The sequence below is a fragment of the Micromonospora sediminimaris genome (genome assembly GCF_016863575.1).
In the GTDB taxonomy this organism is placed as follows: domain Bacteria; phylum Actinomycetota; class Actinomycetes; order Mycobacteriales; family Micromonosporaceae; genus Micromonospora; species Micromonospora sediminimaris.
Window position 1 is genome coordinate 1 of record NZ_BOPD01000043.1, and the last position, 45,497, is coordinate 45,497.

Consider the following 45,497-nt stretch of genomic DNA (forward strand, 5'->3'; position numbering starts at 1 on the left):
TGCCGTTACAGGTCCAGAGCTGGATCTGCGTGCCGTCGGCGGTGGCCGCGTCGCGCACATCCAGGCATTTACCGCCCAGCCCGGTGATCGGACCGGTTCTGGTGGTGCCACCACTGCCAATGGTGAAGGAGAACGAGTCCAGGTCGTAGAGCGAGCCGGTCCCGGTGCCGGCGAAGGTCAGCGTCCCACCCTCCGGGTCGGACGACCCGGCCGAAAAGGAGTTCACGGTCAACGGGGCGACGCCCGAAGTCCGGTTCGCCGAGGCCACCGCCGTCGGGGCCCGGTTTCCGCCGCCTCCGGGGTGGTGGGTGGTACGCATGGTGGGCATCGCTGTGCTGTCCCTTCCTGACGAGTGCTCTGCCAGGGCGGGGCGCGCGCCGTCGCGCCGAATGCCGTAGCGGGGGTGCCGAGGAGGGGTGCCGCGCCGCCGGTTTACCTCGACGAAACGTGTTGGTCCTAGCGACGACACTAAACGTCATACGTTGATGTGTCTATATCTTCTGCCCGCCGGATGCCGACTTTCGTCAGTTCGGTCAAAAGCCGTACGGGAGGGCTCCGGCGCGACAGCGCTCAGCGCCGCCGGTCGATGGCATTCAGCGTTGTCGGTCGATGGCCTGGCCGGCCAGCTCCATCAGGGCGGTCCGGCTCTCCGCGGTCACCTCGGTGTGCTCCAGCGCCGCGAGCCCGGCCTCGGCGCGAACCTGGATCATCTGCTCGATCTTCCGGCGAGCGCCGGTGCTCTCGATGATCTCGCGCAGCTCGGCGGCGCCGTCGGCGTCCAGGTCGGGATTGCCGAACAGCTCGCGCAGCCGGGCGCCCTGCACCCGGTCGGCGGCATCGCGGGCCAGCGCCATCATCACCGTCGGCTTGCCCTCGCGCAGATCGTCAAGGACGGACTTGCCGGTGACCGCCGGGTCACCGAAGACCCCCAGCACGTCGTCGCGCAACTGGAAGGCGTCCCCGAGCGGGTCACCGAACTCGGCCAGCGCGTCGAGCAGCTCGACGGGGGCGCCCGCCAGCGCGGCGCCGATCTGCAACGGCCGGGTGACCGTGTAGCGGGCCGCCTTCATCCGGATCACCGTGAGCGCGCTGGCCACCGAGCCGTCGCCCACCCCGGACACCAGGTCGAGATACTCCCCCGCGATCACCTCGGTCCGCATCAGCGCGAACACGGCGTACCCCTGGTGCACCTGGTCGGGGCTCAACCCGCACTCGTGGAACATCTGATCCGACCAGGCGGCGCAGAGGTCACCACAGAGCAGGGCGGTGTTGCGCCCGTACGCCTCGGGGTCGCCCCGCCAGGACGAGCGGGCGTGCAGGTCGGCGAAGATCCGGTGCACCGAGGGCTCCCCCCGGCGGCGGTCGCTGCCGTCCAGGATGTCGTCGTGGATCAGCGCGAAGGCGTGGAACAGCTCCAGCGCGGCGGCGGCAACCACGATCGGTGTGCCGTCCGGGCCGCCCGCTCCCCGCCAGCCCCAGTAGCAGAACAGTGGTCGCAGGCGCTTCCCGCCGGCCAGCACGAACCGGTGCAATGTGGTGAAGACGCCCCGTGGCGCGCCGTCCGGCCAGTCCGGATCCTGCCGGTCGAGGAACGCGGTCAGCTCGGCGTCGAAGCGGGCCCGCAGCCCGGCGGAATCGACAGCTGCCTCGGCGACCGTCACCGTCCCTCCAACCCGGCCAGTTCCAGCAGCAGCCCCTTCACCTCCGTGGCCGCTATCCGGTCCCGGGCCACCGACGAGTCGGAGCAGAGCAGCACCGGCCCGTCGGCCGGATCGGCGGGCAGCCGTCCGTGTGAGCCCCGGACCGCCCGTGCGCCGGCATCCAACCCGACCACGTTCATCAGGTACCGCATCCCGAGTTTCTTGCGGGCCAAGGCGACCCCGGCCCGGCGCTTCGCCGCACCCGGCGCGGCGGGGTCGAAGAACAGCTCCGCCGGGTCGTACCCGGGCTTACGGTGGATCTCCACCAGCCGGGCGAAGTCGGGCGCACGCGCGTCGTCCAGCCAGTAGTAGTACGTGAACCAGGCGTCCGGCTCGGCCACCAGCACCAGCTCACCGGCGCGCGGATGGTCCAACCCGTGGGCCGCCTTGCCGTCGGCGTCGAGCACCTCAGCCACCCCCGGCAGGCTGGCGCAGAGCTTCGCCACCGCCGGCACGTCGGCCGGATCGCGCACGTACACCTGCGCGACCTGGTGGTCGGCGACGGCGAAGGCGCGGGAGGTCCACGGGTCCAGGTACTCCATGCCCGCCTGGGTGTGCACCCGCAGCAGCCCCTCGGCGCGCAGCAGCCGGTTGACGTCCACCGGCCGGGACACCTCGGTGATGCCGTACTCCGACAGCACCACCACCGTCGCGTCCCGGCTCTGCGCGGCGTCCAGCAACGGCGCGAGCACACCATCCAGCTCCGCCGCCGCGGCGGCGGATCGGGGGGATGACGGGCCGAAACGTTGCAGGTCGTAGTCCAGGTGCGGCACGTAGACCAGGGTCAGATCGGGCGAGGACTCGGCGAGGATCTGCTCGGCCGCCCGGCAGATCCAACGCGACGACGGCAGGCCCGCCCCCGGCCCCCAGTAGGTGAACAGCGGAAACGTGCCGAGCCGGCCGGTGAGCGCGTCGTGCAGTTGCGGCGGATCCGTGTAGCAGTCCGGCTCCTTGCGACCATCGGCGTAGTAGACCGGTCGCGGGGTGACCGTCCAGTTCACGTCCGCGCCCATCGCGTACCACCAGCAGACGTTCGCCACCGTGTAGCCGGGTCGGGCGCGGCGCGCGGCCTGCCACAGCTTCTCCCCGCCGACGAGCGCGTTGTGCTGCCGCCAGAGCAGCACCTCGCCGAGGTCCCGGAAGTACCAGCCGTTTCCGACGATGCCGTGCTCCGCCGGAAGGGCGCCGGTGAGGAAGGTCGACTGCGCCGAGCAGGTCACCGCCGGCAGCACGGTGCCCAACTCGGCGCGGAACCCGGTGTCGGCGACCGCGCGGAGCCGGGGCATGTGCGCCAGCAATCGGGGGGTCAACCCCACCACATCGAGCACCACCAACTGCCTGCTCATGCTCTCACCGCCTCAGCTAGCGGGGTCAGCCCGAGGGCGACCAGCTCATCCCGGGTGAAGGCCAGCTCGGCCGCGATCCCGGCGGCCAGCTCCGCGTCGGTGCGCGGGCGCCGCGCGGCCGGCAGCACCCCCCAGGTGTACGTCTCGACGTCGAGGTGGTCGCAGCCGGCGTCCGCACCGGTGAAGAGCGCGGCCAGCGCGGCGCGCAGCACCGGCAGGGTCGAGCCCAGCGGTGGTTCGGGTGGGGCGTGCAGTGGCACGTGGTAGTGCACCCGCCACGGCCCGGGCAGCCCGGCGTCCAGAGCGACGTCGAGATCGTCGGCCGCCCAGCTCGGATCCGCCGGATCGGCAGCCCGCAGCCCACCGGCCGATGCGGCGGCGCAGCCGGCGGTGCGGGTCTGGTGCAGGAAACGCGGCTCGACCCAGCGGCGCAGGGCGGCGGCGTCAGCGGTCGGGTCGGCCGCCTCCAGCGCGGCGGACACCTGCACCTTGACCACCGGCAGGCCGGCGACGGCCAGCCGCTCCAGAGCGGCGGCGGGCTCCTCCCAGGCGCAGGCGAGGTGGGCCAGATCCAGGCAGATCCCGAGGCGATCGGTGTCCATTCCGGACAGTGCGGCGACGGCCTGCGGGGTGCTCTCCACCACGCAGCCGGGCTCCGGCTCGAAACCGACCCGCACCGGCCGGCCGGTGTCCCGCTCGACGGCGGCCAGTCCGGTGGCGAGCTGGTCGAGGCGTCGACGGGCGGCCTCCGCGTGGCTGCGGTCCCACGGCGCGCGCCAGGCCAGCGGCAGGGTGGAGACCGAGCCACGGGCGGCGTCGTCGGGCAGCAGGTCGGCCAGGACCCGGGCCAGGTCGAGGGTGTACCCGAGCCGGTCGTCAGTGGTCCAGTCCGGCCGGTACACGGCGCCCTTGACCACGGGTGCCTGGAAGGCGGCGTACGGGAAGCCGTTGAGGGTGACCACCTCCAACCCGCGTACCGTCAGCTCGGTGCGCAACCGACGACGGGCGGCCGGGTCGGCGGCCAGTTCGGCGGCGACCGGAGCGGCCAGCCACAGGCCCAGCCCGAGCGGGTCGGCGCCGAGCGTCTCGCGGATCGGCACCGCGAAGGTGTCCAGTTGGGCGACGATGCCGGCGAGGTCCTCGGCGGGGTGCACGTTGGTGCAGTACCCGAGGTGGACGGTGCGCCCGCCGGTGTGCCGCAGCCGCATCAGCTGCCGCCGCGCAGGATCGAGTTGCCGGCGAAGGTCGGCTCGGCGAAGTCGTCGTCGGTCAGGTCGAGCCGCCCGGACTGCCCGTAGAACTCGATCGGGTTACGCCAGAGCACCCGGTCGACGTCGTCGTCGGTGAAGCCGGCGCGCAGCATCGCCTCGCCGGTGGCCCGGGTGAGCAGGGGGTCGGAGCGTCCCCAGTCGGCGGCCGAGTTGACAAGCATCCGGTCGGTTCCGTACGCCTTGAGCAGCTCGACCATTCGCGGCGGCGACATCTTGGTGTCCGGATAGATGGAGAAGCCGAGCCAGCAGCCGGTGTCCCGGACCAGTTTCACTGTCGTCTCGTTGAGGTGGTCGAGCACCACCCGCTCCGGCGCGATGCCGGACTCGGCGACCACGGCCAGGCTGCGCTCGACGCCCCGGGCCTTGTCCCGGTGCGGGGTGTGCACCATCGCCGGCAGGTCGTGCGCCACGGCCAGGGCGAGTTGGGCGGCGAAGGCGTCGTCCTCCTCGGGGGTCATCGAGTCGTACCCGATCTCGCCGACCGCCACCACGCCGTCCTTCTCCAGGTAGCGGGGCAGTTCGTCGAGCACCGGCCGACAACGCCTGTCGTTGGCCTCCTTCGGGTTCAGCGCGATCGTGGCGTGATGGCGGATCCCGAACTGCCCGGCCCGGAACGGTTCCCACCCGACCAACGAGTCGAAGTAGTCGGTGAACGAGCCGACGTTGGTACGCGGCTGGCCCAGCCAGAACGCCGGCTCCACCACCGCCCGGACACCGGCGGCGGCCATCCGCTCGTAGTCGTCGGTGGTGCGCGACGTCATGTGGATGTGCGGGTCGAAGATCCGCATCACACCTCCCTGGGCTGGGGCTGGCTGGCGGCGGTGAGCCGATCCAACAGTTCGGTGGCGTCGGCGGGCATGCTCCGACCGGCGGCCCGGCGCTCGGCGGCCAGCGCGGCGAGCATCTCCGCCAGTTCCCCGTCCGCGCGGGTGTCGAGGTCGGCCACCACCGCCAGCGGCACGCCGGTGAAGACGCACTTGAGCACCGCCTGCCGCCAGGCCGACGGGTCGAGGTGGCGGGCGTACGGGCCGAGGGCTGCGGCCACCAACCGCGTGTCGTTGGTGCGGATCGCGTCGTGCAGCAGCGCCACTCCGGCCGCGCCGATCGGCAGCAGCGGCAGCGCCTTGAGCACGGCCCGTTTCTCGGCGGCGTCCCCGGTGCGGTAGAGGGTCTCGGCCTGCTCGGCATGGTCGGTGGGCAGGCTGGCCAGCAGCACGGCCCGGGCGGCCTCGTCGGCGGTCCATCCGGGCAGGTCGGGCAGGTCGTGTCGCCCGCAGCGACGACCGGCCGCCGGGAAGAACCGCGCGATGGCGGTGGGGTCGGTCGCGACGCGGTCCAGGGCCGTGGCCAACCAGTCCGGATCGGGTACGCCCCGCAGGGCCGCCCGCAGCTCGTCCACTGTCATCGCGTCTCCTCCCTCGTCCGCCGCCGTCGACGGCCGTGGCGGTGGTACCGCGTGCGTCCTTTGCTCTGCTTCACTCCACGCGTCGGTCGTTGTCCGGATAGCGGACGCCTGGCGGTGCGCCGGTTGAAGCAGAGCAGAGGGCGTGCCGCGAGGCGGCGGTGCGCAGGAAATCCAGCGAGCGGGCGGCGACGGCGGGAGCGGCGTGCGAGTGCCGGGGCAACTCGACCGCCACCAGGCCCCGGTAGCCGATCTCGCGCAGCGCGGCCAGCACCGGCGGGAAGTCGATCTCGCCGGCACCGAACTCCAGGTGTTCGTGCACACCCCGCCGCATGTCGTCGATCTGCACGTTGACCAGGTGTGCGGCGACGTCACGGACACAGTCGGGCACCGACTGCGGCTCAAGGCAACGGCAGTGTCCGATGTCGAGGGTGATGCCGAGGCGGGCCGGCGAGCCGAGGGCCGCGTGCAGGCGACGCCAGTCGGCGATGTCCGCCACCAGCATGCCCGGTTCCGGTTCGAATCCAAGCGTCACCCCGACGGCCTCCGCCGCCTCGATCACGGTGGCGCAGCCGGCGACCAGGCGGTCCCAGGCCACCGCCGGGGTGACCGTGCCCGGCCGGACACCGGCCCAGAACGAGACCGCCTCGGCGCCGAGATCCGCGCCGATCGCCACCGCCCGGCGCAGGAACTCGATCCGGGGCGCGGGGTCGTCGTGCAGCAACGTCGGGGCGTGCTTGTGCCAGGGGTCCAACAGGAACCGCGCGCCGGTCTCGATCACCAGGCCGAGGCCGAGTTCGGTCAGCCGACTGGCGACGGCGTCGACACGCCCCGCCAGTCCGGGCGCGAACGGGTCGAGATGGTCGTGGTCCAGGGTGAGTGCGACACCGGCGTAACCGAGATCGGCGATGACCGCGAGCGCGTCGTCGAGGCGGTGGTTGGCGAAGCCGTTGGTCCCGTACCCGAACCGCAGCCCGTCGGGGGCGGTGGCGGTGCCCGCGGCCGTCATGTCGGTGAGACCTTCCGGGCCAGCCGCCGGCCCAACGGCGCGGCCGCCGCCACCGCCAGTCCGAGCAGACCGGAACCGGCGCGGGCGGTCAGTGCCCCCTGCAACGCTGGCAGGCCGGTGATGCCGGCGCCCACCGCCGCACGGACCCGCGCGGCGGTGGGCTCGGCCGCCACCCGCGCCTGCGCGGTGCCGTAGCGAACGGTGTACCAGGCGGCGAGGACGGCCGGCAGCGCCACCGCCACGGTGCCGAGGGCACGCCGACCGTTCCCGACGTCGCCGGTTCGCTGACCGTCGGCGCGGACCACAGGGGCGCGCCGGCCGGATTCCACCGGGACACCGGCCCGGGTGCCGCTCGCGGTGAGCCGGCGACCGGGCGGGAGCGCGGCGCTCGCCGCGACCAGGGCGGTGCCGGCGAGGGTACGCAGTGGCAGGGCGCGGTCGGTGCCACTGACCTCCCGGCGGGACAGCGCGGTGACGGTCCAGGTGTGCGCGGCGACGGTGACCGCCGCCGGCAACGCCCGCGCCGTCCGACCCCCGGCAGCACCGAGCAGCACGTCCAGCCCCCGGCAGGTGGCCATCACGGCGGGGCCGGCGGCGGTGTTCTTGGCCGCTAGGTCGTACCCCCAGACGGCGGCGGCGAGCGGCAACGCGACGGCGGTGGCGCGCCGTCCGCCAGCTGCGGCGGCGAGCCCGACGCCGGCCACGGTGAGACCGGCGGCGAGGCCGACCGCGAGACCGGGACCGACCCGGCCGCTCGGTATCGGCCGCTCGGGGCGTTCCACGGCGTCCAGCTCGCGGTCGGCCCAGTCGTTGGCGGCCATGCCGGCCCAGTACAGCAGCACCGACGCGGCGGCGAGCGCGGGGGTACGCGGGCCGAGGCTGCCGGCCGCAGCGGCGCCGGCGACCACGTCCCCGGGTACGGAGAGCGCGGCTGGGGCGCGGACCAGCTCGGCCAGATCAGCCACGCGTGGCATCGGTGTCTCCGGCGTCCAGGCTGCCCGCGAACGCGCACAGCCGGGTCCACTGGTCGGCCAGCGAGTGCGTCGCGGTGCCCAGCGGATCCTTGAAGAAGAAGGCCAGATCGGTAAGCGGCCCGGTGCGGCCGGCGGCGTGCGCGGCGGCGGTGAGCCGGGCCAGGTCGAGCACGAGTGGGGCGGCCAGCGCCGAGTCGCAGCCGTGCCAGGTGAACTCCAGCCGCATCCCGGTGCCCAGGAACCCGGCGAAGGTGATCAGATCCCAGGCGGTCTTGAAGTCACCGAGTTCCTCGACGTACCCGATCCGGGTGTCGCCCTGCGGCAGGTAACCGAGCGTCTCGCCGAGCACCCGTTGCTTGCTGCGCACCTTCGCGGCGTTGGCGTCGGGATCTGCGAGGGTGGCGCCGTCACCGCCGCCGAGCAGGTTGAGCCCGGACCAGGACCGGACGGTGAGGTGACGCATCGCGAACATCGGGGCGAGCACCGACTTGAGCAGGGTCTCCCCGGTCTTGCCGTCGTGGCCGGCGTACGGCACGCCGTGGCGGTCGGCCAACGCGGTCAGCGCCGGCAGCCGTAGACCGGTCGACGGGGTGAAGTCGACGTACGGGCAGTCCGCCGCGACGGCTGCGTACGCGTAGAGCGAGCTGGGGGGCAGCACCTCGTCGGGGCCGGCGAGAGCGGCCCGCAGCGCGTCCGCGTCGGCGTGCCCGGGATGCGGGCGGGGCGCCGGTTCGGTCGCGGCCACGTTGACCACCACCACCCGGGCCAACTCGTGTCGCTGCCGGAAGGCGGTGAGATCGCGGACGAGCGCGGCGGCCCGGTCGGCCTGGGTCCCGGCGGTGGGCGCGGGGCGCAGTTCCCGTTCCACGGCGGACAGTTCCTCGGGCAGCGCGGCGACCAGGCGGGCCGGCAGTACACCGGCGTCAGCGAGCGCCTCGGCGCGCTTGGCGATCGGCGTGACGGCCACGTCGTGGCCACCGAAGACCAGGTCGGCGAAGCCCGGCAGAGCGGGGCTGTTGACCCCGGGCAGTTCGGTGACGCAGCCGGTCGGCCCGGTCAGCCCGGCACGCAGCGCGAGCGCCCCGACGATGCTGGTGGTCGCGACCGAGCCACGCGCTCCCACCAGCCAGACACCTGTACGCATGGCGCTCCTTCCGGTGTCCAGAAACCGACAAGCATCGATTGCATCTTGATATCAGGAAAAAGTTGAAAAAGATACGGGTTAAGCCGATGCGCCCCGTCCGCCGCCCCCCGGTGGGTACTCGCCGGCCGGCGCCGAGGTCGGCGGCGACGACGTCGGGCCGGCGTACCGGGTGGGTCGGTCGGACGGGGCTGGCAGGCAGGGGCAGTCGGCGTCTCGCCCCTGCCTCCCCCGCATCCGGCCCGGCCGGGACGACGGTGTCCCGGTCGGACGACTCGTCGGACACGGTCCGCCTTGCGGCGGGAGTCTCCAGGTGGGTGGTCAGCGGACTGGTAGGTGGGCGGCGGCCCTCCGGTGCTGCCGGGGAATCCCGGTCCGGCCGCACCGGAGGAGCCGCATTGCTCGTGCCGCCGGTCGCCCGGGGGCACGACCTCCGGACCCGACCCGTACCGGCCACGGGGCGCAACCGTGGCCGGTCCTCGCCGGTCGGCTCCGGAGGTGGTTCAGGCGGCGGCCGTCGCCATCGACGGCTCCACCGCGGCCCAGGAGGAGCCCAGCTCGGCCGAGCGGGTCACCGCGTCCAGCACCAGTTGCACCTGCAACGCCTCGGCGAACGAGGGCGACGGGTCGACGCCGGTCGCCACCGCCTCGATGAAGTCGCGCATCTGGTGGGTGAAGGAGTGCTCGTACCCGATGATGTGCCCCGGCGGCCACCAGGCCGACAGGTACGGGTGCTCGGCCTCGGTCACCAGAATCCGGTTGAAACCCTGCTCCGCGGCGGGCCGGGTGGCGTCGAGGAACTCCAGTTCGTTGAGGCGTTCCAGGTCGAAGGCGACGCTGCCGAGCGAACCGTTGATCTCCACACGGAGGGCGTTCTTGCGCCCGGTGGCGAACCGCGTCGCCTCGTACGTGGCCAGTGCCCCGCCGTCCAGACGGGCCACGAAGATCGCCGCGTCGTCGACGGTGACCGGGCCGGTGGCGGCGCCGGCCCCGTCGGCCTGCGCCGCCAACCCGCTCGACTCGGCCGGCAACGGCCGCTCCTTGACGAAGGTCTCGGTCACCGCGCTGACCCCGCTGATCCGCTGTCCGGTGACGTACTGGGTCAGGTCGATGATGTGCGCACCGATGTCGCCCAGTGCACCGGAGCCCGACACCTCCTTGCGGAGCCGCCAGACCAGGGGGAACTGCGGGTCCACGATCCAGTCCTGCAGGTAGGTGGCCCGGACGTGCCGGATCTCGCCGAGCCGCCCGTCGGCGATGAGCTGGCGCATCAGCGCCACCGCGGGCACCCGCCGATAGTTGAAGCCGCACATCGACCGCGCCCCGCCGGCCTGGGCGGTGGCCGCCGCGGCGGCCATCTCCCGGGCCTCGGCGACCGTGTTTGCCAACGGCTTCTCGCACAGCACGTGCTTGCCCGCGGCCAGCGCCGCCAGCGCGATCTCGGCGTGGCTGTCACCCGGTGTGCAGATGTCGACCACGTCGATGTCCGGGCGGTTCACAAGTTCCCGCCAGTCCGTGGTGTGCTCGTCCCAGCCGAGCCGGTCAGCGGCGTCGGCCACCTTCCCGGCGTCCCGGCCGCAGATGAGCGCCATCCGGGCCCGCGCCGGCAGGTCGTACACCCGGTTCACGGTGCGCCATGCCTGCGAGTGCGCGGCCCCCATGAACGCGTAGCCGACCATGCCGACCCGCAGTTCGTTGTTTGTCGTGGACAAGGTGGGTCTCCCCCCGTTGTGTCAGAACCCGAGCTTGAGGTAGTTGCTCGCGTTCTCCTTGGTGATCGTTTCGGAGGCGAGGACAATCTCCTTGGGAACCTGGAGTTCCACCAGGTCGGACATGCCCCTGCCCTGGCCGATGAGGCGGGCCAGCGAGATCGCCGAGGACGCCATCGACGGGCTGTAGGTCACCGTCGCCTTGAGCACCGTGTTGTCGGCCAGGATGTCCTCCATCGCCTTCTTCGAGCCGGCGCCGCCGACCATGAAGAACTCGTTGCGGTTGGCCTGGCTGAACGCGGCCAGCACACCGATGCCCTGGTCGTCGTCGTGGTTCCAGATGGCGTCGATCTTCGGCTCGGCCTGCAGAAGCTGGCTCGCCTCCTGCTGGCCGGAGTCGGCGGTGAACTGCGCCGCCCGGCGGTTTTTCACCTTCAGGCCGTGCTGGGCCAGGGTGTCGTTGAAGCCCTTCGTCCGCTCCTGGGTCAGCTCCAGCGAGTCGATGCCGGCGATCTCGGCGATCACCGGGTTGCTCACGCCCTTGGCCTTGAGCTGCTCGACGATGAAAGTGGCCGCAGAGACACCCATGCCGTAGTTGTCGCCCTTGATCTGCAGGCGGTACGCCTTGGCATCGGGGAAGGCCCGGTCCAGGTTGACCACCGGGATGCCGGCTGCCATCGCCTCCAACCCGAACGAGTTCAGCTCCTTGCCGTCGTGCGGCAGCAGCACGATCACGTCGGGTTGCTGGGAGATCAGGGTGGACAGCGCCGCCCGCTGGGCCGCCGCGTCCGCGCCCGCCTCGACCGTCTTGAACTCCACGTCGGAGTACGCGGCGGCCTGCGCCTTGGCGTTGTTGGTGATCGCGGCGATCCAGCCGTGGTCGGCGGCCGGCGCGGAGAAACCGATGGTCACCTGCTTGCCGGGCTCAGAGTTGGCGTTGCCGTCGGCCGCCTTGGTCTGCGCCTCGGTCGGCGTCTGCTCGTTGCTGGTACAACCGGCGAGCAGTACGCCGGCGCCGACGGCCGCCCCGCCGAAGAGCAGCCGGCGCCGCGACATGTCGCGACTGTGCTGGGTCATGACGACCTCCTGATTATTCATGTGGTGGGGATTTTGGGTGTACGAAGCCCGGCCACCGTCGGTTGTTCGGGTGGCCCGGATGCAGTGGTGCTCAGCTCGTGGTGAGCCGGTTACGACGGAAGAACTGGGAGAGACTGCCGAACTGGATCTGCTGGATCAGGACGGCGGCGACGATGATGCCGCCCTTGACCATGTTCTGCGCCTCGGTGGTGAGGCCGTTGATGGCGAAGAGGTTGGTGATGGTGGCGAAGATGATCACACCGAGCAGGGAGCCGACGATGGTGCCCCGCCCGCCGCTGAGCAGCGTGCCCCCGATGATCACGGCGGCGATCGCGTCCAGCTCGTAGAGGTTCGCCATCGCCGCCTGGGCCGAGGTGGCCTGCGCGGTGAGCATGATGGCGGCGATGCCGCAGCACAGGCCGGACAGCGCGTAGAGCAGCAGGGTGTGCAGCCGGACGTTGATGCCGGCCAGCCGGGCGGCCTCCGGGTTGCCGCCGACGGCCACGGTGCGCCGCCCGAAGGTGGTGCGGTTGAGCAGCACCCAGCCCGCCGCGACCACGGCGGCCAGGATGTAGACCAGCAGCGGAATTCCGAGCAGGTTGGTGCTGGCGATGCCGTTGATGGTGCCGTTCTGCGAGATCTGGGTCTGCTTGTCGGAGATCTCGGCGGCCAGTCCCCGGGCGGCGACCAGCATGGCCAGCGTCGCGATGAAGGGCACCAACCGCCCGTAGGCGATGAGCGTCCCGTTGACCAGGCCGACCGCCACCCCGACGATGATCGCGGTGAAGATCATTCCGCCCGCGCCGAAGTTCTGGGTCGCCACCGTGGTGCACCAGACCCCGGCAAGCGCCACGATCGCGCCGACCGACAGGTCGATGCCACCACCGATGATCACGAAGGTCATCCCGACGGTGACCACGCCGACCACCGAGGCGAGCTTGAGGATGCTGAGCATGTTCGCCCAGACCCAGTCCGGGTTGGAGTACAGGTCCGAGCGGGTCGCCGCACCGATCACGAAGAGTGCCAGCAGCACCCCGATCAGGGCGAGGTTCCGCTTGGCGCCCTCACCGCCATCGCCGTGCCACCAGGACAGCCCGCCGGTGGAGCCCGCCGTGGCGTGCCCCGCCGCCTCGGTCTCGGCCGGGTCCACCGGGGGTGACTGCGCCGGCAGCTTAGTCGTGGGCGGACTGTCGGTCATGCCGCTGCGCCTTCCATCAGGGACCCCGCCATCACGAGGTCGAGCACGGTGGGTTCGTCGAGTTCGTCGGCAGGGGCGGTCCGGACGACCCGCCCTTCGCGCATCACCAGCACCCGGTCGGCCAGGCCGAGCACCTCGGGCACCTCGCTGGAGACCAGCAGCACCCCGACCCCCTGGGCCGCGAGCTGCCTAATCACCTGGTACAGCTCGGCCCGGGCACCGACGTCCACCCCTCGGGTGGGCTCGTCGAGCAGCAGCAGCTTCGTGTCGCCGAGCAGCCAGCGACCGACCACCACCTTCTGCTGGTTGCCGCCGGAGAGCGTGCGCACCGCCCGGCGGACGTCGCGCGGGCGCATCTCCAGGCTCTCGGCGATCCGATCAGCCTCCGCCCGTTCCCGGCCCACGTCGGTGAAGCCGAAGCGGGCATAGCGGTCGAAGGTGGCGAGGGTGACGTTGCGGTAGATCGGCTCGCCGAGCAGCAACGCCTGACTCTTGCGCTCTTCGGGGGCCATGCCCATGCCGGCCTTCACTGCCGCGCCGACGCTGCCCGGCCGCAGCGCCCGGCCGGCCATCCGCACCGAACCAGCCTCGGCCGCCCGGGCACCGTAGATCGTCTCAAGCAGTTCGGAGCGGCCGGAGCCGACCAGACCCGCGATGCCGACGATCTCTCCGGCCCGGACGGACAACGACACGTCGGCGAACTCGCCGTGGCGGGTCAGCCCGTCGACCTGGAGCAGTTCGTCGCCGATCACGGTGCCGGCGGCGCGGTCCGGGAAGACGTACTCGATGGTCCGGCCGGTCATCCGGGAAACCAGGTCGCTGGTCGGGGTCTCGCGGGCCGGCAGGTTCGCCGCCGTGGTCCGGCCGTCCTTGAGTACGGTCACCCGGTCGCCGATCTCGCGGATCTCCTCCAACCGGTGCGAGATGTAAATGACCGCGATGCCCTGCGCGGTGAGTTCGCGGATGATCCGGAAGAGGTTCTCCACCTCGTCGTGGGCGAGCACGGCACTCGGCTCGTCCATGATGATCAGCCGGGCCTCGTGGGACAGCGCCCGCGCCATGCTGACCACCTGCTTGCCGGCCGCCGGCAGGGCCCGCACCATCCGACCCGGTGGGATCTCGGCGTGGCCGAGCCGGCCGAGGATCTGGCGGGTCCGGCTGGCCATGTGGCCCCGACGGATGAACCCGAGCCGACGGGGCTCGTGCCCCAGAAAGGCGTTCTCCGCCACCGACAGGTCATCGACCAGGTCGAGTTCCTGGTAGATGGTGGCGATCCCGGCGCGCATCGCGGCCTGCGGGTTGGCGAAGGCGAGCCGGTTGCCGCGCCACTCGATGTGCCCCGAGTCGGGCCGGTGCACCCCGGCGAGCACCTTGATCAAGGTGGACTTGCCCGCGCCGTTCTGCCCGAGCAGGCAGTGCACCTCGCCCGCGCGGACCTCCAGTTGCACGCCGTCCAGGGCGCGTACGCCGGGGAAGGTCTTGACCACGTCGGTCAGGCGCAGCACCACCTCGCCCGCGCCGGTGGTCGCCGGGGCCGGCGACGCGCCGACCCCGCTCGCGATGTCCTGTTCGGTCATGCCGCCTCCCCGAACGCCAGGTCGCTGGCGAGCACCGCGGCGCCGGCCACGCCGGCCCGCGGGCCCAGCTCGGAGAGCACCACCGGCAGGTTCCCGGTGGCCAGCGGCAGCGAGCGGCGGTACACGACACTGCGGATCTCGGCGAGCAGGATGTGCCCGAGTTGGGCGAGTCCGCCGCCGATCACGATCATCGAGGGGTTGGTGAAGCTGACCAGCCCGGCGAGCACGCCGCCGACCCGCCGTCCCCCCTCGCGGATGAGCTGGATGCAGGTCACGTCCCCTTCGAGCGCCCCGGCGGCGACGTCGAGAGCGGTGACCGAGCCGTTCGCCTCCAGCCGCTCGGCCAGGGCGGGTGAGGTGCCGGCCCGCGCGGCGGCGGTGGCGTCCTTGGCGAGGGCCGCCCCGCTGAAGAGCGCCTCCAGGCAGCCGGCGTTGCCGCAGGAACAGATCGACCCCTGCGGGTCGACCTGGATGTGGCCGATGTCGCCGGCGCACCCGTCGGTACCCCGGTAGACGTCGCCGCTGAGGTAGATCCCGCAGCCGATGCCGGTGCCGATCTTGACGAAGAGAAAATCGTCGACCGAGTGGGCCACGCCGCCGTGCCGCTCGCCGATGGCCATGATGTTCACGTCGTTGTCGACCACCGCCGGGCAGCCGTGCTCGCGGGTGAGCAGTTCACGGACGGGGAAGCGGTCCCAGCCGGGCATGATCGGCGGCGAGACCGGCACTCCGTCGCGGAAGCTGACCGGGCCGGGCACTCCGATACCGACCGCGTCGAGTCGCTCGTAGACGCCGTCGACCCGGGCCTTGTGCAGCAGCTCGTTGACGCGCTGGAGGATCGCCTTCGGACCGGACCGGATGTCGGCCGCCTCCGCGTACGCTGCCACCGGCTCCAGCCGGCCGTTGACGACCTCGACGTCGATCGAGCTGGCACCCAGGTCGACGGCGGCGAAACGCAGCTCGGGGCTCAGTTCGACAAGCGTCGACCGACGCCCGCCCCGGGAGGCCGCCTTGCCCGCCTCCGCCACGTAGCCGAGGGCGACCAGCCGCTCCAGTTCGGCGAGCAACCGGGGCCGGGGCATCTCCAGGCGGTCGGCGAGTTCGGCCCGCGACAGCGCTCCCTCGTCGCGTAACAACCGCAACAACCGGACGTGCAGGGGGTCGGCGTTGGGCACGGGCTCACCTCTCCCACCGGGGGTGTTCACATCGACGAAATGCCGACGTGTGGTGCCCGACACAGTAGGAGGCTTCAGTGCACCCTGTCCAGACCTTAGAACCAATCTGTGCCCAACTTTTGCTGGATCTAGCAAAAGCTACCGGCGAGTCGACACCATGCCCGAGCCGCAGGCCAGCACCTCCACCGCCACCACTCCATCGATTCTCATCGCGCTACCCGACGCACCACCGCAGGCGTCGAATGACATCCGTCCGGGCGACGACATTGGGCAAAATCCGTCCGGCCCGTCGACACACCAGGAAACGTTTGTCGATATCGTTGCATTGACATCGACTGACGCCGAAGGTAGCGTCCCCGGCAAGACACGGGGGAAATACCAGCCACGCATTTGTTGATAATGCGTTCCCCCCTCCTGTCCTCACATCAGGGAGGGAAATCCATGAAGATCGGTTATCGCGCGGCAGCCGTGGCGCTATTGGCCACGCTACTGGTCGCGCCAGCCGCCCGAGCCGAGGCGACGCCGTCGATCACTGCGGGAAGCGCACCGGCAGCCGACCGCAAGACGACTCACAGCGCCCCCTCTGAGCTGCTGCGATCCTCCACGAGCGAGGTCGTGACACCGCTCGGCAACTGCACCGCTGGGGTCTTTTGCGGAGAGGTGAAGAACCGGCTCGGCAGGTCGTTGAAAATCTCCGGAAACTGGCCTTCAAACACAAAGACAATGATGCTCCCGGCCGGCCAGGGCGCCGCTTCCGACTCCAGCTACTACTACGATTTCCGGGACACCGACGGGTTCCAGGTGCCGAGCGGCTACATCTATTACGACACGATTGGCAGCACCTATCGTCCCGGCTGGCACCGGGTCAGGGACTACCAGGAAATCACGCTCAACGCCTGGTGTCTCGTCTCGGCCTGCGGCTGACAGTCAATCGCAGTACGCAGCTGAGATCGTCGCCGTGCCCCAGCGCTCCCGGGGCACGGCGACGACCCTCAGCCGGCACGCCCGCCACCTTCCTTCGAGCGCAGCTTGCGATCGTCGCGCAACTCAACGTAGGGCTCCCGATCGACCGGCCGGAGGCCGCCGCTGATCGCCCGCGCCCGCGCCAGCTCGGCATCGAGTTCCGCACCGAACAGGATCGCGATGTTGCTCAACCAGAGCCAGACCAGGAAGATGATCACCCCGGCCAGCGCCCCGTAGGTCTTGTTGTACGAGCCGAAGTTGCCGACGTAGAAGGCGAACAGGCCGGAGACCAGCAGCCAGATCAGCACCGCCAGCACCCCACCCGGGCTCACCCAGCGGAAGCCGCCCTGGCGCGCGTTCGGGGACGCCCAGTAGAGGATGGCGAACATCAGGCTGACCAGGAGCAGCAGCACCGGCCACTTGGCGATGTCCCACACCGCCACGGCCGTGCTCCCCACCCCCAGCGCAGCGCCGACCTCCTCGGCGAAGCGGCCGGTGAAGACCACGATCACCGCACTGGCCAACAGCATCACACCGACCAGCGCGGTGACCCCCACCCGGATCGGCAGGGTCTTCCAGATCGGGCGGCCCTCCGGCACGTCGTAGATCGCATTGGAGGCGCGCATGAAGGCAGCGACGTAACCGGAGGCGGACCAGAAGGCGGCGAGCAGACCGATGATCGCGGCGATACCAGCCAGCCCGCCGTTCTGCTGGGCCTGCTCGATCGCGGCATCGAGGATCATGCGGATGTTCTCCTCGGGCACCGACTCCGCGACGGTGTCACGTACCGTCCGGGTGGCCGCCGGGCCCAGCAGGCCCAGCAGCGAAACCAGCACCAGCAGGCCCGGAAAGATGGAGAGCACCCCGTAGTAGGTGAGTGCCGCGGCCCAGTCGGTCAGGCTGTCGTCGCCGAACTCGCGCACCGTCCGGCGCACCGCCGCCAGCCACTCGCCCCGCGACAACCGGCCCGGATGTGCCGGCGGGTCACTTGCCTCGCGCCCTACCGGCACCTGGTCGCGGTCGGCACCCGACTCGTTTCGCCGCCCCTCGCGGTCACGGTCGTCCGGCCGCTCCGCGCGGCCGCGGGCGGCACCCGACTCGTCCCGCTGCCCCTCGGGGGCGGTGTCGAGCCCCGGGTCACGCCGGTCTGGACGGGAAGACTCCTCGGAGGCCATCGCCTCTCCCCTCGGCTCCGCTCGGTGCTGGTTGAGGAGACATGCCCAGAGACCGACGTGAAGTAACCCCACCGGGCAGCCGCTCGCCCGGCTGGCCCGAAGCCTCGGGCCAGGGTGCGAGACGGCCGGCGCGGTTCCGGTTCCGGGCAGACCCGGGAAATGCGCCTACGGTGCTTCCCATCCACCGGCTCAGACGAATGCGATCACTGCGGGGAATTGGTCGTGCCTCGCCCGCCGGGATCGGCCCACCGGCCAGCGATGCGCCCCGGGACCGGCCGCGTCGATCTTCCGGAGGACGTCGAGCAGGCGACAACCCAGCCGGTTCGGAGCGACACCTACCGTAGTCGCATACACGGAGAGTAATCACTCGACTAGATTTTCTAGTCGACAAATCCGCCCGCAAGATGCCCGCTAACCCGATAAAACGGACAGCTGTCGTTGCCCTCTCCGGCGACCAGCCCTACCTCCATCGGCACGTCCGGGCCAATCATGAACGCTATTCTTAATTATTGCCGCGACGCATGACTTGAAAGAATGTAAAGTCACTCAGCGAAGCGATGTGCGACTATGTCCCCCAACGTGGAGTCAATTCGCGTATCGTCCCCCCTCGTGTCGGCTATCCGATTCACCGAAGATTCCGGACCTGAGCGTCGCGGCGGACACAGCCGAGTCGCGGAGGCGGAGGCACCCGCCGTCGGGACCGATCCGGTCCAGATCGATCCGACCGACATCGCCGGGCGGTTCGAGGACGAGAAGCCGGGTCGGGTGCTGACCGGACCAATCGCTCTCGCACTGACCGCGGCCACCCTGGCGATCAGCCTGCTGGCGCTCTGGCAGGTGTTCCGGCCGCTGGCCCAGGGCAGCAAGTACTACCTGATCTTCTTCCTCGCCGGCGTACTCCCGTTGGTCTTCCTCGTCTACCCGGCCGACCTGCGGCCGCCTCGCCGCCTGCGGGAGCTGTTCGCAGGTCGAGCCTCGTCGGCGTCGACACCCGACGCGACCGGGTCCGGCGGATCCAGGCCGACCGGGTCCGGCGGGTCCGGGCCCAGCCGGGTCGACTGGTTGCTGGCCGCCGCGGCGCTGGCCGGCTGCCTGTACCCGGTGCTGCCGATCGCCCTGGCCGGCGGTGGCGGCGGCTACGACGCCTTCCTCGACCGGCAAGGGCTGCTGGTCGGGATGGACGTGGCGATGGGCAGCGTCCTGCTGCTCCTGCTGCTGGAGGGCTGCCGACGCACCACCGGCTGGATCCTGCCCGCCGTCTGTCTGGTCTTCCTCGGCTACGGCTACTACGGGGGACTGCTGCCACAGACCTGGGCGGTGGCACACGCCGGGCTGGACTTCGGGCAACTGGTCGACGCCTTCTACAACTCCGACAGCGGCTTCTACGGCACCCCGCTGGACGTGGCCGCCACGTACATCGTGCTGTTCACCATCTACGGGGCGGTGCTCGATCTCTCCGGCGCCGGCCGGTTCTTCGTGAACCTGTCCGCCGCGGCGTTCCGGCGCTCGCGCACCGCCGCCGGTCGTACGGCGGTGGCCTCCGGCTTCCTGCTCGGCACCGTCTCCGGCTCCGGCGCAGCGACCACCGTCAGCATCGGCGCGGTCACCTGGCCGATCCTGCGCCGTGCCGGGTACCCGGCGGAACGGGCCGGCGGCATGCTCGCCGCAGCCGGCGTCGGTGCCATCCTGTCCCCGCCGACGCTCGGCGCGGCGGCCTTCATCATCGCCGAGTACCTCGGCGTGTCCTACCTCCAGGTACTCGGCTGGGCGGTGGTGCCGACCGTCCTCTACTACCTCGGCATCGTGCTCTCGGTGGAGATCGACGCACGCCGCTCCGGAGTGCGGGCGGCATCCCTCGCAGCCGGTTCCGCCTGGCGGCTGCTGGCCCGGTCCGGGTATCACTTCGCCTCACTGTTCGCCATCGTCGGGCTGCTCGCCGTCGGGCTGTCGGCGACCCGTGCCGTGGTGCTGGCCACCGTCCTCGCAATCGTCCTGTCCTTCCTGGACCGCAGTCACCGGCTCACCCCGGCCCGACTGGTCGCCGCGCTCTCCAACGGCGTACGCGGAGTCCTCGCCGTCACCGTCGTCTGCGCGGCGGCCGGCGTCATCACCGCCACCACCACCAAGACCGGGCTCGGTCCGCAGGCCGCCGCGCTCCTGGTCGGCGCCGCGAGCGCGGTCAGCTCCGAGCCGGCCGTGGTGCTCGCGCTGACCGCGCTGCTCGCCGCCGTCGCGCTCAGCCTGCTCGGCCTGGCGGTCCCGGTGACCGCGTCGTTCGTGATCGGCTGGGTGATCATCGGGCCGGCGCTGCTGGACCTCGGGGTCAGCGCTCCCGCCGCCGCCATGTTCGTCTTCTACTTCGCGGTGCTGTCCGAGGTGTCGCCGCCGACCGCGCTCGCCGCCGTCGCCGCCGCCGCGGTCACCGGTGGACGACTGGTGCCGACCATGTGGCACACCCTGCGGTACGCGCTGCCGGCGTACCTGATTCCGCTGGCATTCGTGATCACCCCGACCGGGCTCGGTCTGCTCGGCATCGGCGGCCCCCGGCGGATCCTCGTCGCGGCCGTCGTCACGGCCCTCGGTGTCGCGGTGCTGGCCGTCGCGGCGGGCGGCTGGCTGCCCGGCGTCGGCGCGGCGGGCGCGCCGGAACGCGTCATCGGCGGGGCCGCCGGACTGACGCTGCTCTGGCTGCAACCCGTGCCCGTCGCGATCGGTGCCGTGCTGGCCGGCGTCATGGCGGTGGGCGTGTTCATACGACGCGGATCCGCCGGCCCCTCCGGCGGAACGCGAGCCGGATCACCGGCATGACCCAGGAAGGAGACACTGTGGGACGGATCAACGCGCGGCTCGTCGCCGGGGTGGGAGTCCTCACCCTCGTCGCCGCCGGCGCCGCCGGTTGCGGAGGCCGCCAGGACGCCGCGGCCACGGACGACACCGCGAGCGCCGTCACCTGTGAGGTGGCCGAGAACACCCGGGTGGGCATCGCCACCGGTAACGCCACCGGCGTCTACTACGTGGTCGGCAACGCCCTGGCCGGTCAGCTCGCGGACAGCACCGGCGGCCGGTTGACCGGCACCGCAGCCGAGACCGGAGCATCGGTCCAGAACATCGAACAGCTCGTCGGTGGCCAGTACGACGTGGCCTTCTCGCTGTTCGACACGGCCGTCAACGCGGTGGAGGGCAAGGACAGCTTCAGCGCACCGCAGCCGGTCGAGGCGCTGGCCCGGATCTACGACAACTACACCCAGGTGGTCGTCCGGGCCGACGCGGGGATCAACTCGGTGGCCGACATGCGCGGCAAGAAGATCTCGACGGGCTCCCCCAAGTCCGGCACCGAGGTCATCGCGAACCGGCTGTTGGAGGCCGCCGGCCTGAACCCGGCCACAGACGTCCAGGCCCAGCGGCTCGACCTCACCAAGACCGTGGAGGGCGTCAAGGACGGCACCGTCGACGGTTTCTTCTGGTCCGGCGGGCTGCCCACCGGCGGCCTCACCGACCTGTTCACCACCGCTGGCGACAAGGTCAAATTCATCGACATCACGCCCTTGCTGCCTAAGATGAGCGAACTGAACCCCGCGTACCAGGCCGGCACGATCGGCAAGGACGTGTACTCCACAGTGGCGGACACCCCGACCATCGTGGTCCCGAACGTGCTGCTCGTCCGCAAGGACCTCGACGCCAACGTGGCCTGCGCCATCACTCGGACCGTGTTCGAGAAGAAGGACGCGCTGGCCCAGGCCAATCCCGCTGCCAAGGGCATCGCCCTGGACACCGCCCGCAAGACCGACCCGGTCGGTCTGCACCGGGGCGCGGCCAAGGCGTTGCAGGACCTCGGCGCGAGCTGACCGACGGCGGCCGGGCCGGCGTCTGACACCCCGGCCCGGCCGCCCCCGACCTCGGGAGACCCCCGTGCCGCTGTCCTCGCTGGCCCGCGTACGCCGGCACAACCGTCCGTCCGGCCACACCGGCCGACTCTGGTCGGTGCGTACCCAACTGCTCGCACCGATCCTGATCGCCACCGCCGGCCTGCTCGTGCTGGGGGCCATCCAGACCGGTGACGCCCTGGCCGCCTCCGCCGACGCCGAACGGGCCCGCGTGCTGGCCGGCACCGCCACCGCCACCGTCTCGCTGGTACACGAGCTGGAACGGGAACTCGGTGAGACGGCGGCGCTCCGCCAGCGCGGCGGTACCTCCGGCCGGCAGTTGGTCGACGCCCAGCGGCACCGGGTCGACGAGGCCAGCGAACGCTACCGGACCGCCAGCTCCGACGCCCGCCGCACCGCCCCGGACCTCGGCCACGACCTCGACGGCGTGACCGAACACCTCGACCAGCTCGACGAGGCCCGGATCGCCGCGCTCACCACCGACAATGCCGACGGGATCTACGTGGCGCTGGTCGAGTCGCTGCTCGCCGTCGCCGACGCGCTGCCCGCTCAGCTACGCGACCCTGAGCTGGCCAACCGCGCCCGTGAGGTGGCCGCCGTCGCCGCCCAGGAACACCTGGCGTCGCTGGAACGTGACCTGCTCCGGGCAATCTTCGTGCGAGGTGAGCTGGTCGAGGGCGAACTCGCCCGGCTGGGCCGGCTGCGCGGCGCGCAGGAGCAGCGGCAGGCCGAGTTCTCCCGGATCGCCGGGGAACGCGCCACCGACGCGTACACCCGTCTGATCGCCGGCGGCGACGTCTCCACCGCCCGCCGGATGCGCGACAGCGCATTGAACGCCGACGCCGAGCCGGCCGCGCTGCCCGCCGACGGAGACGCCTGGTACGTCGCCCAGAGCGGTGCCATCCGCCGATTCAACCTGCTCGGCCGGGAACTCTCCGACGAGCTGGACCAGCGCGCCGCCGAGTTGGCCACGGACGCCCGACAACGGGCATTGGTCACCGGCGGATCCACCGCCGGCCTGGCGCTGGTCTCGCTGGCCAGCGCCGCGCTGCTGGCGGTACGCACCAGCCGCCGGCTGCGCCGGCTACGGGTGGCGGCGCTGACCATGGCACATCGGGAGCTGCCCGAGCGGATCACCGCCATCGCGGCCGGCGACAGCGGCCCGACGGAGGGCACCGCCTCGCAACTCACCGCGGGAATCAGCCGTGGACGCGACGAGATCGCCCAGGTGGCCGAGGCGTTCGACACCGTCAACCGGGCCGCGCTGCGGCTCGCCGGTGCGCAGGCCGAACTGCGGATGGACGTGACCCGGATGGTCGAGGCGCTGGCCCGCCGGATCCGGACGCTGATCACCCGGCAGCTGCGGCTGCTCGACGAGTTCGAGCAGGAGGAGACGGATCCGGACGCGTTGGCCCGACTCTTCGCCCTCGACCATCTCGCCGCCCGGATGCGGCGCAACGGAGAGAACCTGCTGGTCCTGGCCGGCGGCGAGCCCGGACGCTCGCAGGACGGCCCGCATCTGGTGGCCGACGTCGTACGCGGCGCCGCCTCCGAGATCGAGGAGTACGCCCGGGTCGAGATCGACGTGCCCACCGCCGGTGTGCACGGTTCGGCGGTCGGCAACCTGGTGCACCTGCTGGCCGAGCTGTTGGAGAACGCCACCTCGTACTCCCCGCCGCACACCCCGGTGCACGTGGACGGTCGACGTACCGTCGACGGGCTGACCCTGCGCGTACACGACCAGGGCATCGGCATCGGCGAGAACCGGCTGGCCGAGATCAACGAGCGGCTGCGCGCCCCGGCCGCGTTGTCCAGCGCCGCGGCCGGCAGCATGGGCCTGCACGTGGTGGCCCACCTGGCCGCCCGGCACGGCATCCAGGTGCGGCTGCACAGCGCCGGTGCCGGAACGGTCGCCCAGGTGGACGTGCCGGAGTCGCTGCTGACCCGGATGGAGCAGCTCACCGGCCGTCCGAACGCGGTCGGCCGGCCGGCGCCCCCGGCCGCCGGCGCCTGGTTCCGGCACCGGGGCGCTCCGGCGGTGGTCGGTGCCGCAGCAGACCGGTACGACGTGCACCGCGCCCCCACGATGACGCTGCCGGTGGTGGGCAACGGCGCAGCGGCCTGGTCACCCGAACAGCCCGGTCAACCGCACTACCGACCGCCCGCACAGCCCGTCGGCGTCGCGCCGAACGGGCCACCCGCGTCGGCCAACGGCGCGTCGACCTGGCGACCCGGCGCCGCCCGCCCCGAGGAAGCCACCGCGGCCGGCCTGCCCCGGCGGGTACGCGGCGGCGGCCTTCAGTCCGAACTGCACGACGTGCCGCCGCCGCAGGCCGCGCCGGACCTGCTCGACCCCGAGGTGGTACGGGCCCGGCTGTCCGCCCTCTCCGCCGGGGTGGCCCACGCGATGCGACGTAACCAGCAGACGAACGGGAGACCCTGAATGATGCCCAACGGCAGCCCCGGCCTCGACTGGCTCCTGGCGAACTTCGCCGAGCAGGTACCGGACGTGTCGCACGCCCTCGCCGTCTCCGGGGATGGGCTGCGGCTGGCGGCCTCGCCGCACCTCTCGACCGACCAGGCGGACCAGCTCGCCGCCGTGATCAGCGGCCTGGCCAGCCTGACGGTCGGCGCTGCCCGGCTGATGTCCGCCGGCCGGGTCCGACAGCAGATCGTAGACATGGACGGCGGCGTACTGCTGGTGATGGCGGTCGGTGACCGCGCTCTGCTCGGCGTACTGGCCGCCGCCGGCTGCGACCTGGGTCAGATCGGCTACGAAACGGCGACGCTGGTCCAGCGGGTCGCCGAGGCGCTCGAACCGGCGGCCCGCAACTGGGCGGAGCACCCCGGCGGAGTGCCGGCATGAGCCGGGGGCGGCGGTTGGTGGCGGCCCTGCTGGCGGTCGCGCTGGTCACCGCCTGCGGTGCCGAGCGCGCCCCGGAGGCTCGGCCGTGGCACGACGGGCGCATCTTCCTCGCCACCGGCAACACCACCGGGGTCTACTACCAGCTCGGCGGCGGCTACGCCGATGTGATCAGCCGCCACCTGCCCGGCTACGAGGCTCGGGCGGAACCGACCGGGGCCTCCGTCGAGAACATCACCCGGCTGGCCGACGGCGACATGGAGATCGCTTTCAGCCTCGCCGACACGGCGGCGGACGCCACCGCCGGCCGTGGCGCCTTCGACGGTCGCCCGCAACCGGTTCGGGCGCTGGCCCGGGTCTACAGCAACTACACCCACGTGATCGTCCGCGCCGACGCGCAGATCGCCGACCTCGCGGGACTGCGCGGCAGACGGGTCTCCACCGGCTCACCGAAGTCCGGCACCGATGTCATCGCCGGTCGGCTGCTCACCGCCGCCGGACTGGACCCCGAACGGGACGTACGCCGAGCCCGGGTCTCGCTGCCGGAGACGGTGGCCCGGATGCGCAGCGGCACGCTCGACGCAATGTTCTTCTCCGGCGGGCTACCCACTCCGGGCATCGCCGACCTGCTCACCAACGCCCCCGACCGGTTCCGGCTGCTGCCGGTCGCCGACCTGATCGAGCCGCTGAGCGCCACGCACGGCTCGGTCTACACCACCGCCGAACTGCCCCCCGACGCCTACGACACCCCCTCGGGCACCCCCACCGTGACGGTCCCCAACGTGATCCTGGTCAGCGCGGAGATGCCCGACGACCTGGCGTACGACCTGACCCGCCTGCTCTTCACGTATCAGGCCGACCTGGCCGTGGCGCACCCCGAAGCTCGCAACTTCAACCGCGAGTCGGCCGCCACCACCGACCCCATCCCCCTGCACCCCGGCGCCGCCCGCTACTACCAGGGCGCCTGACACTCACCGCTGGCAGTCGCGATCTGTGGCGTCGGGTTGCCAGCCGGCGGCCAGGAGGGCACGGCGGACGGTGTCGGCGACCTGCTCCGGGTGTGCCCGGACCAACCAGGCGGGGAAGCGGAGAATCCGCTCCCCCGCGGTCCAGACGTCATTCTGCCGGCGCATGTCCGCCGTCCACTGGCGTACGTCCATGTGGTGCGCGCCGTCGATCTCCGCGTGCACACCCCACTCCCGCCAGTACGCGTCCAGCCAGCGCGTCCGGCCCGCCGCGTCGGTCCGTCGCTGTTGCAGGTCGGGCCGGGGCAGACCGGCTCGACGGCAGAGCCGGACGAAGTCGATCTCGCTCAACGCCTGAGCGCCACCGGCGATGTCGTCGATGGTCTGCCGGATCAACAGCCGTCGGGGTGCGCGAGGCAGCACCTCCAGCACGGCGGCCAGTTCCTCCGGCAGCACCCGGCGCTGCTGGCAGCCGGCAGCGAGCGTCTCCTGCGCCACCCGTGGCGAGGGCGCCCAACTGGCGGCGTCGACAAGTGCCCGCGCGGTGGTCGTGCGCGGCGGACGGCCGACCTGGAGATGCTCGGCAGGCAGGACCGATGTCCGGTGCACCACCACGGCCGCCATATCGATCGGCAGGTGGCGCAGGGTGGTCCGCCCGGCCCGACGGGACGCCGGCACGAGCACGTGCAGCGGCTCGGGTCGCAGGCCGCGTACGCCCGCCTCGGTGGCTGCCGTGGCACCCGCGAGCACCGCACCCGCCCCGGCGGCGAGAACCGCGACCCACAGCTGCTGATCCCGGGTCAACCGGCCGTTGCCGGTCAGCAGCAGCCCGCGACTTATCGCCCGCCACCGCCGGGAACGCACCAACCCGCGCACGGCGGCGTCGCTCAGTACGGTGCGGGCCTGCGCGCTGGTGAGCACGCCGGCCTGCTCGAAGGCCAGCCACTCCAGCGTCCCAGCCGCCTCATCCGGAACCATCCACCGACCGTGGCCGTCCACCGACCCCAACACCACCAGATCTTGGACACTTCCCGTTACGCGCTAACGGATTCTGTCCAAGATTGACCAAATAGGACGGTGGAGCGTGGCGGGGTTACGGGTGTAGGGGGAGGTGCGTGAGGAAGCTGCGCCACGCGGTGGGCGGGAAGGCCAGCACCGGGCCGGTCGGGTCCTTGGAGTCACGCACGGCCACCAGACCAGGCAGGTTGTCGGCCACCTCCACGCAGTTGCCGCCGCCTCCGTTGCTGCGGGTGCTCTTGCGCCACCGGGCGCCGGTCATGTCCATGTCTCCGCCACTTCCGCGATCAGGTCGAGGGACTGCTGCTGCGATAGTGCCTCACCCCGGATCGACTCCCAAATCTCAACCATCTGCTGCACGTATTCCGAACGGTCAATCACCTGTGCGTGGCGCTGCCCCTCCAGGTAGACCACGTCCTCGCCCTGCGGGTAGGTCGCGATGACGAAGGGGCCGTCGAGCCCTGGATAGGCCCCCGCGGAGAGCGGCACGACCTGGATCCGAACCCGGGGCAGCGTCGAGCCGAGCTTGACCAGGTGCCGCAGCTGCTCGCGCATCATCTCCGGGCTGCCTATCCGGCGGCGCAGCACGTACTCGTCGATGACCACGGTGAACAACGGCGGTCGGTCCCGGGTGAGCACCGGTTGCCGGTCCAGCCGGTTCGTCACCTGTTGGTCGATCTCGTCCGGCGCGAACAATCCGGCGCCGTCCAGAATCGCGCGGGCGTATGCCTCGGTCTGCAACAGGCCCGGCACGTAGAGCGGCTCGAACGACCGCAACGCGGTGGCCTCGGCCTCGATGCCGGGCCAGTCGCGGAACCACGGCACCACTGTTTCCCGGCTGATTCGGCGCTGGATGCGCTCGAACCGACCGTCCCCGCCGAAGACGGTGTCGCTGCGGCGGGCGAAGTCCAGGCTGGGGCGGCGCTCACCGGTCTCCACCTTGGCCACCAGCGCGGCCGAGTAGCTGAGTGCCTCGGCCAGCGCGGTCTGTGACATGCCGGCACCGGCCCGGGCCAGCCGCAGCTCCTCGGCGAAGTGCTCCAGCATGGACGAGCGCTCCACGGACACCCTCCGTACATCCTCGTACCGTCTGGGACCGGCCGTGGACGCGCTGGTCGTCACCGCGCCGGGCCTCCCACCGTAGTCGTGTCCTCACCAGACTGTCACTCAGCGGAACCGCTCACGGGAACGGACGGCGGGCGGAACCAGGCCGGGGCGCCGGCAACACCCGACATTCGGCCGGCGCCCCCTCCACATCGACGGAGGCTTCATGCGAATCAGGTTCTGGCGATGCCGGCCCCCGGCGACACCCGCGCCGCTCCCCCAGCGCACCCGCAACACCCGCCCCCTGCCACCGGCCTGGTGGCAGGACATGACCGACCAGGTCACCTCGACCAACCCACCACCAGCGAGTTTCGGCCAGCCGCCGCATCCGAACCGGCCGGGACCAGGGACGCGCGCATCGGCCGCAGACCAATCCGGGCATCGGGTGCCATCGCAGCGGACCCAGGGTCGTCCGGACTGGGCGACGGCACCGACCCGGGTGTTCCCGCTCGTCCCCCGGCGGCGAGCCCGGGCAGCGCTGATGCCCCGCTACCGGCCGCATCTCGCGGCCCGCCCCTCGTGGCGGTGCCGGGTCTGCGGGGCCGCGTGGCCGTGTTCGCCGGCCCGGCTGGCGCTGCTCGGCGAGTACCGGGAGAACCGGACCGGCCTGCTGATCTATCTCGGCACGATGATGTACGACGCGGCCGGCGACCTCACCGGCCAGTATCCACCGGGCGTCCTGGCCGACCGCTTCCTCACCTGGGCCCGGCCCCGTTGAGACGCGTCGCGCCGTGGTGCTGGACTGTGGCACTCCTGATGCTAGACACGCCGACCGGAGGGCACCTGGAGTGCCACAATCTCCGCTGCCCGCGCCGCCCACCGCCCGAGCGCCGGCGGGAGCGTGGGCTACTTGTAGAGCAGGCGACCCATCCGGCGGGAGGCGATGAGCAGGCCGGCGGCGAGCACCGCGAGCAGGTAGAGCACGTCGAGTGTCCAGCTCCAGCCGCCGGTGTCGACGGTCAGCGCACGGATCAGGTGCACCGCCCGGTAGAGCGGAGTCACCTCGACCAGCCACCGCAGCACCGCCGGGTACGCCTCGGCGGGCACGAAGGTGCCGGAGAACAGGAACAGGACGAACTGCATCGAGCTCATCAGGTCGAAATCCTGCCAGCTGCGCATGAACGTGGCGATGGCCATGCCGAGCGCGCCGAACGCGAAGCCGACCAGCACCGCCGCCGGGAATGCGGCGAGCGCGCGGGCGGGCGCGGTCAGGTCCATCACCACCATCACCACGAGGAAAGCGGCCGAGTACGCGCTGCCCCGCAGCATCGCCCAGGCCAGCTCGCCGAGGGCGATTTCGAATGGCTGCACCGGGGTGGCGATCACCCCGTCGTACAGCTTCATGTACTTCATCTTCCCGAAGAAGTTGAAGGTGGTCTCCGCCAGCGCGCCGGTCATCGCCGACGAGGCGAGCATGGCCGGGGCGACGAAGGCCGCGTACGTCACCACCGCACCGCTGGGCAGCGTCAGGTCGCCGATCAGCGCACCCACCCCGACGCCGATGGAAAGCAGGTAGAGCAGCGGCTCGACGAAGCCGGAGACGAGCAGCAGCCAGTAGACGGACCTCAGGGCGGCGACGTTCCGTTCGGTGACCGACGCGGATCGCCGCGACGCGGCCGAGACGTCGACAAGCCGGGGCAGCACCAGAGTGACCATGACCCTCTCCTAGACGACGAGCCGGCGGGCGAAGACGCGGCGGGCGAGCAGCCATCCTCCGGCCGCCCAGGCGGCCAGGTAGCACAGGTGGCCGATCACCGACCACTGCGGGGCGACGCCGAGCACCGCCGCGCGGCACAGGTCCACGGCGTGCCAGAGCGGCGTGACGTACGCGAGCCAGCGCAGCGCCAGCGGCAGCGACTCGACCGGGAAGAACACCCCGGCGAACAGGGTCATCGGGATCACCGCGAAGCGGAACAGCATGGCGAGCCAACTGTCCGAGTCGACCGACGCGGCGTACGCGAAGGTGGGCGCGGCGACGGCCAGCGCGAGCAGCGCCGCCACCGGCACCGCCAGCACCGCCCACGGCGAGCGCAGCGCCCCCAGCACCCCGGTCACCAGGAGAAACGCGATGACGGCGGTCAGCACCCGGAACAGTACGAACGAGAGGTGACCGGCGAGGATGTCGGCCACCCGCAGCGGCGACGAGCGCTGCCCGAGGTAGATCTTCTGCCACTGGAGGTTGCCGAACACCGGCCAGGTTGACTCGCTGATCGCCACCTGCAACGCCGTCGAGGCGAGCAGCCCGCCGGCGATCCATTCCAGGTAGGAGACGCCACCCACGCCCTGGTCGATGTACGCCCCGACGCCCACCCCGAACCCGAGCACGGTGAGCGTGGGCAGCAGGAAGGACGAGAAGGCGCCGGCCCGCCAGGTGCGCCGGTAACCCACCAGGTGGTATTCGAGTACGGCGAGGGCCGGCACCCGCGGCAGGGCGGGTCGGTCTCGGGTGAGTTGTGCCGTCACGGCAGCCCCTTCCAGCAAGTCCTGGCTCAGTCGACGAGGGTGCGGCCGGTGAGGTGCAGGAAGACGTCCTCCAGGCTGCTGCGTCGGACCAGCACGTTTGTCGGTCGCAGCCCGAGCGCGGCCACCTCGGCCACCGCCGCGTCACCGTCGGACACGTAGACCAGGACCCGGTCGGGCAGCACCTCGACGCGTTCCCCCAGCGCGTCCAGCTTGCCGGCGAACGTCTCCTGCGACTCGGCGGCGAACCGCAGCTCGACCACCTCGCGGGTGGCATGCTGCTCGATGAGCGCGCGCGGCGACCCCTCGGCGACGATCCGGCCGCCGTCCATCACCACCAACCGGTCACAGAGCTGCTCGGCCTCGTCCATGTAGTGCGTGGTGAGCACCAGCGTGACGCCCTGCTGCTTGAGCCGGAACAGCCGTTCCCAGACCAGGTGCCGGGCCTGCGGGTCGAGACCTGTGGTCGGCTCGTCGAGGAGCACGATGTCCGGCTCGTTGACCAACGCGCGGGCGATGGTGAGCCGGCGCTTCATGCCACCTGAGAGCGGCTCGACCTTGCTGTCCGCCCGGTCGCCGAGCTGCACGAAATCCAGCAGCTCGGCGGCCCGTGCCCGGGCCACCCGGCGGGGAATGCCGAAGTAGCGGGCGTACGTCGTGAGGTTTTCCCGGACGGTCAGCTCGGGGTCGAGGTTGTCGAGCTGTGGACAGACGCCGAGCCGAGCCCGGATGGCTGGCCCGTCCCGCACCGGATCCATGCCCAGGATGTGCAGCTCTCCGCCGCTGGGCGGCGAGGTGCAGCCGACCATCCGCATGGTGGACGACTTGCCGGCGCCGTTGGGCCCCAGGAAGCCGAACGCCTCACCGGCGCTGACCTCCACGTCGATGCCGTCGACGGCAGTGAAGTCGCCGAACCGCTTCACCAGCCCCCGTGCCTGAATGAGTGGTCGCCCCGTGGTCACTCCCGGACCCTAGACACCCGGTCCGACACTTCCCAACGGATTAACGAGTTCAGAGGTCGGCGGGGGTGGTGGCGGTGCGGGCGGCGGCGACGAGGCGGTCGGTTTCGGCGAGGACGTCGGGGGCGTCGGTGGGGGTACCGGGGTCGTAGTGGACCATCCAGGTCAGACCGTCACTGCCGGGCACCCGGCGACCGACGATGCGGCCGGATCCGCCGGGCAGGGCGTGGTGCTGGGTGTACGCGACGGAGCGGGTGACCCGGGTGCGTACCTGGTGCGGCAGCTCACCCGGATCGAGCAGCAGGTACCGCTCGGCCGGCAGCTCGGCGACCACCAGGTAGCCGTCCCGCTCGGCGACCCGCTCACCCGGGGTCACGGTCAGCTCGCGGCCCGACCAGACCGCCTTGACCACGTCGTGCCAGCCGATCCGGTGGCCCCGGCCGGGCAGCCAGAGCCCGAGGTTGGTGGCGACCACCACCCCGTCGCCCTCCCCGTTGCCGGCGGCGGCCCAGGCCAGCACCCGTTCGTCGCGCTCCAGCGGCGGCCGGTCGGCCGGTGGCAGCTTCGGCCGGCGGCGGAACAGTGGCATCCCTACAACCCTCCCGCCGCCTGCTCGCGCAGGGCACGGGCGTGCTGCTCCAGCGAGAGCAGCTCACCGAAGGCGGCGAAGTACTCGTCCTTGTTGTTTACCGGATTGATCCGCTGGATCCGGGACTTCAGCTCCCGGATCCGTGCGGTGACCGACCCCCACTGCAACCGGGCCATGGTGATCGAGACGTAGCGCGGGTCCGGTTCGCCGTCGATCCGCAACGGTTCCACGGCCAGCTCACCGACCAGGGCCTGGGCGGCGAGATCCTCGCAGGCGTCGCGTACCGCCTCGATCCACACCGCGCCGCCGGCTGCCGACGCGACTCCGCCGGCCGCGGCGACCGCCGCCCGGACGGCCACGTGCACCGGATGCCGGTAGTCGGTCGCCTCGACCGCGTCGAACATCGGACCGGCCAGCACCGGCTCCTGGAGGGCCAGCTTCAGCGCCTCCCGCTCGACCATCGACTGCGGGCTGTCCACACTCGGCTCGGTCCGGGCCGGCAGGGTCATAACAGCCGAACCTCCAGACTGACGTGCAGCCGATTCGCTCGCCACAACAGCCCTGCTGACTTCATCCGGCTCAAGTCCGAGATAGCCAGCAAGCTCACGGCAGTAGTGGATGCGACGGTCCCGTCGCTTGAGTTGGGCGACCATCGGTGCCGTAGCGTTCAGTGCCCTAATTCGGCCCTCGACATGGTCAAGATCGAAGCGACTCACTCGCGACCGAAGCGCATAGGAGATCATCGGTTCACGCCGCGCGATTAGGTCCCGAACGGCGGGGTCACCCTTCGCCATCCGCAGATCGCAGGGGTCCATGTTGTCGGGACTAACGGCGATGTAGGTGGAGGCCATGAACTTGCCGTCATCGGAGAAGGCACGCAGAGCAGCCTTCTGGCCCGCAGCGTCACCATCGAAGGTAAAGATTACCTCTTCCATCGCTGTGTGGTCATCGAACAGCAGCCGGCGCAGTACGCCGATGTGGTCGGCGCCGAAGGCGGTGCCGCAGGTCGCCACGGCGGTCGGTACGCCGGCCAGGTGGCAGGCCATCACGTCGGTGTAACCCTCGACCACCACCACCCGACCCTGCTTGGCGATCTCCCGTTTGGCCTGGTCGATGCCGTAGAGCACGTGGGACTTCTTGTAGATCGGCGTCTCGGGGGTGTTCAGGTACTTCGGGCCGTCGTCGTCGGCGAAGAGTTTGCGCGCACCGAAGCCGATGACGTCGCCGGTCAGATCCCGGATCGGCCAGAGCAGCCGGCGGCGGAACCTGTCGATCAGGCTGCCGGAGCGGGCCGGGCGGGACAGCCCGGCGGTGACCAGTTCGTCGTGGCTGAAGCCACGCTGACGCAGGTGCTTGGTGAGCAGATCCCAGCCGTCGGGGGCGAAGCCGCAGCCGTACCGCTGCGCGGCGGCCCGGTCGAAGCCGCGCTCGGCCAGGAACTCCCGGGCGGGACGCGCGCCGGCCGTGGCCAACTGCGCGGTGTAGAACTCGACGGCGGCGGCGTGCGCGGCCACCAGCCGCTGTTTCTGGCCCTGTTGCGGACGGTTCGGTCGGGGCGCGGACCGGTCGTCCTCCACGTAGCGCAGTTGCAGACCGGCGCGGGCCGCGAGCCGCTCCACCGCCTCGACGAAGCTGAGGTGCTCGGCGTCCATCAGGAACTTGATCGCGTCACCGCCGGCACCGCAGCCGAAGCAGTACCAGACGTTGCGGGCGGGCGAGACGTTGAACGACGGGCTCTTCTCGTCGTGGAAGGGGCAGAGCCCTTTGAGGTTGCCACCACCGGCCGACTTGAGCGTCACGGTGTCGGAGATGATCTCGGCGATGGACGTACGCTCGCGGACCAGCGCGATGTCCTCGTCCCGGATCCGCCCCGCCATACCCGCCACCTCCTCGACCTACATCCTGCCCTGCCCGCACCGGGCGCGCGGAAGGGCCCCTTGGTGACGTCTCCGACAGCGGATGCGCCCTTGCCGACACCATCGACGCGGGGCGCGAACACCGACGCCGCGCCGTTCCGCCACGGAGGCGGAACGGTGCGGCAGGCGGGCAGGACCGGTCAGCGGGGGCGGCGACGCAGGTAGCGGCGTACCGGCGGCGGATCCTCCTCCTCGTACGACCGGGCGGCGCGGACCGCGTCGGCCAGCCCGTGCGGGCGGGTGCGCGGCGGCCCGGCCAGCAGCGGATCGCGGGCCATGTCCTTGACCAGGGCCACGGCCAGCCCGAGCATCACCACCACGAACGGCAACGCCACCATGATGGTGGCCTGTTGCAGCGCGTCCAGCCCGCCGACGAGCAGCAGCACGGCGGCGACCGCGCCGATCAGGATTCCCCAGCTGACCACGACCAGCCGGTGCGGACGCAGCGCGCCCCGGGAGGTCAGCGAGCCGAGCACCAGCGAGGCGGAGTCGGCGCTGGTGACGAAGTACAGCGCGATGAGCACCATGGCCAGCACGCCGGTCAACGCCGCCAGCGGCAGCGCGTCGAGCAGACCGAACAGCGCCTGTTCGCTGCTGGCGGAGGCGTCCGCCACCAGGTCACGTACCCCGGTGGCCTGCACGCGCAGCGCGCTGCCGCCCATGATCGCGAACCAGACGGCGCTGGCGCCGCTGGGCACCAGGAGGACACCGATCAGGAACTGCCGCACGCTCCGGCCCCGCGAGATGCGGGCGATGAAGGTGCCGACGAACGGCGCCCAGGAGATCCACCACGCCCAGTAGAAGATCGTCCAGCCACCCAGCCAGGCCGGGTCGGAGAACGCCCCGGTCCGGGTGGACATGAAGACGAGGTTGCTGAGGTAGTCGCCGATCGAGGCCGGCAGCACCTCAAGGGTGTAGATGGTCGGCCCGACCACGAAGACGAAGAGCATCAGCGCGACGGCCAGCACCACGTTCGTGGTGGAGAGCCACTTGATGCCCCGGTGCAGGCCGGTGAAGGCGGAGATGACGAAGGCGAGCGTCAGCGCCCCGATCACCACCAGCTCCACCGCTGTGGAGTCCGGCACCCCGGCGACCAGGTCCAGTCCGGCGGCGACCTGGAGAGCGCCGAGGCCGAGGCTGGTGGCAGAGCCGAAGACGGTGGCGAAGACGGCCAGCAGGTCGATGACCTGACCGACGGCGCCGTCGGCACGGTCGCCGATGAGCGGGCGGAACGCCGCCGAGATCCGGTTCTGCCGGCCCCGTCGGAACGTCGAGTACGCCAGGGCCAGCGCCACCACCGCGTAGATCGCCCACGGGTGCAGGGTCCAGTGGAAGAGAGTGAACTGCATGGCCGCGGACGCCGCCTGCCCGGTCTGCGGCTCGACGCCGGTCGCCGGTGGTGGTGTGGCGTAGTGCTGGATGGGCTCGGCCACGGCGAAGAAGACCAGGCCGATGCCCATGCCGGCGCTGAACATCATGGCGATCCAGGCCAGCGTGCTGAACTCCGGCTCGTCGTCGTCCTTGCCGAGCCGGATCCGGCCGAACCGGGACAGCGCCAGCACCACCGCCAGCACCAGGAAGGCGTTGGCCGCCACCACGAAGAACCAGCCGAACGTGTCGATCACCCAGGCCAGACCCGATTCGCCGACACTCGCCAGCGAGTCACGGGCCAGAACCCCCCAGAGCACCACGGCGAGCACTCCGCCGACGCCCAGGCCCAGCACGATCGGATCGATCGTGCCGCCCCTACCGCCAGGTTCGGCGGTCTTCTCGTCTACCTGCTCGCTCATGGTCACCCCTGACCATCCTCCCGTTCCCCTGCCGCCGTGCTCCGAGAATCCGGCTAATCGCACCCTGAGAGTCGACTTTCGGCCGTTTAGGGGCGCGTTGGGGTGCCACCTTGCCGGTTATCGGCTCGACGGTCAACCGAGCGGCACGGGAACGCGGCCCTGTTCGTCGGCCTCGACCTGGCGGTTCCAGTCCGGCTTGGTGGCCCGCCAACCCTCGTCGTCCAGGCCCTTTCGCCAGTAGCCGGAGATGGACAGCCACTCGCGGGGCACCGACCGCTCCACCCGCAGCAACCGGCGCAACTGGCGGACGAAGGACGCCTCACCGTGCACGAAGGCGTGCACCGTGCCGGGCGGGAAATTCAGCTCACGCACCGCGTCCACCAGCGCCTCACCCACCGGGCGTACGCCCCGGTGCAGCCAGGTCAGCCGGACCGCGCCGGGGCTGGGCAGCGGCTGTTCGTCGGCCGGGCCGTCGACCTCGACGAAGACGTACGCGGGCGCACCGACGGGCAGCCGGGCCAGGGAAGCGGCGATCGCCGGCAGGGCGCTCTCGTCGCCGACCAGCAGGTGCCAGTCGGCCGCCGGGCTCGGCGCGTACGCCCCACCCGGGCCGACGAACAGCACCTCGTCACCGGGACGCAGCCCCGCCGCCCACGGGCCGGCCAGCCCTTCGTCGCCGTGGTGCACCACGTCGACGGTCAGTTCCCCGGCCGCCGCGTCCCAGGCGCGGACCGTGTACGCGCGCAGCCGGGGCCACTGCTCGCGCGGCAGGTCGCGACGAATGGCGGCGAGATCGAGTGGGCGCGGGTGGTCGATCCCGGCGACCGGAAAGACGATCTTGATGTAGTGGTCGGTGAACTCGCCGACCGGCAGGCCGGCCAGTTCCTCCCCGCCGAGCACCAGCCGGACCACGTGCGGGGTGGGCCGCGACGTGCGCAGTACGCGGGCGGAGGTGACCTTCTTCGAACGATCCGTCATTCGGTTAGGCTAACCTAACTCCCGTGCGCCGTTCGGCCCCCGGTCCGGATGTCAACTTCTGATCAGTCGATCATGCCAGGCCAGGGCGGCGGGGTCGGTAAGCGAGGCCACCTGGTCGATCACCACCCGCAGCCGGGCTTCGTCATCGGGTGCGTCCCGCCACAGCGGGGCGAAGACCGGATCGAGCGCCCCAGGTGCCCGCGCGGCCAGCGTCGCCACGAGCCCCGCAATTATCTCCCGCTGCCGCTGGTAGCGACCCTGCGCACCGGGCCGACGCATCACGTAGCGCAGGGCGATCCCCTTGAGCAGCGCGCACCGGGCACGCAACGGCCGGGGTACGACCAGGTCGGCCGCGTACCGCCGGTGTGGCCCTGGCCCGAAGCGTTCGGTGGTGGCCGCAACCGCGGTCGCCACGAACTGACCGGTCAACACGCTGGTGGTCGCCTTCAGGGCGGCCTGGGCCCGATGGCTGCCGTCGTAGCCGGCCAACGGGGCGAGCACCGGGTCGGCGAGCAGCCCGGTCAGCGTCTCGTCGAGGTAGTCGGCCGACTCGGTCGAATAGACGGCGGCGACGTCGGCGCAGAGCGCCGCCCGCTCGTCGGAGTCGACGAGCAACGGCTCCAGCGTGAGGTAACCACCGTGGATGCCGTCCTCGACGTCGTGCACCGAGTACGCCACGTCGTCGGCCCAGTCCATCACCTGCGCCTCCAGGCACTGCCGCTCGCCGGCCGGCGAGCCCTGCCGCAGCCAGGCGAAGGCGGGCAGGTCGTCGGCGTACACCCCGAACTTGCGCCGGCCAGGCTGGCGGGTCCACGGGTACTTGCCGACCGCGTCCAGCGAGGCACGGGTCAGGTTCAGCCCGGCGGACGTCCCGTCCGGGCCGTACACCTTCGCCTCCAGCCTGGTCAGGACCCGCAGTGTCTGGGCGTTGCCCTCGAACCCACCGCAGTCGGCGGCCAGCTCGTCGAGCGCGGCCTCGCCGTTGTGGCCGAACGGCGGGTGCCCGAGGTCGTGGGCCAGCCCGGCGGTGTCCACCACGTCCGGATCACAGCCCAGCCGGGCACCCATCTCCCGGGCGATCTGGGCCACCTCCAGCGAGTGGGTCAGCCGGGTACGCAGGAAGTCGTCGGTGCCGGCCGTGTGCACCTGGGTCTTCGCGGCCAGCCGGCGGAACGCCGCCGAGTGCAGCACCCGGGCCCGGTCCCGCTCGTACGGGGACCGGCCGTGCTCCGGGTCCTTTACCGGCTCCGCCACCCGACGCGCCGCGTCCGGCTCACCGGAGGCAGCACTCAATCCCCACGCTGCCGCAGCACGCAGAACTCGTTGCCCTCCGGGTCGGCCAGCACCGTCCAGTCGTCGCCGTCCTGCCCGATGTCGACGTGCCGGGCACCCATGTCGACAAGCCGTTCCACCTCGGCCTCCCGGTCGGTCGGGCGCAGGTCGAGGTGCAGCCGGTTCTTGCTCTCCTTGACGCCGGTCACCGGCACGAACACGATGCCGGGCAGCCGGTCCGCGCTCTGCCGGATCTCCACCTCGTCGGGTCGCTCCTCGACCACCTGGTACCCGAGCGCCTCGGCCCACCAGCGGGCCAGCCGCCCCGGATCACGGGCATCGACGGTCAGGCTCTCCCACACGGCGGTCATGCCGGCACCGCCACCGCGACACCGACAGCCTCCGACAACTCGGCACGCGATCCCATCCGTCCACCCCTTCGCGAAACGACTGTCCACGGGCGAAGTCAGGTTACGCCCGAGGCCCCGGTTCGGCGCGCCGACGACGTGCCCACGGCGGGCCCACATCCTCCGATCAGACGAGAGTTGTCGCCCGATTGCCGACGGTAACGGGATCGCACTCATCGACATCCACGGGTAGCGTCGCCATCGCGGAACGTCACCTGTTGCGGCGAGACACGACCGGTGGGAGAGACACGCTCGTGAACGCGGAAACGATGATGGGTACCGAGCTCCGGGGGCTGCGCCGACGCCGTCCCGAGGTCGCCGGCACGGTCCTCGCCGGCACGGACGGCCTGCTCATCTCCAGCGACCTGCCCACGACCGACGCCACTCACCTGGCGGCGCTGGCCGCAGCCAGCTTCGGCCTCGGGCATCGGATGGCCGCCACCGTGCGGCAAGGCGAGTTCCACGAGTCCGTGGTGCACACCGCGGCCGGTTGCGTGGTCACCTACCCGGCCGGTCGGGATGCCCTGCTGACCCTGGTCGCCGCACCGGGAGCGGATCTGGCGGCACTGCGCGAAGAGGCCCGTGGGGTGGTCCGCCGCACCGGTCCGGCCCTCGCCGCCTGCCGCCGCCCGACGCTGCTGCCCGACCAGCCGGATCCGCACGCCCCGCTGGCGGTACGCACACCCATGGCCTCGATGCCGAACCAACGCCCCCGCCGCGCACAGTCCATCACTTGGCGGCGCCCCCCGATCTGACCGCTCCTGGCACCGGGCGGCATCCACACGCGCCGCCCGCCACGTCATGCGCCCCCGCGCCGCACTACCCGTGCCCGCGCCACGCCGCACCCCGCGCGCACCCCGCACGCCACGCCACCCCGCACGCCACGCGCCACCCCGCGCGCCATGCAGCAACATCGGGGATGTTGTCGTCTCACGGCCGCTCGACACAGCAACATCCCCGATGTTGCTGTGCTTCACCGCGCGGCACGACGCAGCGCGGCGCGGCACGACGCAGCGCGGCACGACGCAGCGCGGCGCGGCACGACGCAACGCGGCGCGGCACGACGCAACGCGGCGCGCGGCGGGTATGCGGCTCGCCCGGGGCGGGGCGAGCCGCCTGGTCAGCGACTGTCCGAGCCGCTGGTGACCACTGCCGCTCGGCCGGCCTCCAGCCGCGCCACCGGCACCCGGAACGGCGAGCACGAGACGTAGTCCAGCCCGACGGAGTGGAAGAAGTGCACCGAGTCGGGATCACCGCCGTGCTCGCCGCAGACCCCGAGCTTGAGCCCCGGGCGGGCCGCCCGCCCTTCCTCGGCGGCGATGCGTACCAGCCGACCGATCCCGTCGGCGTCGATGGACTCGAACGGTGAAATGCCGAAGATGCCCAGCTCCAGGTAGCGCCAGAAGAACGCTCCCTCCACGTCGTCGCGGGAGAAGCCCCACCCCATCTGGGTCAGGTCGTTGGTGCCGAAGGAGAAGAACTCCGCGGCCTCGGCGATCTGCCCGGCGGTCAACGCCGCCCGGGGCACCTCGATCATCGTGCCGATCAGCACGTCGACGTCGCTGCCACCTACCACCTCGGCGATGATCCGCTCGGCCTCGGCGCGTACCGTCTCCAGTTCCTGGACCGCGCCGACCAGCGGGACCATGATCTCCGGGCAGGGACGTACGCCCTGGCGGGTGCACTCCACAGCCGCCTCGGTGATCGCCCGGACCTGCATCGCGAACAGGCCGGGGATGACCAGGCCCAGTCGTACGCCGCGCAGCCCGAGCATCGGGTTCTCCTCATGCATCCGGCGTACCGCCGCCAGCAGCGCCTCCTCTTTGGCGACGTCCTCGCCGCGCTCCTGGGCGACCGCCACGTTTACGGCGAGCTGTTCCAGCGGCGGCAGGAACTCGTGCAGCGGCGGGTCGATCAACCGGACGGTGACCGGCAGGCCGTCCATCTCCCGGAAGATCTCCACGAAATCCGCCCGCTGCAACGGCAGCAACGCGGCGAGCGCGTCCTCCCGCTCGGCCGGATCGCGGGCCAGGATGAGCCGTTCCACCAGCTCACGCCGGTCGCCGAGGAACATGTGCTCGGTGCGGCACAACCCGATGCCCTCGGCGCCGAAGCGCCGGGCCCGGGCCGCGTCGGCGGCGGTGTCGGCATTGGTACGCACCGCCAGCCGCCGGCTGCCGTCCGCGTGCGACATGATCCGGTGTACGGCCCTGACCAGCGCGTCGTCTGTGGACGCCGGATCGAGTTCACCCTCGAAGTAGCGGACCACCTCGGACGGGCTGACCGGCACTTCGCCCAGGTACACCTTGCCGGTGGTGCCGTCGATGGAGACGACGTCTCCCTCGGTGACCGTGTGTCCGGCCACGGCGAACCGCCGCTTCGGCACGTCGATGTCCAGTTCGTCGGCACCCGAGACGCAGGTCTTGCCCATGCCCCGGGCGACCACGGCGGCGTGACTGGTCTTGCCGCCCCGCGAGGTGAGGATGCCCTTGGCGGCGATCATGCCGTTGAGGTCGTCCGGGTTGGTCTCCCGGCGGACCAGGATGACGGCCTCGCCCGCGGCGGCCAGCTCGACCGCGCGGGCCGAGGTGAAGACCACCTTCCCGACCGCCGCGCCCGGCGAGGCGCCGATACCGGTGGCGACCGGCTGGAACTCGTGGTCGAGCTGGAAGCGCGGGAACATCAACTGAGCCAGTTGTGCGCCGTTGACCCGGTGCAGGGCCTCGTCGAGGTCGATCAGGCCCTCGTCGACGAGTTGGCCGGCGATGACGAACGCGGCGGCGGCGGTGCGCTTGCCGACCCGGGTCTGGAGCATCCACAGCTTGCCGCGCTCGATGGTGAACTCGATGTCACACAGGTCCCGGTAGTGCCGCTCCAGCCGGGCCATGTAGTCGAGCAGTTCGTCGTAGGAGTCCTTGTCGATCCGCTCCAGCTCCTGCAACGGCACGGTGTTTCGGATGCCGGCGACGACGTCCTCGCCCTGCGCGTTGGCCAGGTAGTCGCCGTAGATGCCCTGGGCGCCGCTGGCCGGGTCGCGGGTGAAGGCGACGCCGGTGCCGGAGTCGGGACCGAGGTTGCCGAAGACCATCGCCACCACGTTGACGGCGGTGCCCAGGTCGGCCGGGATGCGCTCCTGCCGGCGGTAGACCACCGCCCGCTCGGCGTTCCACGAGTCGAACACCGCGCGGACCGCCAGGTCCAGCTGGTCGCGCGGCTCCTGCGGGAACTCCCGCCCGGTGTGCTTGGTGAAGATCTTCTTGTACGCGTCGACGAGTCCACGCAGGTCGTCCGCGTCCAGGTCCAGGTCGAGGTCGGTGCCCTTGGCACGCTTGGCCTCGTCGAGCGCATGCTCGAACTCCTCGCCCGGCACGTCGCAGACGGTCTTGCCGAACATCTGGATCAGCCGCCGGTAGGAGTCCCAGGCGAACCTGTCCGCACCGCCGGAGGCGGCCTGGTCGGTCGAGCCACCGGCCTGCCGGGCCAGTCCTTCGACGCTGCGGTCATTGAGACCGACGTTGAGTACGGTTTCCATCATTCCGGGCATCGAGAACTTCGCCCCGGAGCGTACGGAGACCAGCAGCGGGTCGTCCGGGTCACCGAGACGCCGGCCCATCTCGCGCTCCAGCGCCGTCAGGTGCGCGCTGATCTGGTCGGCCAGCCCGGCCGGTTCCGCACCCGTGTCGAGGTACGCCTTGCACGCCTCGGTGGTGATGGTGAAGCCGGGCGGCACCGGCAGGCCGAGATTGGTCATCTCGGCCAGGTTCGCTCCCTTGCCGCCGAGGAGGTCCTTGAGATCCTTGTTGCCCTCGGCGAAGTCGTAGACGTACTTGTGCTCAACCGTCTCTTGCGCTGCCACCAGAGCCTCCCACGCACCCGGATTGACACTTAACGAAGGTTAAGTTTTGTGATACCCCGAATCCACCAGCTGGTAATCCGGGGAGTCGTGCCGATCGGTGGGCGAAGGCTAAGCGAACAACGAGCGGCCCGGGAGCATTCGGTGACAATAGGCACAGCAATCACGACTGTTCGCGTTCAGCACGGTTTTTGGGAACGGTTCCACGCGCACATTCACGCAATTGCCGACCTCCCCGTACCCTTGACGGCACGCTCCGTCACCACCCCGCACCATTGCCACAACCGCCGCGAATACACCCCCTCGGGAGTCCTCGTGTCCGCCGCACCCGAACCACTCGACCCGCCCCAGCTCGCCGACCTCCCCGCACCGCCCGAAGCGGCACCCGCCCCGGAGGCGGAGACCGCCGCGCGCGCCGACGATGCGGCCCAGGCTGCCGGACGTACCGCTGGGGAACTGGCCCGGGCGGCGGAGCGGAAGGCGGCGGCGCTGCTCGCGCCGCCGGCACCGACCCGGCTGGGCGACGTGGTGCCCGCGCCGGAACGAGTCGAACCGGACGCGACGGCCGACTACCTGCTCGCCGCCGATGCGGTGATCCGGGTCAGCGCCGATCCGGCCGCAGTGGCCGTCGCCGGGCAGCTCGCCGCGCTGCTGCGCCCGGCGACCGGATACCCGCTGCCGGTGACCGATGCCGCCACGCCCGTACCGTCCGGTGGCATCGCCCTCGACCTGTCCGGCGAGGCCGCACTGGGTGCGGAGGGCTACCGGCTCGACATCACCACCGACGGCGTACGCATCGCCGCCGGCACCGCCGCCGGTCTCTTCCACGGGGTTCAGACGCTGCGGCAGTTGCTGCCCGCCGCCGTGGAGAGCGCCACGCCGGTCACCGAACGCTGGGTGCTGCCCGGCGGGTCGATTCTCGACCGCCCCCGCTACCCGCACCGCGGAGCGATGCTCGACGTGGCGCGGCACTTCTTCGGCGTCACCGACGTGCTGCGGGTGATCGACCACCTGGCCCGGTACAAGCTCAACCGGCTGCACCTGCACCTCACCGACGACCAGGGCTGGCGGATCGCGATCGACTCCTGGCCCCGGCTGGCCACCGTCGGCGGGGCCGGCGCGGTCGGCGAAGCCCCCGGCGGCTACTACACCCGGGCGGACTACCAACGGATCGTGGCGTACGCCGCCGACCGGCACATCACCGTGATCCCCGAGATCGACCTGCCGGGCCACACCCACGCGGCGCTGACCGCGTACGGCGAGCTGGCCCCCGACCGGGTCGCGCCGCCGCCGTACACCGGAACCGAGGTGGGCTTCAGCTACGTCGACCCGGCCAGCGAGCGCACCTACGACTTCGTCGCCGACGTGCTCGGCGAGATCGCCGCGCTCACCCCCGGGCGGTGGCTGCACATCGGCGGCGACGAGGCGTTCAAGGTGCCCGCCGAGGTGTACGCCGCTTTCGTCGAACGGGTGCAGCGCATCGTCGCCGGACTGGGCCGGGAAGTGATCGGCTGGCACCAGATCGCCCCCGCCGCCCACGCCGACCGGCGGATCCTCCAGTGGTGGGGCACGACCGGCGAGGATCCGGTGACCGCCGAGGCGGTGAGCCGAGGCGCCCGGCTGATCCTCTCTCCCGGCAACCACGCGTACCTCGACATGAAGTACGCCCCGGCCACCCCGATCGGGCACGACTGGGCCGGCCTGATCGACGTACGCCGGGCCTACGACTGGGATCCGGCCAGTCACCTGGCGGGCGTACCGGCCGAGGCGGTGCTCGGTGTCGAGGCGCCGCTGTGGACCGAGTCGGTGACCACCCTCGCCGAGATCGAGTTCATGCTGTTCCCCCGGCTGCCCGCCATTGCCGAGCTGGGCTGGTCACCCAGGTCGACGCACGACTGGGGGGCGTTCCGCGAGCGGCTGGCGGGGCACGGCCCACGCTGGGCGACGGCGGGCATCGCGTACCACCGCTGTCCGAAACTGCCCTGGCCGGCGACGCCACCGGTGCCCGCCCCGCGCAGGCCGTCGCCCGGCACCGAGCCGGCCGAGCCCTCGCCGGTCAGCCGTTCCGGCGAGCCGCCAGTCCGTCCAGGAACAGCTCCAGACCGAGGGTGAAGCGGTCCACCGGTCCGTCGGCGAACAGTGCGTCGCGCAGCGCGACGGTGTGCGGGAAACGGTCGGCGGGCAGGTCGCGGTAGTACTGCGCGACCTGTGCCCAGCGCCGTTGTGCTGCCGCCGGGCCATCGTGACCCATGACCCGCTGCCGCGCGGTGTCGAGGGCGTCGGCGGTGACGTAGAGCGAGAGCCGGTCGACCGCCCACGCGCAGACCTGGTCCGGAAAACCGGCCGTACGCAGGATCGCCAGTAACGCCTCCGCGATGCGGGCCGGGTTGCCACCGACTGGCGGACCCGACATGGCCACCGCGGCGATGTCGTTGTGCGCCAGCAGGACCCGTCGTACCTCGCGGGCCAGCGCGATGAGCGGCCCGCGCCAGTCCTCCGGGTGAGGCGGCGGCACGGCGACCTCGGCCAGCACCCGGTCGAGCACGAGTTCGAGAAGCTCGTCCTTACCGGTGACGTGCCGGTAGATCGAGGCCGGCCCGGTGCCGAGCCGGTCGGCGACGCTGCGCATGGTGACCGCATCCACGCCGGCTCGGTCGACCAGGTCGAGCGCGGCCCCGACGATCGCCTGCCGGGTAAGCGCAGGCTTCGTTCGGGTGCCCCGTCGAGCCGGGATCTCCGCACCGCTGTCGGTCATCCGGCTTCCTCCGCAGCTCCGGTGGCCGCCCCGATCCCGGCGGAACGGCCACAGCGTAGTCGAGGGTCGGCGAGACCAGCTTGCGAACATCGTTCGCCTTATGCGAACATCGTTCGCGTGAGGTCGATGAAGGATGTCAGGACGTGTATCGCTACTGCCGCAGCCATCCTCGCGCCGGCCACGATGATCGGCGTGGACCTGACCGACGGCGCGACCCGTCCCGGCTATCAGCTCACCCGGCACTGGATCAGCCATCTGTCCCTGGGTGACCTGGGCTGGCTCGGCACCGTCAAGCTCGTCGCCGTCGGCCTGCTGATCGTCGCCATCGCGATCGGGCTACGGGACCGGGCGAGGGCGGCCGGCGAGACGCCGCGCGGGGCAACCTGGAAATCCGTGGCCCTGGCCGGGCTGGCCCTGGTGTCCACGGCCGTATTTCCCATCGACCCCGGCCTCGACTACCCACCGGGTGCCATCGGGAGGCAAACCTGGCTCGGCGGACTCCACGACCTCGCGGGACTGCTCGTCGTCGCCGCGCTCACCGTGACCGCCTGGCGGCTGGGCCGGGATCTCGACCCACGCGGCGCGACGGTCAGGGCGGCCATCACCCACGCCGGTCAGCGCGCGGACGCTGACGCCGAACCTGCCGCTGGCGATGACACGGACGCCATCAGCGAATCCGGAATCGACGAACGCACGGACCCCACTGCCGGGCCCGCCTCCGGTCAACTGGTAGGCACCGGTGGCCAGCCCACCGGCTGGCGTGATGTGGGGCGGGGCGTCGCGGCGCTGGTGCTGACCGCCTTCCTGACCTGCGCCACGCTCGTCACCCTCGACCATGCCGGGTTGTTCCCCGGCGCGCCGGGTGGGGCGTTCGAGCGGATCGCGATATATGCCGGGATCGCCTGGCTCGGCGCTGCCGGCACCCGACTCCTGACCCGCCCCTGACACCCGGGTCATCATGTGGCCGG

General features: G+C 71.6%; 39 protein-coding genes and 1 pseudogene. 11 read left to right on the forward strand and 29 right to left on the reverse strand.

Annotation, left to right across the window (positions count from 1 at the left end; translation table 11 throughout):
• From Vse01_RS29890 to Vse01_RS26455, 14 genes and pseudogenes are all read right to left on the reverse strand, one after another.
• Positions 1 to 328 (reverse strand): annotated as a pseudogene (locus Vse01_RS29890) (glycosyl hydrolase); the annotation flags it as partial.
• Positions 329 to 593: 265 nt separating this feature from the next.
• Positions 594 to 1,661, reverse strand: a complete 1,068-nt coding sequence (locus tag Vse01_RS26395; protein WP_093401385.1) for a polyprenyl synthetase family protein — start codon at positions 1,659 to 1,661, stop codon at positions 594 to 596.
• Positions 1,658 to 3,046, reverse strand: a complete 1,389-nt coding sequence (locus Vse01_RS26400; protein ID WP_093401386.1) for an alkaline phosphatase family protein — start codon at positions 3,044 to 3,046, stop codon at positions 1,658 to 1,660. The genes Vse01_RS26395 and Vse01_RS26400 overlap by 4 nt, the downstream gene beginning before the upstream one ends.
• Positions 3,043 to 4,254 carry a metabolite traffic protein EboE gene (gene eboE / locus Vse01_RS26405; protein ID WP_093401387.1) on the reverse strand — a complete coding sequence of 404 codons (1,212 nt, stop codon included), beginning with the start codon at positions 4,252 to 4,254 and terminating at the stop codon, positions 3,043 to 3,045. The genes Vse01_RS26400 and eboE overlap by 4 nt, the downstream gene beginning before the upstream one ends.
• Entirely contained in the window at positions 4,254 to 5,105 is an 852-nt protein-coding gene (locus tag Vse01_RS26410) for a TatD family hydrolase (protein ID WP_093401598.1), read from the reverse strand. Before Vse01_RS26410 ends, eboE begins: the two co-directional genes overlap by 1 nt.
• Positions 5,105 to 5,722 (reverse strand): EboA domain-containing protein, encoded by a 618-nt coding sequence (locus tag Vse01_RS26415; RefSeq protein WP_093401388.1) that lies wholly within the window; start codon positions 5,720 to 5,722, stop codon positions 5,105 to 5,107. The genes Vse01_RS26410 and Vse01_RS26415 overlap by 1 nt, the downstream gene beginning before the upstream one ends.
• A gap of 70 nt (positions 5,723 to 5,792) precedes the next feature.
• Positions 5,793 to 6,728 carry a sugar phosphate isomerase/epimerase family protein gene (locus Vse01_RS26420; RefSeq protein ID WP_093401389.1) on the reverse strand — a complete coding sequence of 312 codons (936 nt, stop codon included), beginning with the start codon at positions 6,726 to 6,728 and terminating at the stop codon, positions 5,793 to 5,795.
• On the reverse strand, positions 6,725 to 7,702 hold the full coding sequence (locus tag Vse01_RS26425; protein WP_093401390.1) for an SCO3242 family prenyltransferase: 978 nt from the start codon (positions 7,700 to 7,702) through the stop codon (positions 6,725 to 6,727). Before Vse01_RS26425 ends, Vse01_RS26420 begins: the two co-directional genes overlap by 4 nt.
• A complete protein-coding gene (locus tag Vse01_RS26430) occupies positions 7,686 to 8,846 on the reverse strand; it encodes an inositol-3-phosphate synthase (RefSeq protein ID WP_093401391.1) in 1,161 nt (386 codons plus the stop codon). The genes Vse01_RS26425 and Vse01_RS26430 overlap by 17 nt, the downstream gene beginning before the upstream one ends.
• 500 nt (positions 8,847 to 9,346) lie before the next feature.
• A complete protein-coding gene (locus Vse01_RS26435; RefSeq protein ID WP_373870722.1) occupies positions 9,347 to 10,522 on the reverse strand; it encodes a Gfo/Idh/MocA family protein in 1,176 nt (391 codons plus the stop codon).
• A 54-nt stretch (positions 10,523 to 10,576) separates the two neighbouring features.
• Complete coding sequence (locus Vse01_RS26440) at positions 10,577 to 11,629, reverse strand: substrate-binding domain-containing protein (RefSeq protein ID WP_093401393.1); 1,053 nt, start codon at positions 11,627 to 11,629, stop codon at positions 10,577 to 10,579.
• 91 nt (positions 11,630 to 11,720) lie between these two features.
• Positions 11,721 to 12,827: an ABC transporter permease gene (locus tag Vse01_RS26445; RefSeq protein WP_093401394.1), complete on the reverse strand. Its 1,107-nt coding sequence runs from the start codon at positions 12,825 to 12,827 to the stop codon at positions 11,721 to 11,723.
• On the reverse strand, positions 12,824 to 14,404 hold the full coding sequence (locus Vse01_RS26450; protein ID WP_093401395.1) for a sugar ABC transporter ATP-binding protein: 1,581 nt from the start codon (positions 14,402 to 14,404) through the stop codon (positions 12,824 to 12,826). Before Vse01_RS26450 ends, Vse01_RS26445 begins: the two co-directional genes overlap by 4 nt.
• Positions 14,401 to 15,579, reverse strand: a complete 1,179-nt coding sequence (locus Vse01_RS26455) for an ROK family transcriptional regulator (protein ID WP_093401396.1) — start codon at positions 15,577 to 15,579, stop codon at positions 14,401 to 14,403. The genes Vse01_RS26450 and Vse01_RS26455 overlap by 4 nt, the downstream gene beginning before the upstream one ends.
• A 157-nt stretch (positions 15,580 to 15,736) precedes the next feature.
• Here Vse01_RS26455 and Vse01_RS26460 point away from each other — a divergent pair, with 157 nt between their 5' ends.
• Together Vse01_RS26460 and Vse01_RS26465 are read left to right on the forward strand one after the other, a co-directional pair.
• Positions 15,737 to 15,976, forward strand: a complete 240-nt coding sequence (locus Vse01_RS26460; protein ID WP_139233062.1) for a hypothetical protein — start codon at positions 15,737 to 15,739, stop codon at positions 15,974 to 15,976.
• A gap of 44 nt (positions 15,977 to 16,020) precedes the next feature.
• Entirely contained in the window at positions 16,021 to 16,503 is a 483-nt protein-coding gene (locus tag Vse01_RS26465) for a hypothetical protein (RefSeq protein WP_139233063.1), read from the forward strand.
• A 68-nt stretch (positions 16,504 to 16,571) separates the two neighbouring features.
• Here the strand turns inward: Vse01_RS26465 and Vse01_RS26470 are convergent, their stop codons facing one another.
• A complete protein-coding gene (locus tag Vse01_RS26470) occupies positions 16,572 to 17,717 on the reverse strand; it encodes a YihY/virulence factor BrkB family protein (protein WP_232511002.1) in 1,146 nt (381 codons plus the stop codon).
• A 714-nt stretch (positions 17,718 to 18,431) separates the two neighbouring features.
• On the opposite strand from Vse01_RS26470, the gene Vse01_RS26475 reads away from it, so the two are divergent.
• The 5 genes from Vse01_RS26475 to Vse01_RS26495 all read left to right on the forward strand — a co-directional run bounded on the left by Vse01_RS26475 (position 18,432) and on the right by Vse01_RS26495 (position 25,432).
• Positions 18,432 to 20,525: a TRAP transporter permease gene (locus Vse01_RS26475; protein WP_232511021.1), complete on the forward strand. Its 2,094-nt coding sequence runs from the start codon at positions 18,432 to 18,434 to the stop codon at positions 20,523 to 20,525.
• 17 nt (positions 20,526 to 20,542) lie between these two features.
• The gene (locus tag Vse01_RS26480) at positions 20,543 to 21,562 is read left to right on the forward strand and encodes a TAXI family TRAP transporter solute-binding subunit (protein ID WP_093401399.1); all 1,020 of its coding nucleotides are present in this window, start codon (positions 20,543 to 20,545) and stop codon (positions 21,560 to 21,562) included.
• Positions 21,563 to 21,626: 64 nt separating this feature from the next.
• Positions 21,627 to 24,044, forward strand: a complete 2,418-nt coding sequence (locus Vse01_RS26485) for a sensor histidine kinase (protein ID WP_093401400.1) — start codon at positions 21,627 to 21,629, stop codon at positions 24,042 to 24,044.
• The gene (locus Vse01_RS26490; protein WP_170863267.1) at positions 24,045 to 24,467 is read left to right on the forward strand and encodes a roadblock/LC7 domain-containing protein; all 423 of its coding nucleotides are present in this window, start codon (positions 24,045 to 24,047) and stop codon (positions 24,465 to 24,467) included.
• Positions 24,464 to 25,432 (forward strand): TAXI family TRAP transporter solute-binding subunit, encoded by a 969-nt coding sequence (locus Vse01_RS26495; protein ID WP_093401401.1) that lies wholly within the window; start codon positions 24,464 to 24,466, stop codon positions 25,430 to 25,432. Before Vse01_RS26490 ends, Vse01_RS26495 begins: the two co-directional genes overlap by 4 nt.
• Before the next feature lie 3 nt (positions 25,433 to 25,435).
• On the opposite strand, the gene Vse01_RS26500 is transcribed toward Vse01_RS26495, so the two are convergent.
• From Vse01_RS26500 to Vse01_RS26510, 3 genes are all read right to left on the reverse strand, one after another.
• Positions 25,436 to 26,407, reverse strand: a complete 972-nt coding sequence (locus tag Vse01_RS26500) for a putative endonuclease domain-containing protein (protein ID WP_093401601.1) — start codon at positions 26,405 to 26,407, stop codon at positions 25,436 to 25,438.
• Positions 26,408 to 26,522: 115 nt separating this feature from the next.
• Positions 26,523 to 26,714, reverse strand: a complete 192-nt coding sequence (locus Vse01_RS26505; protein WP_093401402.1) for a DUF397 domain-containing protein — start codon at positions 26,712 to 26,714, stop codon at positions 26,523 to 26,525.
• Complete coding sequence (locus Vse01_RS26510) at positions 26,705 to 27,508, reverse strand: helix-turn-helix domain-containing protein (RefSeq protein WP_232511003.1); 804 nt, start codon at positions 27,506 to 27,508, stop codon at positions 26,705 to 26,707. The genes Vse01_RS26505 and Vse01_RS26510 overlap by 10 nt, the downstream gene beginning before the upstream one ends.
• A 523-nt stretch (positions 27,509 to 28,031) precedes the next feature.
• Here Vse01_RS26510 and Vse01_RS26515 point away from each other — a divergent pair.
• Positions 28,032 to 28,268, forward strand: coding sequence for a flavin reductase (locus tag Vse01_RS26515; RefSeq protein ID WP_093401603.1), 237 nt, complete (start codon positions 28,032 to 28,034; stop codon positions 28,266 to 28,268).
• 128 nt (positions 28,269 to 28,396) lie between these two features.
• Here the strand turns inward: Vse01_RS26515 and Vse01_RS26520 are convergent, their stop codons facing one another.
• From Vse01_RS26520 to Vse01_RS26560, 9 genes are all read right to left on the reverse strand, one after another.
• On the reverse strand, positions 28,397 to 29,206 hold the full coding sequence (locus tag Vse01_RS26520; protein ID WP_093401403.1) for an ABC transporter permease: 810 nt from the start codon (positions 29,204 to 29,206) through the stop codon (positions 28,397 to 28,399).
• A 9-nt stretch (positions 29,207 to 29,215) separates the two neighbouring features.
• A complete protein-coding gene (locus tag Vse01_RS26525) occupies positions 29,216 to 30,013 on the reverse strand; it encodes an ABC transporter permease (RefSeq protein ID WP_093401404.1) in 798 nt (265 codons plus the stop codon).
• Between the two features lie 26 nt (positions 30,014 to 30,039).
• Complete coding sequence (locus Vse01_RS26530) at positions 30,040 to 30,972, reverse strand: ABC transporter ATP-binding protein (protein ID WP_093401405.1); 933 nt, start codon at positions 30,970 to 30,972, stop codon at positions 30,040 to 30,042.
• Between the two features lie 49 nt (positions 30,973 to 31,021).
• On the reverse strand, positions 31,022 to 31,558 hold the full coding sequence (locus tag Vse01_RS26535) for a hypothetical protein (protein WP_093401406.1): 537 nt from the start codon (positions 31,556 to 31,558) through the stop codon (positions 31,022 to 31,024).
• Between the two features lie 2 nt (positions 31,559 to 31,560).
• Positions 31,561 to 33,435: a DNA primase gene (gene dnaG, locus Vse01_RS26540; protein ID WP_093401407.1), complete on the reverse strand. Its 1,875-nt coding sequence runs from the start codon at positions 33,433 to 33,435 to the stop codon at positions 31,561 to 31,563.
• A gap of 179 nt (positions 33,436 to 33,614) precedes the next feature.
• Positions 33,615 to 35,198 (reverse strand): BCCT family transporter, encoded by a 1,584-nt coding sequence (locus tag Vse01_RS26545; RefSeq protein WP_373870723.1) that lies wholly within the window; start codon positions 35,196 to 35,198, stop codon positions 33,615 to 33,617.
• 198 nt (positions 35,199 to 35,396) lie between these two features.
• Entirely contained in the window at positions 35,397 to 36,242 is an 846-nt protein-coding gene (locus Vse01_RS26550) for a siderophore-interacting protein (protein ID WP_093401409.1), read from the reverse strand.
• Positions 36,243 to 36,293: 51 nt separating this feature from the next.
• Positions 36,294 to 37,535 carry a deoxyguanosinetriphosphate triphosphohydrolase gene (locus tag Vse01_RS26555; RefSeq protein WP_093401410.1) on the reverse strand — a complete coding sequence of 414 codons (1,242 nt, stop codon included), beginning with the start codon at positions 37,533 to 37,535 and terminating at the stop codon, positions 36,294 to 36,296.
• A complete protein-coding gene (locus Vse01_RS26560) occupies positions 37,532 to 37,885 on the reverse strand; it encodes a VOC family protein (RefSeq protein WP_093401411.1) in 354 nt (117 codons plus the stop codon). The genes Vse01_RS26555 and Vse01_RS26560 overlap by 4 nt, the downstream gene beginning before the upstream one ends.
• A gap of 308 nt (positions 37,886 to 38,193) precedes the next feature.
• Here Vse01_RS26560 and Vse01_RS26565 point away from each other — a divergent pair, with 308 nt between their 5' ends.
• A complete protein-coding gene (locus Vse01_RS26565; protein WP_232511006.1) occupies positions 38,194 to 38,676 on the forward strand; it encodes a roadblock/LC7 domain-containing protein in 483 nt (160 codons plus the stop codon).
• Between the two features lie 365 nt (positions 38,677 to 39,041).
• On the opposite strand, the gene ppdK is transcribed toward Vse01_RS26565, so the two are convergent.
• On the reverse strand, positions 39,042 to 41,777 hold the full coding sequence (gene ppdK / locus Vse01_RS26570; protein ID WP_093401413.1) for a pyruvate, phosphate dikinase: 2,736 nt from the start codon (positions 41,775 to 41,777) through the stop codon (positions 39,042 to 39,044).
• A 312-nt stretch (positions 41,778 to 42,089) separates the two neighbouring features.
• Here ppdK and Vse01_RS26575 point away from each other — a divergent pair, with 312 nt between their 5' ends.
• Complete coding sequence (locus tag Vse01_RS26575) at positions 42,090 to 43,886, forward strand: beta-N-acetylhexosaminidase (RefSeq protein WP_093401414.1); 1,797 nt, start codon at positions 42,090 to 42,092, stop codon at positions 43,884 to 43,886.
• On the opposite strand, the gene Vse01_RS26580 is transcribed toward Vse01_RS26575, so the two are convergent.
• The gene (locus Vse01_RS26580; protein WP_170863268.1) at positions 43,831 to 44,529 is read right to left on the reverse strand and encodes a TetR/AcrR family transcriptional regulator; all 699 of its coding nucleotides are present in this window, start codon (positions 44,527 to 44,529) and stop codon (positions 43,831 to 43,833) included. The genes Vse01_RS26575 and Vse01_RS26580 overlap by 56 nt on opposite strands.
• A gap of 126 nt (positions 44,530 to 44,655) precedes the next feature.
• On the opposite strand from Vse01_RS26580, the gene Vse01_RS26585 reads away from it, so the two are divergent.
• Positions 44,656 to 45,474, forward strand: coding sequence for a DUF998 domain-containing protein (locus Vse01_RS26585; RefSeq protein ID WP_093401604.1), 819 nt, complete (start codon positions 44,656 to 44,658; stop codon positions 45,472 to 45,474).
• Positions 45,475 to 45,497: the final 23 nt, after the last annotated feature.

Bases quoted from the DNA above. Each gene is read 5' to 3' on its own strand.
- Vse01_RS26400 (WP_093401386.1), bottom strand. From the start codon at position 3,046: ATGAGCAGGCAGTTGGTGGTGCTCGATGTGGTGGGGTTGACCCCCCGA.
- eboE (WP_093401387.1), bottom strand. From the start codon at position 4,254: ATGCGGCTGCGGCACACCGGCGGGCGCACCGTCCACCTCGGGTACTGC.
- Vse01_RS26410 (WP_093401598.1), bottom strand. From the start codon at position 5,105: ATGCGGATCTTCGACCCGCACATCCACATGACGTCGCGCACCACCGAC.
- Vse01_RS26415 (WP_093401388.1), bottom strand. From the start codon at position 5,722: ATGACAGTGGACGAGCTGCGGGCGGCCCTGCGGGGCGTACCCGATCCG.
- Vse01_RS26420 (WP_093401389.1), bottom strand. From the start codon at position 6,728: ATGACGGCCGCGGGCACCGCCACCGCCCCCGACGGGCTGCGGTTCGGG.
- Vse01_RS26425 (WP_093401390.1), bottom strand. From the start codon at position 7,702: ATGCCACGCGTGGCTGATCTGGCCGAGCTGGTCCGCGCCCCAGCCGCG.
- Vse01_RS26430 (WP_093401391.1), bottom strand. From the start codon at position 8,846: ATGCGTACAGGTGTCTGGCTGGTGGGAGCGCGTGGCTCGGTCGCGACC.
- Vse01_RS26435 (WP_373870722.1), bottom strand. From the start codon at position 10,522: ATGGTCGGCTACGCGTTCATGGGGGCCGCGCACTCGCAGGCATGGCGC.
- Vse01_RS26440 (WP_093401393.1), bottom strand. From the start codon at position 11,629: ATGACCCAGCACAGTCGCGACATGTCGCGGCGCCGGCTGCTCTTCGGC.
- Vse01_RS26445 (WP_093401394.1), bottom strand. From the start codon at position 12,827: ATGACCGACAGTCCGCCCACGACTAAGCTGCCGGCGCAGTCACCCCCG.
- Vse01_RS26450 (WP_093401395.1), bottom strand. From the start codon at position 14,404: ATGACCGAACAGGACATCGCGAGCGGGGTCGGCGCGTCGCCGGCCCCG.
- Vse01_RS26460 (WP_139233062.1), top strand. From the start codon at position 15,737: ATGCCCGAGCCGCAGGCCAGCACCTCCACCGCCACCACTCCATCGATT.
- Vse01_RS26465 (WP_139233063.1), top strand. From the start codon at position 16,021: ATGAAGATCGGTTATCGCGCGGCAGCCGTGGCGCTATTGGCCACGCTA.
- Vse01_RS26470 (WP_232511002.1), bottom strand. From the start codon at position 17,717: ATGGCCTCCGAGGAGTCTTCCCGTCCAGACCGGCGTGACCCGGGGCTC.
- Vse01_RS26490 (WP_170863267.1), top strand. From the start codon at position 24,045: ATGATGCCCAACGGCAGCCCCGGCCTCGACTGGCTCCTGGCGAACTTC.
- Vse01_RS26495 (WP_093401401.1), top strand. From the start codon at position 24,464: ATGAGCCGGGGGCGGCGGTTGGTGGCGGCCCTGCTGGCGGTCGCGCTG.
- Vse01_RS26500 (WP_093401601.1), bottom strand. From the start codon at position 26,407: ATGGTTCCGGATGAGGCGGCTGGGACGCTGGAGTGGCTGGCCTTCGAG.
- Vse01_RS26505 (WP_093401402.1), bottom strand. From the start codon at position 26,714: ATGGACATGACCGGCGCCCGGTGGCGCAAGAGCACCCGCAGCAACGGA.
- Vse01_RS26515 (WP_093401603.1), top strand. From the start codon at position 28,032: ATGCCCCGCTACCGGCCGCATCTCGCGGCCCGCCCCTCGTGGCGGTGC.
- Vse01_RS26520 (WP_093401403.1), bottom strand. From the start codon at position 29,206: ATGGTCACTCTGGTGCTGCCCCGGCTTGTCGACGTCTCGGCCGCGTCG.
- Vse01_RS26535 (WP_093401406.1), bottom strand. From the start codon at position 31,558: ATGCCACTGTTCCGCCGCCGGCCGAAGCTGCCACCGGCCGACCGGCCG.
- dnaG (WP_093401407.1), bottom strand. From the start codon at position 33,435: ATGGCGGGGCGGATCCGGGACGAGGACATCGCGCTGGTCCGCGAGCGT.
- Vse01_RS26550 (WP_093401409.1), bottom strand. From the start codon at position 36,242: ATGACGGATCGTTCGAAGAAGGTCACCTCCGCCCGCGTACTGCGCACG.
- Vse01_RS26560 (WP_093401411.1), bottom strand. From the start codon at position 37,885: ATGACCGCCGTGTGGGAGAGCCTGACCGTCGATGCCCGTGATCCGGGG.
- Vse01_RS26565 (WP_232511006.1), top strand. From the start codon at position 38,194: ATGGGTACCGAGCTCCGGGGGCTGCGCCGACGCCGTCCCGAGGTCGCC.
- Vse01_RS26580 (WP_170863268.1), bottom strand. From the start codon at position 44,529: ATGACCGACAGCGGTGCGGAGATCCCGGCTCGACGGGGCACCCGAACG.
- Vse01_RS26585 (WP_093401604.1), top strand. From the start codon at position 44,656: ATGAAGGATGTCAGGACGTGTATCGCTACTGCCGCAGCCATCCTCGCG.